Annotated in this window: 56 protein-coding genes, 8 tRNA genes, 1 rRNA gene and 1 pseudogene (1 of these 66 cut by a window edge); 53 read left to right on the forward strand and 13 right to left on the reverse strand. The window is 36.2% G+C overall.

All coding sequences use genetic code 11. From position 1 onward, the window contains the following. The first annotated feature begins 36 nt into the window (after window positions 1-36). From murB to ACTSKG_RS15160, 5 genes are all read left to right on the forward strand, one after another. Window positions 37-951, forward strand: coding sequence for a UDP-N-acetylmuramate dehydrogenase (gene murB / locus ACTSKG_RS15140; protein WP_464755393.1), 915 nt, complete (start codon window positions 37-39; stop codon window positions 949-951). Window positions 952-1071: 120 nt separating this feature from the next. Then, window positions 1072-3435 carry a penicillin acylase family protein gene (locus ACTSKG_RS15145; protein ID WP_464755394.1) on the forward strand — a complete coding sequence of 788 codons (2364 nt, stop codon included), beginning with the start codon at window positions 1072-1074 and terminating at the stop codon, window positions 3433-3435. Window positions 3436-4192: 757 nt separating this feature from the next. Continuing rightward, window positions 4193-4567: an ArsR/SmtB family transcription factor gene (locus ACTSKG_RS15150; RefSeq protein ID WP_464755395.1), complete on the forward strand. Its 375-nt coding sequence runs from the start codon at window positions 4193-4195 to the stop codon at window positions 4565-4567. Further along, window positions 4527-6680, forward strand: a complete 2154-nt coding sequence (locus ACTSKG_RS15155; protein WP_464755396.1) for a heavy metal translocating P-type ATPase — start codon at window positions 4527-4529, stop codon at window positions 6678-6680. Before ACTSKG_RS15150 ends, ACTSKG_RS15155 begins: the two co-directional genes overlap by 41 nt. A gap of 76 nt (window positions 6681-6756) precedes the next feature. Beyond that, window positions 6757-7863, forward strand: coding sequence for a GNAT family N-acetyltransferase (locus tag ACTSKG_RS15160; RefSeq protein ID WP_464755397.1), 1107 nt, complete (start codon window positions 6757-6759; stop codon window positions 7861-7863). Window positions 7864-7891: 28 nt separating this feature from the next. On the opposite strand, the gene ACTSKG_RS15165 is transcribed toward ACTSKG_RS15160, so the two are convergent. Next, window positions 7892-8047, reverse strand: coding sequence for a lmo0937 family membrane protein (locus ACTSKG_RS15165; protein ID WP_464755398.1), 156 nt, complete (start codon window positions 8045-8047; stop codon window positions 7892-7894). 537 nt (window positions 8048-8584) lie between these two features. Between ACTSKG_RS15165 and ACTSKG_RS15170 the strand changes: the two genes are divergently transcribed. From ACTSKG_RS15170 to ACTSKG_RS15200, 7 genes are all read left to right on the forward strand, one after another. Continuing rightward, entirely contained in the window at window positions 8585-8854 is a 270-nt protein-coding gene (locus ACTSKG_RS15170) for a late competence development ComFB family protein (protein ID WP_464755399.1), read from the forward strand. Window positions 8855-9007: 153 nt separating this feature from the next. Next, window positions 9008-9427 carry a transcriptional regulator MntR gene (mntR, locus tag ACTSKG_RS15175; protein ID WP_387583169.1) on the forward strand — a complete coding sequence of 140 codons (420 nt, stop codon included), beginning with the start codon at window positions 9008-9010 and terminating at the stop codon, window positions 9425-9427. Window positions 9428-9480: 53 nt separating this feature from the next. Further along, on the forward strand, window positions 9481-10341 hold the full coding sequence (locus tag ACTSKG_RS15180; protein ID WP_464755400.1) for a CvfB family protein: 861 nt from the start codon (window positions 9481-9483) through the stop codon (window positions 10339-10341). A gap of 131 nt (window positions 10342-10472) precedes the next feature. Further along, a complete protein-coding gene (locus ACTSKG_RS15185; RefSeq protein WP_464755401.1) occupies window positions 10473-11384 on the forward strand; it encodes a DUF1002 domain-containing protein in 912 nt (303 codons plus the stop codon). 149 nt (window positions 11385-11533) lie between these two features. After that, window positions 11534-12502: a ring-cleaving dioxygenase gene (locus tag ACTSKG_RS15190; protein WP_464755402.1), complete on the forward strand. Its 969-nt coding sequence runs from the start codon at window positions 11534-11536 to the stop codon at window positions 12500-12502. 32 nt (window positions 12503-12534) lie between these two features. Further along, window positions 12535-12816 carry a GNAT family N-acetyltransferase gene (locus tag ACTSKG_RS15195; RefSeq protein WP_464755403.1) on the forward strand — a complete coding sequence of 94 codons (282 nt, stop codon included), beginning with the start codon at window positions 12535-12537 and terminating at the stop codon, window positions 12814-12816. A gap of 1804 nt (window positions 12817-14620) precedes the next feature. Beyond that, on the forward strand, window positions 14621-15094 hold the full coding sequence (locus tag ACTSKG_RS15200) for a DUF4064 domain-containing protein (protein WP_464755404.1): 474 nt from the start codon (window positions 14621-14623) through the stop codon (window positions 15092-15094). Between the two features lie 18 nt (window positions 15095-15112). Here ACTSKG_RS15200 and ACTSKG_RS15205 read toward each other — a convergent pair whose 3' ends face one another. Further along, entirely contained in the window at window positions 15113-15604 is a 492-nt protein-coding gene (locus ACTSKG_RS15205; protein WP_464755405.1) for a GNAT family N-acetyltransferase, read from the reverse strand. 95 nt (window positions 15605-15699) lie between these two features. On the opposite strand from ACTSKG_RS15205, the gene ACTSKG_RS15210 reads away from it, so the two are divergent. Then, window positions 15700-16146, forward strand: coding sequence for a GNAT family N-acetyltransferase (locus ACTSKG_RS15210; RefSeq protein ID WP_464755406.1), 447 nt, complete (start codon window positions 15700-15702; stop codon window positions 16144-16146). 76 nt (window positions 16147-16222) lie between these two features. Further along, window positions 16223-16531 carry a hypothetical protein gene (locus tag ACTSKG_RS15215; protein WP_464755407.1) on the forward strand — a complete coding sequence of 103 codons (309 nt, stop codon included), beginning with the start codon at window positions 16223-16225 and terminating at the stop codon, window positions 16529-16531. A gap of 92 nt (window positions 16532-16623) precedes the next feature. Here ACTSKG_RS15215 and ACTSKG_RS15220 read toward each other — a convergent pair whose 3' ends face one another. Beyond that, on the reverse strand, window positions 16624-16827 hold the full coding sequence (locus ACTSKG_RS15220) for an MFS transporter (RefSeq protein ID WP_464755408.1): 204 nt from the start codon (window positions 16825-16827) through the stop codon (window positions 16624-16626). Window positions 16828-16906: 79 nt separating this feature from the next. Then, window positions 16907-17716, reverse strand: coding sequence for an MFS transporter (locus ACTSKG_RS15225; RefSeq protein ID WP_464755409.1), 810 nt, complete (start codon window positions 17714-17716; stop codon window positions 16907-16909). Window positions 17717-18122: 406 nt separating this feature from the next. Here ACTSKG_RS15225 and ACTSKG_RS15230 point away from each other — a divergent pair, with 406 nt between their 5' ends. The 4 genes from ACTSKG_RS15230 to ACTSKG_RS15245 all read left to right on the forward strand — a co-directional run bounded on the left by ACTSKG_RS15230 (window position 18123) and on the right by ACTSKG_RS15245 (window position 21021). Beyond that, complete coding sequence (locus ACTSKG_RS15230; protein WP_464755410.1) at window positions 18123-18914, forward strand: helix-turn-helix transcriptional regulator; 792 nt, start codon at window positions 18123-18125, stop codon at window positions 18912-18914. 80 nt (window positions 18915-18994) lie between these two features. Next, complete coding sequence (gene yidC / locus ACTSKG_RS15235; RefSeq protein ID WP_464755411.1) at window positions 18995-19762, forward strand: membrane protein insertase YidC; 768 nt, start codon at window positions 18995-18997, stop codon at window positions 19760-19762. Window positions 19763-19807: 45 nt separating this feature from the next. Beyond that, window positions 19808-20053, forward strand: a complete 246-nt coding sequence (locus ACTSKG_RS15240) for a hypothetical protein (protein WP_464755412.1) — start codon at window positions 19808-19810, stop codon at window positions 20051-20053. 116 nt (window positions 20054-20169) lie between these two features. Then, window positions 20170-21021, forward strand: a complete 852-nt coding sequence (locus ACTSKG_RS15245; RefSeq protein WP_464755413.1) for a M15 family metallopeptidase — start codon at window positions 20170-20172, stop codon at window positions 21019-21021. 55 nt (window positions 21022-21076) lie between these two features. Here ACTSKG_RS15245 and cls read toward each other — a convergent pair whose 3' ends face one another. Continuing rightward, the gene (gene cls, locus ACTSKG_RS15250; RefSeq protein ID WP_464755414.1) at window positions 21077-22531 is read right to left on the reverse strand and encodes a cardiolipin synthase; all 1455 of its coding nucleotides are present in this window, start codon (window positions 22529-22531) and stop codon (window positions 21077-21079) included. A gap of 160 nt (window positions 22532-22691) precedes the next feature. On the opposite strand from cls, the gene ACTSKG_RS15255 reads away from it, so the two are divergent. Then, window positions 22692-24083 (forward strand): L-cystine transporter, encoded by a 1392-nt coding sequence (locus ACTSKG_RS15255; RefSeq protein ID WP_464755415.1) that lies wholly within the window; start codon window positions 22692-22694, stop codon window positions 24081-24083. Window positions 24084-24695: 612 nt separating this feature from the next. On the opposite strand, the gene ACTSKG_RS15260 is transcribed toward ACTSKG_RS15255, so the two are convergent. The 3 genes from ACTSKG_RS15260 to ACTSKG_RS15270 are packed head-to-tail and all read right to left on the reverse strand — an operon-like array spanning window position 24696 to window position 27454. Then, on the reverse strand, window positions 24696-25259 hold the full coding sequence (locus ACTSKG_RS15260) for a hypothetical protein (protein ID WP_464755416.1): 564 nt from the start codon (window positions 25257-25259) through the stop codon (window positions 24696-24698). After that, on the reverse strand, window positions 25256-26158 hold the full coding sequence (locus ACTSKG_RS15265; protein ID WP_464755417.1) for a hypothetical protein: 903 nt from the start codon (window positions 26156-26158) through the stop codon (window positions 25256-25258). The genes ACTSKG_RS15260 and ACTSKG_RS15265 overlap by 4 nt, the downstream gene beginning before the upstream one ends. Window positions 26159-26218: 60 nt before the next feature. After that, entirely contained in the window at window positions 26219-27454 is a 1236-nt protein-coding gene (locus ACTSKG_RS15270) for a helix-turn-helix domain-containing protein (protein WP_464755418.1), read from the reverse strand. Window positions 27455-27565: 111 nt separating this feature from the next. Between ACTSKG_RS15270 and ACTSKG_RS15275 the strand changes: the two genes are divergently transcribed. Further along, the gene (locus tag ACTSKG_RS15275; protein ID WP_464755419.1) at window positions 27566-28870 is read left to right on the forward strand and encodes an MFS transporter; all 1305 of its coding nucleotides are present in this window, start codon (window positions 27566-27568) and stop codon (window positions 28868-28870) included. Between the two features lie 60 nt (window positions 28871-28930). Here ACTSKG_RS15275 and ACTSKG_RS15280 read toward each other — a convergent pair whose 3' ends face one another. Then, window positions 28931-30094, reverse strand: a complete 1164-nt coding sequence (locus ACTSKG_RS15280) for an MFS transporter (RefSeq protein WP_464755420.1) — start codon at window positions 30092-30094, stop codon at window positions 28931-28933. Window positions 30095-30277: 183 nt separating this feature from the next. Next, window positions 30278-30691 carry a CBS domain-containing protein gene (locus ACTSKG_RS15285; protein WP_464755421.1) on the reverse strand — a complete coding sequence of 138 codons (414 nt, stop codon included), beginning with the start codon at window positions 30689-30691 and terminating at the stop codon, window positions 30278-30280. 178 nt (window positions 30692-30869) lie between these two features. On the opposite strand from ACTSKG_RS15285, the gene ACTSKG_RS15290 reads away from it, so the two are divergent. Beyond that, window positions 30870-31007: an Lmo0850 family protein gene (locus ACTSKG_RS15290; RefSeq protein WP_464755422.1), complete on the forward strand. Its 138-nt coding sequence runs from the start codon at window positions 30870-30872 to the stop codon at window positions 31005-31007. Window positions 31008-31136: 129 nt separating this feature from the next. On the opposite strand, the gene ACTSKG_RS15295 is transcribed toward ACTSKG_RS15290, so the two are convergent. Then, window positions 31137-32321, reverse strand: a complete 1185-nt coding sequence (locus ACTSKG_RS15295) for an FtsW/RodA/SpoVE family cell cycle protein (protein ID WP_464755423.1) — start codon at window positions 32319-32321, stop codon at window positions 31137-31139. Window positions 32322-32666: 345 nt separating this feature from the next. Here ACTSKG_RS15295 and ACTSKG_RS15300 point away from each other — a divergent pair. Further along, window positions 32667-32876: pseudogene (locus ACTSKG_RS15300) on the forward strand (transposase); the annotation flags it as partial. Between the two features lie 145 nt (window positions 32877-33021). Here ACTSKG_RS15300 and ACTSKG_RS15305 read toward each other — a convergent pair. Further along, complete coding sequence (locus ACTSKG_RS15305; protein WP_464755424.1) at window positions 33022-34206, reverse strand: FtsW/RodA/SpoVE family cell cycle protein; 1185 nt, start codon at window positions 34204-34206, stop codon at window positions 33022-33024. 210 nt (window positions 34207-34416) lie between these two features. Between ACTSKG_RS15305 and ACTSKG_RS15310 the strand changes: the two genes are divergently transcribed. The 7 genes from ACTSKG_RS15310 to ACTSKG_RS15340 all read left to right on the forward strand — a co-directional run bounded on the left by ACTSKG_RS15310 (window position 34417) and on the right by ACTSKG_RS15340 (window position 43621). Continuing rightward, window positions 34417-35157, forward strand: a complete 741-nt coding sequence (locus ACTSKG_RS15310; RefSeq protein ID WP_464755425.1) for a hypothetical protein — start codon at window positions 34417-34419, stop codon at window positions 35155-35157. A 417-nt stretch (window positions 35158-35574) separates the two neighbouring features. After that, window positions 35575-36678 (forward strand): D-alanine--D-alanine ligase, encoded by a 1104-nt coding sequence (locus ACTSKG_RS15315; protein ID WP_464755426.1) that lies wholly within the window; start codon window positions 35575-35577, stop codon window positions 36676-36678. Window positions 36679-36683: 5 nt separating this feature from the next. Next, window positions 36684-38054 carry a UDP-N-acetylmuramoyl-tripeptide--D-alanyl-D-alanine ligase gene (locus tag ACTSKG_RS15320; protein ID WP_464755427.1) on the forward strand — a complete coding sequence of 457 codons (1371 nt, stop codon included), beginning with the start codon at window positions 36684-36686 and terminating at the stop codon, window positions 38052-38054. 22 nt (window positions 38055-38076) lie between these two features. After that, window positions 38077-38796 carry an alpha/beta hydrolase gene (locus tag ACTSKG_RS15325; RefSeq protein ID WP_464755428.1) on the forward strand — a complete coding sequence of 240 codons (720 nt, stop codon included), beginning with the start codon at window positions 38077-38079 and terminating at the stop codon, window positions 38794-38796. Window positions 38797-39131: 335 nt separating this feature from the next. Beyond that, a complete protein-coding gene (locus ACTSKG_RS15330) occupies window positions 39132-40694 on the forward strand; it encodes a DEAD/DEAH box helicase (protein WP_464755429.1) in 1563 nt (520 codons plus the stop codon). Window positions 40695-41643: 949 nt separating this feature from the next. Further along, complete coding sequence (locus tag ACTSKG_RS15335; RefSeq protein WP_464755430.1) at window positions 41644-42123, forward strand: PH domain-containing protein; 480 nt, start codon at window positions 41644-41646, stop codon at window positions 42121-42123. Then, the gene (locus tag ACTSKG_RS15340) at window positions 42116-43621 is read left to right on the forward strand and encodes a PH domain-containing protein (RefSeq protein ID WP_464755431.1); all 1506 of its coding nucleotides are present in this window, start codon (window positions 42116-42118) and stop codon (window positions 43619-43621) included. Before ACTSKG_RS15335 ends, ACTSKG_RS15340 begins: the two co-directional genes overlap by 8 nt. Before the next feature lie 36 nt (window positions 43622-43657). On the opposite strand, the gene ACTSKG_RS15345 is transcribed toward ACTSKG_RS15340, so the two are convergent. Further along, window positions 43658-44284 carry a rhomboid family intramembrane serine protease gene (locus tag ACTSKG_RS15345; RefSeq protein WP_464755432.1) on the reverse strand — a complete coding sequence of 209 codons (627 nt, stop codon included), beginning with the start codon at window positions 44282-44284 and terminating at the stop codon, window positions 43658-43660. Between the two features lie 66 nt (window positions 44285-44350). On the opposite strand from ACTSKG_RS15345, the gene acpS reads away from it, so the two are divergent. The 24 genes from acpS to ACTSKG_RS15465 form a co-directional block, all read left to right on the forward strand. Further along, complete coding sequence (gene acpS, locus ACTSKG_RS15350) at window positions 44351-44704, forward strand: holo-ACP synthase (protein WP_464755433.1); 354 nt, start codon at window positions 44351-44353, stop codon at window positions 44702-44704. A 58-nt stretch (window positions 44705-44762) separates the two neighbouring features. Then, entirely contained in the window at window positions 44763-45782 is a 1020-nt protein-coding gene (locus ACTSKG_RS15355) for a LolA family protein (RefSeq protein ID WP_464755434.1), read from the forward strand. Window positions 45783-45850: 68 nt separating this feature from the next. Beyond that, a complete protein-coding gene (gene alr / locus ACTSKG_RS15360; RefSeq protein WP_464755435.1) occupies window positions 45851-46957 on the forward strand; it encodes an alanine racemase in 1107 nt (368 codons plus the stop codon). Between the two features lie 130 nt (window positions 46958-47087). Beyond that, window positions 47088-47369, forward strand: a complete 282-nt coding sequence (locus ACTSKG_RS15365; protein WP_387583256.1) for a transcriptional regulator — start codon at window positions 47088-47090, stop codon at window positions 47367-47369. A gap of 4 nt (window positions 47370-47373) precedes the next feature. Continuing rightward, window positions 47374-47724 carry a type II toxin-antitoxin system PemK/MazF family toxin gene (locus tag ACTSKG_RS15370; protein ID WP_387583259.1) on the forward strand — a complete coding sequence of 117 codons (351 nt, stop codon included), beginning with the start codon at window positions 47374-47376 and terminating at the stop codon, window positions 47722-47724. A 133-nt stretch (window positions 47725-47857) separates the two neighbouring features. Further along, a complete protein-coding gene (locus ACTSKG_RS15375; protein ID WP_464755436.1) occupies window positions 47858-48688 on the forward strand; it encodes an STAS domain-containing protein in 831 nt (276 codons plus the stop codon). After that, complete coding sequence (locus ACTSKG_RS15380) at window positions 48685-49047, forward strand: STAS domain-containing protein (protein WP_387583263.1); 363 nt, start codon at window positions 48685-48687, stop codon at window positions 49045-49047. The genes ACTSKG_RS15375 and ACTSKG_RS15380 overlap by 4 nt, the downstream gene beginning before the upstream one ends. A 6-nt stretch (window positions 49048-49053) precedes the next feature. Further along, a complete protein-coding gene (locus ACTSKG_RS15385) occupies window positions 49054-49455 on the forward strand; it encodes an anti-sigma regulatory factor (protein WP_464755437.1) in 402 nt (133 codons plus the stop codon). Between the two features lie 15 nt (window positions 49456-49470). After that, the gene (locus ACTSKG_RS15390) at window positions 49471-50469 is read left to right on the forward strand and encodes a SpoIIE family protein phosphatase (RefSeq protein WP_464755438.1); all 999 of its coding nucleotides are present in this window, start codon (window positions 49471-49473) and stop codon (window positions 50467-50469) included. A 208-nt stretch (window positions 50470-50677) separates the two neighbouring features. Beyond that, a complete protein-coding gene (locus tag ACTSKG_RS15395; RefSeq protein WP_464755439.1) occupies window positions 50678-51022 on the forward strand; it encodes an anti-sigma factor antagonist in 345 nt (114 codons plus the stop codon). Beyond that, window positions 51009-51479 carry an anti-sigma B factor RsbW gene (gene rsbW, locus ACTSKG_RS15400; protein WP_464755440.1) on the forward strand — a complete coding sequence of 157 codons (471 nt, stop codon included), beginning with the start codon at window positions 51009-51011 and terminating at the stop codon, window positions 51477-51479. The genes ACTSKG_RS15395 and rsbW overlap by 14 nt, the downstream gene beginning before the upstream one ends. Next, on the forward strand, window positions 51457-52242 hold the full coding sequence (gene sigB / locus ACTSKG_RS15405; RefSeq protein ID WP_464755441.1) for an RNA polymerase sigma factor SigB: 786 nt from the start codon (window positions 51457-51459) through the stop codon (window positions 52240-52242). Before rsbW ends, sigB begins: the two co-directional genes overlap by 23 nt. Then, window positions 52239-52835, forward strand: coding sequence for a PP2C family serine/threonine-protein phosphatase (locus ACTSKG_RS15410; RefSeq protein WP_464755442.1), 597 nt, complete (start codon window positions 52239-52241; stop codon window positions 52833-52835). Before sigB ends, ACTSKG_RS15410 begins: the two co-directional genes overlap by 4 nt. 60 nt (window positions 52836-52895) lie before the next feature. After that, window positions 52896-55064, forward strand: coding sequence for a Tex family protein (locus tag ACTSKG_RS15415; RefSeq protein WP_464755443.1), 2169 nt, complete (start codon window positions 52896-52898; stop codon window positions 55062-55064). Between the two features lie 112 nt (window positions 55065-55176). Beyond that, on the forward strand, window positions 55177-55647 hold the full coding sequence (locus ACTSKG_RS15420) for a SprT family protein (protein WP_464755444.1): 471 nt from the start codon (window positions 55177-55179) through the stop codon (window positions 55645-55647). Window positions 55648-55727: 80 nt separating this feature from the next. Further along, window positions 55728-55802, forward strand: a tRNA-Asn gene (locus ACTSKG_RS15425). Window positions 55803-55806: 4 nt separating this feature from the next. Continuing rightward, window positions 55807-55878 (forward strand) — tRNA-Glu (locus ACTSKG_RS15430). A 22-nt stretch (window positions 55879-55900) separates the two neighbouring features. After that, window positions 55901-55976: transfer RNA gene (locus ACTSKG_RS15435), tRNA-Asp, on the forward strand. 3 nt (window positions 55977-55979) lie between these two features. Further along, window positions 55980-56054 (forward strand) — tRNA-Gln (locus ACTSKG_RS15440). A 9-nt stretch (window positions 56055-56063) separates the two neighbouring features. Further along, window positions 56064-56136, forward strand: a tRNA-Lys gene (locus tag ACTSKG_RS15445). 65 nt (window positions 56137-56201) lie between these two features. Further along, window positions 56202-56288: transfer RNA gene (locus ACTSKG_RS15450), tRNA-Leu, on the forward strand. Between the two features lie 11 nt (window positions 56289-56299). Next, window positions 56300-56376 (forward strand) — tRNA-Arg (locus tag ACTSKG_RS15455). 33 nt (window positions 56377-56409) lie between these two features. After that, window positions 56410-56483: transfer RNA gene (locus tag ACTSKG_RS15460), tRNA-Gly, on the forward strand. A 158-nt stretch (window positions 56484-56641) separates the two neighbouring features. Further along, a 16S ribosomal RNA gene (locus ACTSKG_RS15465) occupies window positions 56642-57671 on the forward strand; it runs 524 nt beyond the window's last position.

Raw genomic sequence — 57671 nt, forward strand, 5'->3', positions numbered from 1 at the left:
AAACGAGTATTTGATTGAAGAAAGGATTGTCTTTTTTTGACTAAACATCAATGGTTTGAAGATTTAATTACGCAGGTAGATCCTAGCAATGTAAAAATAGATGAAGCACTGAATTTGCACACTATGACACGTATGGGTGGAGTTGCAGACATATTCGTAACACCTGACACGGAAGAACAAGCAGCTTTCATTGTGAAATATTCGTTTGAGAATAATATTCCTTTATTGCTACTTGGCAATGGATCTAATATGGTCGTTCGTGATGGTGGCGTTCGTGGTATCGTACTTCGCTTAGAAAACTTAAATAAGATCACGATAGATGGCAACAAAGTTATTGCAGAAAGCGGAGCAGATATTATTGATGTTTCGAGAGCTGTCGCAAAGGAGTCCTTAACTGGTTTAGAGTTTGCTTGTGGTATCCCAGGTTCTATCGGTGGAGCAATGGCCATGAACGCAGGTGCGTATGGTGGTGAAGTGCAAGATGTAATCGTTCAATGCACTGTGCTTACACCTAGTGGAGATAAGCTTATTCTTTCTAAGGAAGAATTAGAACTTGGTTACAGAAAAAGTATTGTTACAAAAAAAGGTTACTATGTTCTTTCTGCAGAGTTTGAATTGCTACCAGGCAATCAAGAAGAGATTGATGCAAAAATTGCGGATTTAACATTTCAACGCGAATCCAAGCAACCATTAGAATACCCATCTGCAGGTAGTGTATTCAAACGCCCCCCTGGTTATTTTGCAGGGAAATTAATCCAAGATAGCGGCTTGCAAGGAAAAGGTTTTGGTGGTGCGGAAGTGTCGACGAAGCATGCAGGTTTTATTGTCAATAAAAATAATGCAACTGCTACTGATTATATAAGTACAATTGAAATGGTGAAAAAGGCAGTAAAAGAAAACTTCGATATCGAGCTAGAATTAGAAGTAAAAATTGTCGGTGAAAATCAATAACAATAATATAATGAAGGTCCCCTGAATATATTGGTATTCAGGGGTTTATTTATGTTCTTTTATCCTCAATGGAAGGTAATAATACGTCAATGTCGAATAGTGTAAGTACTATTAGGGGGTATGGTGGTGAAAAAAAGGTGGAAGATCGCCGCATGGGTATTGGGGAGTATCCTTGCGCTAATTGTGATTACGTTGTTTGGTTTGAATATATACCTTGCCGATTCAAAGCCAATTATAGAGGGGAATCTTACTTTAAATGCATTAGATTCAGATGTGAAAGTTATTCGAGATGCAATGGGGGTACCTCATATTCAAGCAAAATCGGATGCAGATTTATATCGAGCACAAGGATTTGTACAAGCGCAAGATAGGCTATTCCAAATGGATTTAGCGAGAAGACAAGCGAGTGGACGATTGTCGGAAATTGTTGGTGAGGCAGCTGTGAATACAGATAAGTTCTTCTTAACATTTAGTTTGAGGGATGCAGCTGAAAAATCCTATGATGGTTATAATGCGGAGGCAAAAGATGTATTGAAATGGTATGCAGAAGGGGTAAATCAATTTATTTCGTTTGCCAAAAGGGATAACAAATTAAGCTATGAATTTAAACTTTTAGGATATGAGCCTGAAGAGTGGACACCCATTGATTCATTAACAATAGGAAAGTACATGGCGTATGATTTAGGTGGTAACTGGTCTTCATTAGCATTTAGGCACTGGGCATTAAATGAATTGGGAGAAGATAAAGCAAAAGAATTATTTATCAAATACCCTGAGGGAGCTCCAGCAATAGTCGAAGCTAATTTAAATAATAGTGTAAATGTAAGTGGCTATTTTGATGCTTCTCTCTTACCAAATGAATTTAATGGGAGTAATAACTGGGTCGTTAGTGGAGAAAAGACAAAAAGCGGGCTTCCGCTCCTGGCAGATGACCCACATCTAGGGTTGAGTACACCTTCTATTTGGTATCAAATGCATTTGGAATCACCAGAACAAAATGTAAGTGGCGTTATTTTTGCTGGGATTCCAGGAATCATTTTAGGACATAACGAAGATGTGGCGTGGGGTGTAACGAATGTTGGTCCCGATGTACAGGATTTATATATCGAAATCCCAAATCCAGATAACCGGACACAGTTTTTGTATGAGGGGAAATGGGAGGAGGCCATCGTTCGAAAAGAGCCGATTAAAGTAAAAGGGAAAGAGGCTGTTCCTTTCGAAGTAGTAGTCACTCGCCATGGTCCCATTATTTCAGATGTTTTATTTAAGGAAGAAAAAGCTTCAGCTTTGTTTTCCATGCAGTGGACTGCACTAGAGCCAACGCTTGAATTGCAAGCTATTTTGAAGATGAATAAATCATCAAACTGGGATGAATTCGAAACTGCTTTGGAAGATTTCCAAGCACCAGCGCAAAACTTTGTATTTGCCGCAAAGGATGGAACGATTGCATATAAAGCGAACGGACGAATACCGATTCGTAAATCGGGTGATGGGCAATTACCCGTTCCAGGAGATTCCGACCAATTTGGCTGGTTAGGCTATGTTTCGTATGATGAATTGCCAACTGTTGTGAATCCAAAAGAAGGGTTTATTGCTACTGCGAATAATCAAGTTGTAGATGAGTCGTATAAATATCATATCACCGATTTTTGGGCTCAGTCTTACCGATATGAGCGAATTGCAGAAGTGTTAGACAGCAAGTCTAACTTAACAAAAGAAGATATGATGAGCTTGCAAATGGATCAAAAGAATTTATATGCAAAAGAATTTTTAACAGAAATGCTCGGTTCCGTGGAAAAGTTAGATAGTAACGGTGAGTATAAAAGTATCATAGATTTATTAACAGAATGGAATCAAGTAGATGATAAGAAGGAAGCAGCTCCTCTCGTATTCCACAAGTGGATAAAAGAGTTACCGAAAACCTTATTGGAAGACGAAATGCCGGAAGATGTTTACGACATGTTACCTGGCAAGGGGAATATATCCGATCAATTTCTTCGAAAAGGTTATAAAAATGAAACAAGTACCTGGCTTGAAGAGTATGGTGGAGTTGATAAATGGGTTTATGACTCATTTGTGAAAGCTGTCAAAAATATAACTGATGAATTTGGATCTAATGAGAAGAAGTGGAAGTGGGGAGATTATCACCAACTTACATTTGACCACCCGTTGTCTGGAGCTTCACCTATATTAGCCTATTTACTAAACCCAAAACCAGTACCAATTGGTGGGTCAAATATTACGGTTCAAGCAGCGGGTTTCGGAGAAAATGGTAGGGTAGATCACGGAGCCTCTTGGAGATTCGTTGCGGATCTGTCGGATTTATCTCAGACTTACCATATTGTCGGACCTGGACAAAGCGGTCATATGAAATCGAAATGGTACAACGACCAAGTGATGGATTGGGCAAAAGGGAAATATCATACGACAGCTATAGATGGAAAAATAGAAGATGGCTATAAATTAATATTGAAAGCGAAATAAGATTTCAAATTGAGCGACCACTTGAAGTGGTCGTTTTTTTGCATAGAAAATGCCAAGTGGATAGAAACTTTAGTTTCCGGTCAGAAACTCATATTATCCGGTCAGAAATTTTTCTATCCGGTCACAACTCCAATTATCCGGTCAAAAACTTTTCTATACGGACAGAAACCATTATCAGGTCAGAATTTTTTCTATGTGGACAGAAATTCAGATTATCCGGTCAGAAATTTTTCTATGTGGTCAGAACTCAGATTATCCGGTCAGAAACTTTTCTATGTGGTGAGAAAAGATTATTCGGTCAGAAAATTTTTTTCCGGTCAGAACCTCCAATTATCCGGTCAGAATTTTTTCTATGTGGTCAGAACTCAGATTATCCGGTCAGAAATTTTTCTATACGGTCAGAAACCATTAACCGGTCAGAAATTTTTTTATGTGGACAGAACTTCAGATTATCCGGTCAGAAACTTTTCTATGTGGACAGAACTTCAGATTATCCGGTCAGAAATTTTTTTATGTGGACAGAACTTCAGATTATCCGGTCAGAAACTTTTCTATGTGGTCAGAAACTCAGATTATCCGGTCAGAAACTTTTCTATGAGGTCAGAACCTCCAATTATCCAGTCGGAAAACTTTTTATCCGGTCAAAAATGATGCAAACAAATACATTCAAATGTTAGTTTGAATGTCCTTGCATTTTGAATAGTTTGAACATATAATGAGGTTAACAATCAAACGACCATTTGAATGAGGTGAGCAAGTGCAGACGAAGGATATATGTGAAGTAACAAAAGTACACGAAGATGTTGTACTTTCTGTAAAAAAGAAACTGCCAGATGTTACAAGGGTAGCTCAAATTTTTAAAGCATTAGCAGATGAAACTAGATTAAAAATTGCATATGCACTAACAATAGAAGAAGAGCTTTGTGTGTGTGATGTAAGTGAAATTATTGGTTCTTCAACAGCAACGGCATCGCATCATTTACGATTTTTACGAGAATTATCTCTCGCAAAATCACGCCGCAAGGGGAAACTGGTTTACTATTCATTAGCTGATCATCATGTTAATGAATTAGTTAAAATAGCATACGAACATGCATTGGAAGAAGGTGAGAAGATTGGAAAGAGAGGCTAAAAAAGAATATCGGCTTGAGCATCTAACATGTGCCAACTGTGCAATGAAGTTTGAAAACAATATTAAAAATTTACCTGATGTAATTGATGCAAACGTGAATTTTGGTGCTTCCAAAGTTTCCGTCATAGGTAAGGCAACAATAGAGGAAATAGAAAAAGCTGGAGCATTTGATGGCATTAAAGTAGCTTCTCTTAACCAAAATCAGCAAGAGAAAATTCCTTTCTTCAGACGAAAAGAAAATGTGGTAACAATGATTTCCTGCGTATTTTTAGTAGTTGGGATTATCATTTCGTATATGTTTGAAGAAAAGAACCCAATTGCAATCGGATTATTTATGATATCAATCGTTATTGGTGGTTATAATCTATTTAAAGGTGGTCTGATTAATCTATCTCGCTTTTATTTTGATATGAAGACACTTATGACGATAGCGATTATTGGAGCAGCAATCATCGGTGAATGGAGAGAAGGTGCTGTTGTCGTCTTTTTATTTTCAGTTAGTGAGGCGTTAGAAGCTTATTCTATGAATAAAGCACGTCAGTCCATTAGACAGTTAATGGATATAGCACCTTCAACTGCCACAATTCGTCGAGACAACAAATTAGTAGAAGTTGATACGGAATTTATTCAAATCAATGATGTTTTAATCGTTAAACCCGGGGAAAAAATTGCGATGGATGGAGTTGTGTTGAGAGGTACCTCTGCTGTCAATCAGGCATCGATTACAGGTGAAGCTGTGCCAGCCATGAAAACTATTGGTGACGAGGTTTTTGCTGGTACATTAAATGAAGAAGGTTCATTAGAGATAAAAGTTACAAAAAGAGTAGAAGACACAACGATTGCGAAGATTATTCATTTAGTAGAAGAAGCTCAAGCAGAAAAAGCACCTTCTCAGAAATTCGTCGATAAGTTTGCAAAATATTATACGCCTGCAATTATTTCAATAGCATTTTTAGTAGCAATCATTCCTCCGTTGTTCGGTGCAGATTGGCACTTATGGATTTATCAAGGGCTTGCAGTATTAGTTGTAGGATGCCCATGCGCCTTAGTTGTATCAACGCCAGTAGCAATCGTGACTGCTATTGGAAATGCCGCTAAGCAAGGTGTACTCATTAAAGGTGGAATTCACTTAGAAGAAATTGGACGTCTACAAGCAATTGCTTTTGACAAAACAGGAACATTAACAAAAGGATATCCTGAAGTAACGCATGTGGAGTCGGACTCTTTAAATGAATTCATTCAGAAAGTAATGTCAATTGAAACCTTCTCACAACACCCACTTGCACAAGCAATCGTAAATTATGGTGAGAAAGAACATATCCTACCTATAGGAATCGATGAATTTAAATCTATCACAGGTAAAGGAGCGGAAGGGATTGTAAATGGAAAGAAATGGTCGGTAGGTAGCCTGTTATGGATTTCTTCATTTAGTTCCGTTTCCAATGAAGTGATAGAAAAAATCAAACATTTACAAACAGAAGGAAACACGGTAATACTTGCAGCAGAAGAAGGGGTTTATAGAGGATTTATCGCAGTAATGGATCCAATTCGTTTAACTAGTAGTAGAGTTTTACAAAGTCTAAAAAGTATAGGTATAAAACATACCGTCATGCTTACAGGGGACGACGCAAGAACTGCGCATGCAATTGCCGCTAAACTAGGAATAACAGATGTTGAAGCTGGGCTAATGCCCGAACAAAAACTTTCCGCCATAAAAGCGCTAAAAGAAAAATATGGTGCAGTTGCTATGGTAGGAGACGGAGTGAATGATGCACCTGCACTTGCCGCTTCTACAGTAGGAATAGCAATGGGTGGAGCAGGGACAGACGCTGCACTTGAAACTGCAGATGTAGCATTAATGGGAGATGATTTAGAGAAACTTCCATATACGATTCGATTAAGTCGAAAAGCATTGCATATAATTAAAGAAAATATTATGTTTGCATTAGGGTTAAAGATTATCGCGCTGTTACTTATCATTCCTGGATGGTTAACATTATGGATTGCCATCTTTGCAGATATGGGAGCGACATTATTAGTTGTACTGAATTCTTTGCGACTATTAACTTCATTCAGCCGGGAGAAAACCCCAGTGAATGACACAGATATTTAAGCGTAAGAAAAAATTGGACGCAAATACGCCAAGGCGAATTTAAAAATGTATAAGTAGTACGTTTAGGGGGATTAAAATGAAGCTAACCGAGTGGACGATGGAGGAGCAAGAGCAGCTAATCCATTTTATGACGACCAATACATGGCCGTATCATGGCAATTCACATCCAGCTAGGGAATTAATTGAAAAGACGATTGAAGAAGGCGGATATCAATCGGACGAAGTGAAAACATTTTGGGTTGAAAATGAAGAGAATGAACAGGTTGGAATCGTCAAAATTTATGATCTACAGGATGAAATTCCTTTATTTGATTTAAGAATTGCAAACGAAGCACGTGGAAGAGGATATGGTCCACGTGCTTTGGAAATGGTTGCAGAGTATGTATTTAAATTACCAGAGGTGAAAATAAGGTTAGAAGGCCATACGAGACAAGATAATTTTGCGATGCGGAAAACGTTTGAACGTGCAGGCTTTGTAAAAGAAGCCCAGCTACGTCAAGCATGGTTTTCTCCAAAAGAGGGTTCATACTATGATGCAGTTACGTATGGTATGACAAGAAATGACTTTTTAAAGGGAACTTCTACGCCTGTTAATTGGGACGATGATTTCAATAAAAAAGCAAAAAAAGAGGAATTAAACTCTTTTTCAGAGGAATTTTATACAGAACGGCTATTTATTCGAGCACCTAGATTAGAAGATGCACCTAGTGTTTGGAGAGCGGTTATAGAATCGCATGAGGCATTAAAAGAGTGGATGCCATGGGCCCAAAATATGCAAACATTGGAACAGACGACTACTAATATACGTCAAGGTATTGCAGACTTCATTACACGTAAGAATCTAAGACTTTATTTATTTTTAAGAGAAACAGGTGAATTCGTAGGAGTTTCTGAATTACATCATATAGATTGGGAAGTTCGGAAGTTTGAATTTGGCTATTGGATTGATAATAAGTTTGAAGGCAAAGGTTTAATGACGGATGCCTGCGAACGAATTACACAATTTGCTTTCGAGGAGTTACATGCAAATCGAGTGGAAATACGTTGTGACAGTGAAAATGTTAGAAGTCGCTCTTTAGCGGAAAGACTTGGTTACATATTAGAAGGCACCCTTCATAAAGATTCTCTATCTGCGGATGGAAAAAAATTACGTAATACATGTATTTATGCAAAAATAAAATGAGGGATTGCTTTTTAGGCAACCCCTCACTTTAGACCGATCGTCTACCGGTAAATAGTTGAATGATAAAAATAATTACGGCAATTACTAATAAGGCGTGAATTAGGCCACCGCCAATTTTTAATACTAAACCGAGTAACCAAAATACGATTAAAATAACAATAATGGCCCATAAAATTTTTCCCATATTATTTCATCCTTTCTTATGAAGCATGTGGTTACTAAAATTCTACCCTATAGTTTATAAGGTTAAACATTTGGTAGTGAATATTGTATTAATCCCAAAGTGTTAATTTAAAATATCAAGTAGTTTAATAAATTTTGCAGTAGTTAATCCATCGAACACGTGTAATTTTAAAAACTAACGAAATCCAGCCTTCTACATTTCTCCAAAAATTATTTCATTTCAGGTTGATTATGTCCAAAGAATCATTTAATTCCCGAATTTTAAAAGTTAAATAGAACTTACTACTTTGTTTGGGAACTTTAATCTTCTTTTATATTGTCGCTTTTCCACCAAGCTTCTAATTTAGGAACATAAGTGAAACTAAAGTATTGTATATATCAGAATAAAGTTGGTATAAAGTTGGTATCAAAAAAAATTTTTTTTGTTTATACTTTTTAAATCAGTACGAATGTTTCGGGATTTTTTACTTTATTTCTTACAATTAGGTTAAATTATCATACAGTGAGGCGCGAATATGTTTTTTAGGGAAGTGATTAAGTGCTTACAAATGTAATGGAAGAAATCGTGCAGAGTCTTGTAGCGATGCTGATGAGAGGGACTGAATATCAAACTTTTTGTAAATGTGAACAATGTGAAATGGATATTATTGCTTTAAGCTTAAATACACTACCTGCACATTATGTAACAACCGTACAAGGCAGAAATGCAGTTTTTGAACGAATGAATTCGAAGGAAAATTTAGAATGGATTAATAAGCGTATCATTCAATCTATTCATGTCGTAGGTAAGTATCCACATCGTAGCTAATCAAACTACTTTAACACATCTTCAAATAAGTAAGGGTACCGGTTCTAATAAGCCGCGTACCCCTTTTTTTATTTGTAGGCAATTATGTCTATATTTGTTATGGTAAGCGGGATGTAGTAAAATAAATGAAGTAGTTATGAAAGGAAGATACGTATGCCAACACCAAGCATGGAAGACCATATTGAACAAATATATATGTTAATCGAGCAGAAAGGTTACGCTCGTGTGTCTGACATTGCGGAAGCATTATCTGTCTTGCCATCATCCGTTACAAAAATGGTGCAAAAGCTAGATAAAGATGGTTTTTTAATATATGAAAAGTATCGTGGTCTCACACTTACTCAAAAAGGTTTGAAAATGGGGAAAAAGCTAGTGAAGAGACATGATTTACTAGAAGATTTTTTACGCATTATTGGAGTAAAAGAAGAGAATATATATAAGGATGTAGAAGGAATTGAACATCACTTAAGCTGGAACTCAATAGATCGTATATCGGATTTAGTTTTATTTCTTGATGAAAATCCTTCTATTCAATCAAAGCTTCTTGAGACGCAAGAAAGAGAAACGGAATAAGCATATCGAGTATATAAAGACATGCAAACAGTAAATAAAGGAGAGTGGTAAATATGATAGGATCAGCATCAGGAGAAATAGTAAATTTAAACGTAAAAGCACAAGAAGGTTCAAAATGGATATTGGAGCATCATGAAATAGATATCCCATTGAATGCTTCAGAAGCACCAGAAGAATTACAAGTAGGGGACTCAATTGAAGTATTTCTTTTTGTAGACAGAAGAGGGAATTTATCAGCTACGACTCAAATTCCAACCATACAAAAAGGTACATATGGGTGGGCGCGAGTGATTAAAGTTTCTGAGAAAGAGGGAGCTTTTGTCGACATAGGCACGTCGAAAGAAGTACAAGTAAAAGCAGATGACCTACCGAAAATTAAGGATCTTTGGCCAGCAAATGGAGATTATTTATATATAACGCTTCGTACAGACAAAGACGGAGAATTATTTGGGCGTCTAGCAACAGAAGATCGCGTAGAGGAATTATATATAGATGCACCAACTACTTTGCTCAATCAAAATCTTCAGGCTAGACCTTATCGATTACTTCCAATTGGTACGTTTTTACTGAGTGTTCCAGAAAACTATCGTATTTTCGTGCATCAATCGGAACGTGTGGAGGAACCACGACTTGGACAAGATTTAACGGTCCGAGTAATAGATACGAAAGAAGATGGTTCCCTTAACGGATCCCTATTACCACGTAACCACGAACGTTTAGAAGACGATGCAGAATCCATTTTCCGGTATATAAACGATGTTGGCGGAAAGATGCCATTTACAGATAAATCTAATCCAGATGAAATAAAAGAAATGTTCACAATGAGCAAGGCTGCATTTAAACGTGCATTAGGGAAACTCATGAAAGAAGGTAAGATAGTCCAAAAAGATGGTTGGACTGAATTGAAAATGTAATTTTAGACACTAACTTAATAAGAGTTAATAATCTCTTATTTGGGTAAAGGAGTGAAAAGAATCGATTAGTCGGAACTTTTTACTCCTGTTTTCGTATTAAAGGGAGAATGGCTTGGAAAGGGGTATTTATATTGAGAAAAATATTACAACCATTTATTGCTGCTATTTTAATGATTGGAGTTGTGATTACGCCAACCATTACATATGCAGACTCAAGTGGTACTACAGAGGTAGTAAATGAAAAGTTTGGCCCACCTATTGTAGTTTATGGCGGAAATTTAACAGAATCACAGAAAAATAGTGTAAGAGAGAGCTTAAAAGTAACAGAGAACTCGGATGTCAAAGAAATTGAAGTAACTGGCAAGGATTTAGCTAAGTATTTAACCGATGGTGATGCCTCAGCTAGAATGTTTTCTTCTGCAAAAATTACGAGAAAAGATGCAGGTAAAGGACTAGTTATTAATATCGTTACACCGGATAATATTACGGAAGTAACAACGGAAATGTATGCAAATGCGATGCTTACAGCAGGAATTCATGATGCATTAGTAGAAATTGCTGCTCCGAAACCTGTTACAGGCCACTCTGCATTAGTTGGTATTTATAAAGCATATGAAGTAACAGGTGGAAAACTAGATCCAGAGCGTACAGACGTAGCGAACGATGAATTATCCGTAGCAACAAACCTCGCGAAAGAATCTGGAATTGATGAGGCAAAAGTAAGTGAATTGCTTACAGAAATAAAAAAACAAATTGCTGAAACAAATCCAACATCACGAGAAGATGTAGAAAAAATTGTTACAGAACAACTATCTAAGTTGAAAATTGAACTATCTGATAAAGATCGCCAGCTTTTGATAGACTTAATGGATCGAATCCGTAAACTAGATATAGATTTTAGTAAATGGGGCGATCAATTAAATGATCTAAGCAAAACAATTGAAGATAAAATCGGTAAAATAGTCGATAACAAAGGCTTTTGGCAAAGTGTTAAAAACTTTTTTGAAAATCTAATTGATTCGATTCGTTCTATTTTTAAATAATATTGGCACCCTACTTGTCTGAAGAGACGATTAGGGTGCTTTTAAACTTAATAGAATACTCCGTATTTGCACATACTATCTTTATTTGCTATTATTAAGATATTAAAAATATCTTGAATTCGAGATATTTAAAACGGGAGGAAAGAGCAATGAAATTAGCTGGAATACACCATGTATCTGCTATAACAGCAGACGCAGATAGAAACCATGATTTTTTTACTCGAATTTTAGGAATGCGCTTAGTTAAAAAAAGCGTAAACCAAGACAACACGTCTTCTTATCATTTATTTTATGCAGATGCAGTAGGGACACCAGGAACAGATATGACTTACTTTGACATTCCAAATGCAGGCAGAACATATGCTGGAGTATCCAGTATTAGCAATACGGGGTTCCGTGTCAAAAGTGAAAATGCATTATTATTTTGGAAAGAAAGATTTTCAAAAATGAAAGTACCACATGATGAAATCAAGGAGAGATTCGGCCGTAAAACTCTTTATTTTGAGGACTTCGAGGGATCTAGATTAATGCTTGTTGTTGATGATGGGTATGGAATTCCTTATGGAGAAGCATGGGTTAAAGAAGGGATCTCTGCCGAAAATGCCATAGTTGGTCTAGGTCCAGTTAAACTTACAGTACGCAGTGCTTCTCCAACAGAAAAGGTACTAACAGAAATACTAGGATTTTCACTAGCTGGTTCGTACCCATCCGAAGTAATGGATATGCCAGATATTTTAGTGTACACCACTGGAGCAGGAGGCCCTGCAGGAGAAGTTCATATTGAGACACGTACAGATTTACCAGTGGAAAGACCAGGTAGGGGAAGCGTACATCATGTGGCATTCCGAATTCCTACGATGGAAGACTATCCACAATGGGAAGAATTATTACGTGCAAAAGGCTTCGTTACTTCTGGTTTAGTGGATCGATACTATTTTAAATCTATTTATTTTAGAGAACCAAATGGGATATTATATGAATTGGCTACAGACGAGCCAGGCTTTGCCTCTGATGAACCATTAGAAACGTTAGGAGAAACATTGGCTTTGCCTCCGTTTTTAGAACCGAAAAGAGAGCAAATTGAAAAAAAATTACGTCCATTGTCAATCAATAAATGATTATGTTAAAATTCAGAAAAGGAGTGGTAACAATGGATTTTCAATACAAAGAGCTTGGGAACGATGTATTTGCTTATCAATATATACAAGACGGTGTGAAACTTGGTGAAATTACGTGGACTATACTTGGAGACGTGATGGTCATGGATCATACATTCGTGTCGGATGAACTTCGAGGTCAAGGTGTTGCTAAGAAATTATTGGATAAAGCTGCAGTATTTGCTCGTGAAAATGAGTTGAAAATGGAACCGGTATGTTCGTATGTTGTTGCCGCTTTTAATAAATCTAACGAATACGATGATGTTAAAGCTTAACATTATAAAAGGCAATCCGCTTCTTTTTAGAGTGGATTGCCTTTTACGTTCTTAAATATGTGTAAAGAATACCAAAATGCCTGTTAATACTGATGCACCTGCCAGTGTATAAAAGAAGTCTGCTTGGTTAAAAATTATATTTTTCTCCATCAAAATCTTCCTTTCTAAAATTTGTATTAGTATATTTGTACCCATTTGAATGTATTATTAAACAAGTTTAGTTAAATTAAAAAGATATGTTTTTTACTTAATAACTGTTCAGACACCGGCATCAGTTGCTCCTGCGGTTACTCGTCGCAGAAAAAACTATGCTCCTGCGGTTACTCGTCGCAACCCCGCTCTAAGTCCTTTTATACTAAAACTGCGCCTGCGCTTTTCTTAAAACTCAGAAAGCATATGGATTATCGCCCTGCGAAAACAGTGTTCATCGTACTTGAAAGAATTAAATAATACCGGGGATTCCGTTTCAGGTGGACGCGTTCCGCGGGGTGAGCGATGAGCCATCACCGCCGATTTCGCGTTCGTTGTGATGGCTCATCTGTCTCCGAGGAACGAAGGCTAAGAGCGCCACATCGCTGTGGCGACGCCTTCGTGACCAACATCCTGTTGGCCTCCGTCTGGAGTCGCCACCTTTCACTCCAATCCATTAAGTAAGTCGTACCTGAATAAGAGATGCTAATGCTTTTTAAAATTAGTGAAAAAATATTGTTCTCTACTATTTACATAGGAATTAAATGTCGTCTATATTACGAAGCAATAATAACCGCCTTCCGTTCCAATCAACAGTGCAAATAAGAAAGGTAATATGCTTTGTCGAAAAAAAATGGCACTTTCTTTTGCTAATCCATATGGCAAGCGGAACCAGAGAAAAAATAGATAGTATCTAAAGATAAAAAAGTGAAGAGCTTCCGAAATGATATCTTCGGAAGCTATTAAAAGAGTAGGGGAGTATTTTTTCTCTAATTAGCCAAACCAAACGCATCATGCCCACACAAATTCCAAGAGGGCGACGGACGAACATCCGCCGCAAGATTACCGAAAAAAGTGTAGCTGGAAGTGACGCAGTCACTTCCAGCTACACAATTCTAACGTTAATAGTGTGGCCAATGTTTAGTCCAAAGCACTCTAGAAATAGAGAAGACAAGATGCCTTAAAGGGTGCTTGCGCTTTTCTTAAAGATTAAGAAAGTATATAAAATTGGACTACTGAAAATCCTGTATTCATAGTGTTTTAGTAGCACAGGTTTTTTTAAAACTCTGACTTGCACCATCTCACACAAAGTTAACTCTTTATATGGAGAAATGGTTGCTTTCACGATAAAATTGGCTGCTTTCGTCTCGAGATTGGTTGCTGTCAGTGTGGAATCTGTAGCTTTCTCCTTACAATTTGTTGCTCTATGACAGTTTTTAACTTTTGCTTCTCATAAAAATATACAGTATCTATTGATAAAGAAATCCAGAGCGGACGAAATTGTATCTTCGTCCGCTTTTAAAAGAATAGGAAAGAATTTATTCTCTCATTAACCAAAATAAATGCATTATATCTTTGCATATTTCAAGAGGGCGACGGACGAACATCCGCCGCAAGATTACCGAAAAAAGTGTAGCTGGAAGTGACGCGGTCACTTCCAGCTACACAATTCTAACGTTAATAGTGTAGCCAATGTTTCGTCCAAAGCACTCTAGAAATAGTGAAGACAAGATGCACTTAGAGGGTGCTTGCGCTTTTCTTATGATTTAAAAAACGACGAAACTTTTCTAATGCGTAATCGTAGAATAACTATTAGCTAAAGGAGGATATTCATATGAAGCGTACCGGAGAAATTGTAGTTGGTGTTATTAGCGCAATTATAAGTTTGATTTCAATAGTATTGATCTCTTTGCTTGTCATAGGAGTCAGTACTACATTGAAAGAAGAAGGGTTTAATACTGAAATCAAAAATAAAATACTAACTAATCCAGCAATATCTTCTCAAGATGTTGAATATATTACTCAAAACCCAGATGTAGTTTTGAGTGTAATAAATGTTATTGGATGGGGTTTAGTTATTTCAATTTTTATAAGTTTAGTGTTAAATTTATTTGGAATCGTATTCATTTTCAATAATAAAAATCAAAAACTTGCGGGTATAATGTTTATATTGGCTGGAGTATTAGCAGGGATTCTTTCAATAACCTCCATTTTACTATATTTAGCGGCTATTTTATGTTTCGTCCGAAAGCCACTGGAGGAGTTTGCAGATCGAGGTGGAAATTACTCGACAAACGAACCGTTATAACAAAGACACCCGACTTATTTAGTAAGTCGGTGTTTTTAATAAGTAAACATATTTAGCTGTTGATAAAGGATGGCCCTCAAAATATTCATCGAATTCTTCTAGACATTCAAAACCAAAACGTTCATAGAAAATACGAGCACTTTTATTTTCACTTTCAACATAAACAAATAATTGTTTGCCTGTTGGCATTTCGTTCAAGCCAGCTAGTAGCATTTTTTTACCTAGTCCTATCTGTTGGAACTCTGGTAAAACGTAAATAGCGGTCAATTCCGCATCCCCATCTTCATCAACATATGTAAAGTTAGCAAATCCTACTGCATTATTTTCATATTCTGCTAGTAAAAATATAGTCTTCTCTATACGTTTAGCAAGCATTGTGTTCGAATAAGCTTTATCTAAAAAAAGTTGTTGTATTTCTTCGGGAATTATACCTTTATATGTGTCGTTCCAACTGATCTTTGCGATGTGTTGAACAGTTGTTAGATCCTCTAACGTGATCGCCCTAATCATTTGAAATCACCTCTAAATTCTTTTTGTTATCATAACAAATATATGACCATTCTTCTACCATTGTGCAATAATAAAATTAAAAGGGAGGGCTTTAATTGGAATGGAGAATATTAAAGTTTGAAGAATTTGATGTAAATCTGTTATATGAAGTACTTAAGCTACGTGTGGATGTATTTGTTGTTGAACAAAATTGTGCATATCCAGAGTTAGATACATATGATCAGCAGTCATTGCATTTAATGTGTATAGAGAAAGAAGAAGTGATTGCTTATTGTCGAGTTCTTCCTCCTGGAGAAAAATATGATGTATGCTCCATTGGAAGAGTAATTGTAAAGGAAAAAGCACGAGGCACAGGAATTGCCAGACAGCTAATGGTAAAAGCAATAGAAGAAGCAGAAAATGCTTGGAACATCAAAACTATTCAACTAAGCGCACAAAGTCATTTACAAAAGTTTTATGGGTCACTTGGATTTATAACGATTTCCGACGTTTATGATGAAGATGGAATTCCGCATGTCAATATGGTTCGAAATAAAAGATAAAATAGGTGTTGGTTTTTGAAATAACGGGTAAGTAATAGGATGGATATAAAATCTATAAAACTTGGAGGGTGTATAAATGGCTAAAGGTAACAATAAATCACTGCTACTTGCAGGACTTGCTGCAGGTGCTTATGCATATTTTAGAAAAAAAGAGAATCGTGATAAAGCGATGATTGCATTTAATAATACGAAAGCAAAAGTAAATTCATTTATGGAAGCACAAAAACATAATAATTCGGAGTTAACATCTGCTGGTCATCCAGATCCTCATAACATTCCCGATAGTAAGATGGTAGATGAAGGTGCAATGACAAGCGTTCAATATTACAACGAGGAAGTACAAGATAAAAGCAAAAAGTCTAAAGAAACAAATTCTGAAGAATAAATAACAAGTAAGCAAGGACTCTTTTACAGAAGTCCCTGCTTACTTGTTATTGGTTAAAGACATTAAAGATAAAAATATTAATATGACTCCTGTTAAGAAAAAACCACCTTTTCAGTTAACTCAAGAAACCCTGTAATACTCGATCCTATTACTACACCTATAGAGAAAAATGCATAAAAGTAACCGTATGCTTTTCCACGGTATATAGGTTCGGTAGAGTCTATTAGTAATGAGTTAATGGAAGGGAATAAAAATGCAAACCCAATTCCGTATAACCCCATACAAAATACATTCATTGTAAACTTTCTAATTCTCCAAGTAATAATAAACTTAAACCCATGATTCCCATTCCGAAAGCTAGTGTTTTAATTGGCTTCAATCGATCAAAAATACGCGATTTATAGGCAAGATAAACACTAATATTGCTACGAGACCAAAAGTACTTAGTAATAAACCACTAGTTTTAGCATCAAAACCAAGATGAACAACTTTTAAAGGAAGCATATATGCTAAAACACCTTGCGAAAACATTAGGAAGAATGCACCTGAAAATGCTCTTACTAAATCTTTATTTTGAAAGAAAGCAATAACCGATATGGGAGTAGAAGAAGCTGCTGCTTTATCAACAACTTGTATTTGTTTTTTTACTGAATGAGATCTTAAGGAAAAAATAGATAAAATACTTAGAATTAGCATAATTGAACCCATAATACCCAACACAAATACTTCACTGTTCTTACTAGCTAAAATTCCACTCATTGCTGGTCCGAGGATAGCAGCTAGTCCCACAAATGCTCCTGACAAGGCAACACCTTTCCCTCTAGTTTCATTTGAGGTATGATTGGCGGAATAAGTAAATGCAGCAGGAACGATAAATCCGGCAACTAATCCATGTATAAAACGTATTAGTAAAAGTTCAATTGGATTATTTACTAATTGATACAAAAACAAAGAAGCGCTTGTAGCGAAAAGACCAAATATTAAAATATAAAAAGGACCTTTCTTATCAGTCAAATAACCTGAAATGATATTTCCGAAGGTATTGGAAAGTGAATACATACCAACAACTAAACCAGTAAGGAAAGGAGTTGCTCCTAGCGAATCGGTAAAAGGACTCATGATGGGCAACTGTACAAATAAATCAAAAAAAGAGAAAAAAATAATAATGTAAACAAACAAGCGCAATAATATTCCTCATTTCTATATCTACATAGAAAACAACCGTATTTTAGCACTTATTAATTATCTTTTCAGTTTAAAATTAGGTATAAAGGGGAATGGGGAATTGCAAAGGAGGTATGATCTTAAGATAACAGAGAGTAGAAATTTAATTGGGGTATTTAACATATATACAAAAAGAAGCAAAAATAGTTATGTCTACGGGTATGAATTGAATATTATAAAACAATGAAAAATATAAAATGGTAATCTCTATTGAACACTTCTACAATAACAAAATCGTATAAATACCAAAAATGTAACTAAAAAAAGAATCAAAATCATTTTCCTTTTTCAATATTATGTTATAAAATGATTCTAGAAACCTAGTTATAAAATAAACCAAAAGTACTAAAAGAGAGAAGAGGTCCTTATGCAACATGTAGATAAAATATTTTTAGAAAATTTTTCAAAAATGTATATTAAAGAAATAGCTTTAGTAAGTAGCGTTAAAGGACTAGATACTTTTTTAGAATTGGAAAAAAGGTTATTCTTACATATGTTTTCATTTGAAATAGATGCTGCTAAAAAGATTTTACGAGAGATAATTGAATTAATTATTTTAAGAGCAGAAAAGCAAATGATTTTAGGGGTAAAAAATTATTACATACAACTCGCTGGATTAATGGGTAGAAAACTGCATGAAAATCAAGTACCGGTGGACAAAGTAATGGCTTTTAATATTTCGAGTGTGAGTGTAATTGAAACTAAAATGAGTGATGCACAGTTTCTTCAATGTGCGGACGAGCTTGTAGAGTTTTTTGTAATGGTAATAACGGAAAGAAAAAAACCTTCATTTGGTCATCAAACGGTCAACAAAGTTATCGTGTTTATTAATGACGAAATAGAGAATAACTTAACTGTGGAAGATATAGCCAACCATTTCAATATTAGTGCAAGCCATTTATCACGAATATTCCGCGAGCATACAGGAGTTACTCTTGTAGAATATTTAAATATACGAAAAATTGAGGAGTGTCAATATTTTTTAAGACATACGAATAAAGGTATATCCGATATTTCCGATTCCTTCCACTTTTGCAATCAAAGTTATTTCACACGTATTTTTAAAAAATATACAGGAATAACACCGAAGCAATTCAGAGATCACCATGAATATCCCAATTTCAATTATAGTTTTCCAAATGAAAATAAGGCAATTTAACAAATGGTACATGTTATATTTGATAAATAGCTTCATAGTAAGGTATACTCGTTATAGCTTAATAATTGAAGGTGAAAGAATTGAAAAAGAAAATAAGTTTGCTTTCTATTCTTGTGTTCGCAACAGTCATGCTTAGTGGATGTTCAGGAGTAGAAAATAAAGAAGGTACTTTTTATCATATCTTTGTTCGACCTTTTAATTTTTTGCTTAATTTCTTTGGTGAAATATTCAATGGAAGCTACGGACTTGCAATTATTGCGATAACGTTACTTATTCGCTTTGCTTTAATGCCTTTAATGCTTAGAAATTATAAGAATCAACAGGGTATGAAAGTGAAAATGGATAAATTGAAGCCAGAAATGGATGAAATCCAAAAGAAATTAAAAGCAACGAAGTCAAAAGAAGAACAAGCTGCGCTACAACAAGAAATGATGGGACTATACCGTAAGCATGGAGTTAATCCAATTAATATGGGTTGTTTACCAATGCTTATACAAATGCCAATCATTATGGGATTATACTTTGCTATTTCGCACTCAGCGGATGTCAAAACACATCCTTTCCTGTGGTTTAATCTAGGTTCACCAGATATTGCGATGACTCTTATTGCAGGAGCAGTTTATTTCCTTCAAGCGAGAGTATCTTTATGGACAGTACCTGAGCAACAGAAACAACAAATGAAATTGATGGTTTACATTTCTCCTATTATGATTATGTTCATTTCCTTCAGTTCTATGGCTGCATTGCCGCTATATTGGACGGTTGGTGGGATTATTTTAATATTCCAAACATACTTAGGACGTAAGTTTTATTCTAATCATCCGGAAAAAGCAGAGAAATCTGTCTAAAACGAAGCTTTTTTAGCTTCGTTTTTTTATTGAGAGGTGTGGCATATGAAGAAAAAGTGGATTATCGGGATAGTAATTGTCGCAGCGGCTATCGCATCTTTAGTTTTTATTATTTTAGGAAATCTTAATATGGCTGTTCTTTTTATGACCGCTATATTTGCTTTTAGTAATGGATATCGAGCTGTTAGCTTTAAAGAAAAAGGGTACGTTCGTGAAGCCAAATGGATGAAGGGTATGGCTATTTTATTCGCTATATTATTCTTCGTCGTACTGGGAATTATTTTATTTTAACTAATACTAGTTATCGCGTGTTACCCATAAAAAGGAAACACGTTTTTTTATTTTTCCCTGTAGTTTTATGGGAAAGATGTTAAACTAGTAGTATCGTTATGGAAAGAAGGAAGACCATGAAATCTAGACAGAGCTTATTAAAACAGAAAAAACAAAAGAAATGGCCATATATTGTTTCTGGATCTATTGCAATATTATTAATAGGGACAATCGTTGCTTGGATAGGAATAAATGATTGGAATATAGATAAAAGTATGACTGCATTGGGTTTGTCCAATAAAGTTGAAGAGCCTGACACTGAAAAAAAGGTTGATAATTCAAATGGAAATGAACAAGCTACAGAGAAGCCGGTAGAAGAAACGCCTGAAGTGGAAAAACCAGTTGTCGAGGAGCCTGAAATCGACATGTCGGGCCCTAAAGGATATGAAGGTCACGAAACACTACCAACTGAACCTAAGTATGTCAACGGGGTACTAATTGCTAGTAAAAAATATCCTCTACCTTCTACATTTGCTCCAGGAGAAAGTAAGGAAGCAAGAGAGGCATTTGAAGAAATGGCGGCAGAAGCAAAGCTTTCAGGATATGAGTTTGTTGCATTTAGTACATATCGGTCATTTGAATATCAAACAACGCTTTATGAAAGGTACGTAAGTAATGACGGACAAGAAGCAGCAGATCGATATAGTGCACGTCCAGGTTACTCCGAACATCAATCTGGTCTAGCGTTTGATATAGGAGAGAAACACTTTGAACAGCATTTTGCACGAGAAAGCTTTGGAGAAACGGAAGCTGGAAAATGGATTGCAGTAAATGCATATAAATATGGCTTTATTATGCGATATCCAAAAGACAAAGAAAAAATTACTGGATATATGTACGAGCCATGGCATTTCCGTTATGTTGGAAAACAATTAGCGAAAGAAGTATTCGAAGCCGGAACGACATTAGAAGAATATTTGGGTATTTAAGAAAAGGTTATTCCGAATAAAAGAAAAGAGGTTTTCGCATAAGCGGAAACCTCTTTTATAGTATTGGTGAAAGTAGCCGCGCAAGTGACTCTTTAAACTTAATTTTACGAGATCTACCATCATATAATTCCCAAGTTAGCTCGGTAGATAATTTCATATCCTCCTCAAATAACTCGGCAAGTTCATGGGATGTTTCGCGATCATAGATAAATGCATTTACTTCAAAATTGAGCTTAAAACTACGAACATCTAAATTTGCTGTCCCGACCGTTGACGCTTCATCGTCAATAACAATCATTTTTGTGTGCAAAAAACCATTTTGATAAATATACACTTTTGCGCCCGCTTTTATTAGTTCCCCAACATAGGAATATGTAGCCCAATAGACCAAAATATGGTCTGGTTTGTTTGGAATCATAATTCGCACATCAATGCCGGACAAACATGCAATGCGCAGCGTGTCCATAAAACTCGCATCAGGAATAAAGTATGGTGTTTGAATGTAAATGTACTTTTTTGCCATCATAATTAACTTTAGATAACCATTTTTAATTTGTTCCCATTCGGAGTCGGGTCCACTCGAGACAATCTGCAAACCAACAGAACCTTTCATCGGAATAGCTGGGAAAAATATATCCGAGTATTCAATGTCATGTTCGGCTGAGGCTTGGTTCCAATCCAGTAAAAATCGTGTTTGAAGGGGGTGAACAGCACTACCTTCAATGCGTAAATGTGTATCACGCCAGTAACCAAATCGTTTATTTAAACCTAAGTACTCATCCCCCACATTAAATCCACCTATATAGCCAATACGACCATCAATCACTACAATTTTTCGGTGATTACGATAATTCATACGTGGATTTATTAATGGGAATATTGCAGGGAAAAATGCTTCTACTCTTCCCCCTAATTCAATTAATTCTTTAAAATGCCTTTTCCTTAAGGAACGGGAACCCGTATCATCGTATAGAATTCTAACTTTTACACCTTGCTTTGCTTTTGTTACAAGTAGGTCATAAATTTGTTGACCAAGATGATCTAGCCGGAAAATATAATATTGAATATGAATATGATCTTTTGCATTTTCCAAGTCATTTAAAAGTGCATCAAACTTTTTACGCCCATCAATAAAAATTTCAACATTATTATCCTGAGTTAAAACAGCATGGTTATTATGTAAATGCATGATAATTAACTCTTTATAATGAATTGTATCATCTAATCGGAACTCAAATGAATCATCCTCTATTGCTTCCATTTGGAAATCAATTAATTTATCGATTCCAATTTTATTTTTCCCTTCCCAACGAAACAAATGTTTTTTGCGAAGTTTTCTACCAAATAATAAATAAATACCGAACCCAACAATAGGCACAAAGAAAAGAACTAATATCCAAGCCCAAGTTGAAGATGCATCTCTTCGTTCTAAAAAGATTAATGCTATAGCTAGAAAAATATTTAAAATGATAGTACCTGTAACCACTAAACTTAAAATGCTTGCCGCCAAGTTTACACCTCCACTTGTCTTTCTTTAAGTCCTTCTTAAGTATAGCTGATTTGCTGAGAAGAAAGAAGGTACACCAAAAAAGTAAAAAAATAAAAACCTACTTGACCAATAGGAATAAATGTATTAATATTTGTAAATCGATAAAAATGGAGGAATACATATGAATTTATTATTTATTATTCTTAATGTAGTAGCGTTGTTAGTGTTCGTTGGAGTATTGATTTTTATGCAGAAGAAACACATTTCATTCTCTAAAAGAGTATTTACTGCGCTAGGTTTAGGGGTAGCGTTAGGTTTAGCCCTCAACTTTATTTATGGTGTTACATCAGAAGTTTTAACAAATTCTATTGAATGGTATAACTTGATAGCGGTAGGGTACGTAAAATTATTACAAATGATTGTAATGCCTTTAGTATTTATTTCAATTCTAGGAGCTTTTACTAAGCTTACTATTGGTAAAAATTTTGGAAAGATGGCAGCTATTATCCTTAGTATTTTAATAGGTACGACAGCTATAGCGGCAGTTGTTGGAATAAGTTCAGCAGCAATTTTTGATTTAAATGCAGATCAAATTGTTCAAGGAGATGCTGAATCTGCACGAGCTGAGTATATTGAAGGACGTTCTGCAGAAGTAGCAGACAAAACACTTCCTCAGCAAATGATAGATTTACTACCAGCAAATCCGTTTTTAGATTTCACAGGGGCACGTTCGACATCAACGATTGGTGTCGTAATATTTGCAGCATTTTTAGGATTTGCATACTTGGGAGTTGCTCGTAAAGAAGTTGAAACTGCTGCAACAATTAAAAAAGGAATAGATGCAATTTACACGCTTGTAATGAGTGTTGTGAAAATCGTACTTCGCTTGACGCCATACGGAATTTTAGCAATTATGGCAAGAACAGTTGCAACTTCCGATTTTGCAGCAATATTTAACTTAGGTAAATTCGTTATTGCATCATATGTCGCATTAGCAATTATGTTTGCAATCCATCTATTAATCATCACTCTATCTGGATTAAATCCAGTAACTTATGTGAAAAAAGCGGCAGAACCTTTATTGTTTGCCTTCACTTCACGTTCAAGTGCAGGTACTTTACCCATTAATATAAATACGCAAACAAATAAACTTGGCGTTTCAGAAGGAATTGCTAACTTCTCCGGATCTTTTGGTTTGTCGATTGGACAAAACGGATGTGCAGGAGTTTATCCTGCGATGCTAGCATTTATGATTGCACCGTCTCAAGGCATTAATCCATTAGATCCAATGTTTATCTTAACGGTAGTTGCTATCGTTGCAATCAGTTCGTTTGGAGTAGCTGGAGTAGGCGGGGGAGCAACATTTGCAGCAATTCTTGTGCTTTCTGCATTAAACTTACCAGTTGCTTTAGCAGGCTTACTTGTTTCTGTTGAACCACTAATTGATATGGGGCGTACAGCTGTAAATGTTAGCGGATCAATGACAGCGGGTGTAGCTACTGCGAAAATTACTGGTGAATTAGACAAAGAAATGTATAATGCACCGATAGAAACACAAACGGTTGAAGCATAATTAAGATAAGAAAAGCTGTCCTATTCAGGGCAGCTTTTCTTTTTCAAAAGACAATTCCGACCGGATAGGGAAATTTCCGACCGGATAGAAAAAAATGTGACCGGATAGAAAAATTTCCGACCGGATAGGAAAAAATGTGACCGGATAGAAAAATTTCCGACCGGATAGGAAAAAATGTGACCGGATAGAAATGTGATCGGATAGAAAAAAATGTGACCGGATAGAAAAATTTCCGACCTGATAGAAAAAAATGTGACCGGATAGAAAAATTTCCGACCTGATAGAAAAAAATGTGACCGGATAAGAAAATTTCCAACCGGATAGAAAAAAATGTGACCGGATAAGAAAATTTCCGACCGGATAGAAAAATGTGACCGGATGGAAAAGTTTCCGACCGGATAGAAAAAAATATGACCGAATAGGAAAGTTTCCGACCGAATAGAAAAAAATGTGACCGTATAGGAAAGTTTCCGACCGGATAGGAAAAAATGTGACCGGATAGAAAAGTTTCCGACCGGATAGAAAAAATATGACCGGAAAGAAAAGTTTCCGACCGTATAAATACATGCTAAAAAAGGGAAGTCTCCAAGTCAGGATGCCGAGAGCAATCTGTTATGCATATTTATTGAAAGATCCGTTACTTGGAAATCGCTTCTGCATATTTCGAAGATAGACAAGAAAAGAAATCTCAATGAGCAGAACTAATAAAACGATAAAAAGCATTGTAAAAGATGTTACATTAATTGGAAGATTCATCACGAGAGATTGAAAAAACATTGAACCAAGAACTACTGTTAAATACCATGTATACATTCGATTAGTTGCCTGCAGCGCATCATTCGAAGGTAGCAACTTCGCAATCTCTCTTAGTAAGTCAAACAAGAAATAGACTAGAATCACTTTTAGTAAACTAAGAAATAGAGGATAGTAACTAAACCAGACACTTTGTTGAATTAATTGATCGCTCCAGAAAAAGTTAGGTATAGAAGCAATTACTAAAATAATCGAAAGAACTTTTAATTTCTCATAAGGTTGAGAGGATAAAGTGGCAATCTGTTTTATACCATTATAAATAAAAATATAACCTATAAAGTCTGGTAAAATATCTACTACAATATGAATTTTGATGAGTACGAAAAGGAATCCAATGATTAGTTGTTTGAATCCATCCCTCATTTTACTTCACCTCTTTCTGTCCTAATGATTGCATTTAATTGCTTTTGTGATAGATATAGATCGTTTTGGATAAGAAAACTGTAACGAACTGCTCTTCCATTTAGAGTTTTTCCAGTCCATTCTTGTAAAGCGGATATGTATTTTACATCCTCAATATCATCTTTTGTATGAAAAATTAGCGCAACTGAATCTCCAGCCTCTATTAGCAGTGGCCAATCTATTTCGCTATAAAGTGGAGCATCCATATCTAACCAGTCTGTATGAACGATGTTGTTAACTTTTGTACTATTCGTAGGTGTATCTTTTAGTAACATTATTTTTAAATCGAATTGTGTTTGAATAACTTCTGGTAGATCAATAGAATTCATATTAGCGGATTCTACTACTTCCAGGAAATTTCCTTGTATTCCTTGGTTGCTAGTAAAAAAAACATTATTGGTAAATATCGATTCATCCATTACATTTGGGATGAAATTTAGTTTATCTACTTGAACAGGGACAACTTTACCATTTGTGAAGCGAGCAAACACTTTGTTTAGTAAAATACTTTCTTGTAAACGTTTTAATTCTTGTTCATCTAAAGTGAAAGTTGCTTCCTTCAAAAATTGGTGCGTAAACTCCTGTGTATAGGATTGAGTGGAAGGTCCATTAAACTGAGGAATGAAGCTTTGTTCATTTGAATAAGTGTACCCGTCGACTAGTAGCTGATCTAATTCCACTAATTCATTTTTATTAGTCAAATAAGGAAGGGAAAAACTTGTACGCTCATAAGCAGGCATATCGATATAAGCGTTAAATATGATGGGTTCACTTAATTGCTTTGTTTGAAAATAAATAATATTACCAATCCAACTTACGGAGATAATAATAATAGCTCCCCAAAACCACTTATTCTTCAATTAAGTACACCTCCTTCACATAAATCTTCCAGTATTTCTATATTATACGTAAAAAAGAGACTAAGGTTTCAGTCTCTTCTCACATTTCACATACGTTTCTTTGATAAATGCCTTATAAGGAGTATCTGGCATTTCATTGATATTATCTAAAGCGATTTTTGCATATGCTAGTGCTTTTTCTATTTGGTTCAGCTCCAAGTAACATAATGCGATGTACGCATCTTTTTCGTAAAATATCGATAAATCGATTGGGTGATGGAGAATATCAGGTATGTGCACTTCCTTCAACTTCTCAATTGATTCTTCAAATTTATGCAAACCGTATAAAGTTTTTCCTTTCTCCAGCAAGAAAAAAGGCGTAAATAATTTTTTCTCCGTGCCTCTAATTGAAAATGAATTGTATAAACGATCTGCTTCCTCATACATTTTTTTATATGAATTCAAGTAATGTATTTCCGCATAATGAATGAAAACTTTGGAGTCCTCATCATCTGCAAATTCCCCGTATGCAAGAAGCTTTTGTAAGTAGTAATTCTTTTTCTCTTCGTCCTCGAACATCAAAGCTTGAAAAGCGGCTAATCTGTATAAGTCATCCACTTGATTAAATATTTTATTTTTATTAGAAAACTCAATTGCTTTATCCATTACTTGAATTGCCTCATCATATTTGCCAACTGCAAACAGTAGTGCAGTTTCTAAATAGTCATAATCCAACCGAGAAAGAGGGTCGATCCATAATGGATTGGCTTCTAACTCTGCGCGTTCCCTATGTAGTATGTCTAATGCTTTTTGGTAATTGTGATTGTAAAATGGAATTGAAGCAAGAAACAATCCAATATCCCCACGTTTTGTCGTCAAATTCATTTGCTCATACATCGTTGCGGCTCGATTTATTAAAGATTCCCAGCCATCTTTCTTTTCGTGGTATAAGCATTCACTATACATTTGAAGTAGTCGCGCGGATTCATATCCTTGCGTTAGTTTAGGTATAAAGGGTCCCACTAATTCTATTAACTGTTGGTGTTCATTTGTTAATTCATCATATCTTGTATTAAAAAGTATTTCTGCTTTTTCTAATACTTCTCTTAATTCCTGCCCGCTTATTTCTTCCAACAATTCTGCCACATCTACATTTAGTCTATCAGCTATATAACTTAGGCTTTCAATAGAAGGATTGGCTTTATTATTTTCGATTAAACTAAGCATTCCCTTTGTAAGTTGTGTACCAGCTAGTGCTTCAAGTGTCATTTTTTGTTGCTTTCTATGGTTGCGAATTCGTTCTCCAAGTGTAGACATATTTTCACCTCATATTTATTGTTTAATTATATTAAACTTTTTGTTGAAATGGAAGTCATAATATGGTAATGTTTGTTTAATTATATTAAACAAATCAAAGGGGAAATTAAAATGGATGAAGTGTTAAAGTTGAAAAAAGCCACATATCATTTGTGGACATTTACAATAAGTAAATTAATTTCGAGTTTTGGTGCCCAGGTGTATTCGTTTGCAATTAGTTTTTATATTTTACAGCTGACTGGTTCTGCCACAAGTTTTGCAATGAATTTAATATGCAGTATGTTGCCGAGGACACTAGTTGCACCCTTTGCAGGGTATGTTGCAGATAGATACTCAAGGAAAATGATTGTTATCGTTGCGCAGATTGCAACAACTTTAGCGATTACTGGTTTACTTATTTTCAGTTTAGTAGCAGATTTATCATTAGTAGCTATTTATACGACAACTGTTATTTTATCGTTAACATCCTTATTTTCGGGTGTTACATTTAGTTCATCTATTACCGGGCTTGTAGATGAGGGGAGAATTCAAAAGGCTATGTCATTGAACCAAATGTCCATCTCGTTTGCAGCAATTGCAAGTCCAGCAGTAGGGGGATTATTATATGGGACTGTATCAATGCCTGTATTTCTAATAATGTATCTAGTTGCGTCTGTCTTAGCAGTTATTTTAGAATCAACGATGAATTTTAATTTGTTTGCAAAACGAAAAGAAGTAGTAGAAGGTGAAGAAAAGGAGCCAATGCTTCAGAGCATGAAAGCTGGTTTTAATTACTTGATGAAACAACCAATTTTGAAAAATTTAATCGTCATTTCTCTGTTTGTCAATTTTCTATTTGGGGCATTTTTAGTTGGCTACTCATTTATATTAATCGAAAAATTGAAGATGGAGCCGCAGCATTTTGGGTATACGGAAGGTGCATTTGCAGTAGGAATGCTACTTATGTCTATTTACTTTTCCGCTCGTAAAGAGCTAAAGTATCCTTTCTTAGTTTCCAAATGGAGCATTATTGTGCTCGGAATTTTGATGGGAATTATTGCTTTGCCATTATTGATTGGTATGTCTTATTTTGTGACTGTCGGGTTTTACATTTTACTAATGTCTGGTTTTGGAGTTGCGATAATTATTGCAAATACGCCAATACAAGTATTGATGCAAAAAAGAATTGAAGATGACTACAAAGGTCGAGTTTTATCTATTGTAGAAACTTTTGCAATGGGACTTACGCCGCTAGGAATGGTGATATTTGGATTTTTATATGACGTTATACCAGCATCAACAGTCCTTTTTGCCTCTGCAACTGTACTAATCATTGTTGTGTTAATACTAGCTAGACCTTCTGTTGTTCGAACTGCACATCCTGAATTAAATAGAATAAATAAGGAAACATCTATATCACTTACAGCAAATGAATAAAGTAAAAGGCCACGGAGACACAATTTGTCTCCGTGGCCTTTTTACATTTGACGATGAAACTCATTCCGCATTTCGTAATGTTTTAGTAGATCTGCGGAATGCAAAGATAAAACCAATTGAAAGAAGCGCGAGGACTCCTGATAGTACATAAATCTTGTTTGGTTGGATTGTGAATAGCCATGCGAATAATAAAGGACCAATGATTCGACCTAGATTATCCATCGAATAACTCATCCCGGCAGCTGTTCCGTAACTTCCACCTGACTCTTTTGTACTTAGAGAAACGATTGTCGTTCTAGCTAGGGCATTACCTGCAGTGAACACGCAAAGCGAAAAACCAGCCCAAAAAATATTTGTAGTAAATACTGTCAAAAACAAACCAACGGCAGTAATAATCTGTGCATATAATAGCCACTTCGTTTCCGTACCATTTTTAATACGTCTAACAACGCCACCTTGAATAGCAGCGTCTACAAAGCCACTGAACATAAACAGATATCCGATTTGTAAAGGAGTAATCTCCACTCTCCTAATTTGGAACAATTGGAATGTTGCTTCCAAACCAGCAAGTAAAAAAGTTACCATAAATGAAAATAGGAATAAATATTTTATACGATACGTCCATAAACTTATAGCGCCTTTAGGAAGAAGGGCACGTTTATTTGCTTCACCTAAACGTTCTGGTTCCTTTAAAATGATAGCAGCGTATACAAAAATTACTAACAATAAAATTGCGGAAACAGTAAATGGTAATGATAAACTAACATGACCTAGCACACCACCAATTGCAGGTCCGAAAATAAATCCTAAACCAATTGACATCCCTAGGAAGCCCATATACTTATTGCGGTTTTCTTCGTTCGATAAATCCGCAGCAAATCCAGTGACAGCTGTGTAAAGTGCCCCAGAGAATAATCCTCCAACTACTCGAGATAAGTAAAGCATGAAAAGTGAATCAAAAAATAAAGAAAATAACCAAAAGCTTAAACTAAAGCCTACAAGCCCAATTAAAATGAGCGTTTTTCGACCAATTCTATCGGAAAGCATTCCCCAAAGTGGGGCAGTAAAGAAGGAGGCTAAAGCATAAACAGTTAATAATCCTCCTACGTGTACTTCACTGTAGTTTTGCTCTAAAATTACTACTGGTAATACAGGAATAATTATCCCAAAACCAAGATAAACTAAAAACTGAATGGACATTAAAATAATAATAGTTTTTTTCATTTTTACCCCTGCCTTCTTAAAATCTGCTACTCTCTATATTACATGTTTCCACTAAGTTTGCCACTCTGTAATAATGAACATAGAAGCTACTGATATATGTTATGCGAGAGATTTAAGAAGGACGTTATATGTATAATCTGAAAAGGAGCTACCCGATTATAAAAAAGTGATAGCTCCTTAGGTTTAATATTTCCGTGGTTCGGATATACTTTCCATAGCATGAGAAATTTCTTGTACATGCGGAAAAGGGAATGCCAAATCAGCTAAAGAAACAAAACCAACTAGCTCACTATTCTCCACTACCGGGAGTCGACGTACTTGGTTTCTAGCCATAATGATGGAAGCTTCAGCTGTAGAGTTTTCAGGGGACACGGAAATGATGGATTTGGTCATAACATCTTCCACCTTGCTTTTAGCGTCTTTGGCAACAGAGCGTGTCACAATATCACGATCGGTAATCATGCCTACAAGTTTTTTATTACTGAGGACCGGAAGGCAACCAATATCTAAAGTACGCATTTGATCAGCAACCTCGTTCACATAATCTTGGGGATTGCAGGTAACGACTTCTTTACTCATCACATCTTTCACATTCACTTAAATCACTCCTTTTTGTTATTATCTAGCTTGGTTTACAGAAGAATAAAATATGTAACAAAAATGAAAGATTTAAACGATATAAAAAGTGTTATGATAGGGTAGAGATAAAATAAAAAAACAAGAAACTTTTTTAATAATAAATCGTAATAATAAATGAAAGGACGAGGTGGAAAGAATGGCTAAGGAAGTTGATTTGAAGAAAATTGTAAGTAATCTTGCAAAGCTTGGTGTGACTGTTACAATGACAAAATCGAGACTTGACATGCTTAAAGCGTTAGCACCACCAGCACATAGTCCTCACGTGCAAAGTTGAAAAGAGGGTGACTCTAAAAAGTTCGTAATACACGAATTTTAGAGCCACTCTCTTTTTTTATTTTATAACAAATTCGCTCTATAGTTCACACAAAAATCCCGCGGTAATAGTGAAGCCGCGGGATTTTTCTTAATCATCTTCATTTTTAGCGAACATATACGTCTTATGATGGAATTTCATACTGAATACTAAACCTATTGCGAGCATATTTCCGATTAACGAACTCCCTCCATAACTAATGAAGGGTAATGGAATTCCTGTAATCGGTAGTAATTGAATGGTCATACCGATATTCTCGAAAACATGAAAAGTTATCATAGCAATAATACCAGTGCACACATATGTGCTAAATGGATCTTTAATTTGTATGGCTGTTTTTGTTAGTTGGTAAATGAGTAAAAAGAATAAACTTATGACAATACTCGCACCTATAAATCCATATTCCTCACCTATTACACTAAAAACAAAGTCTGTATGATTTTCCGCTACATAAACTTCTCTACCTTTATACCCTTTTCCAAACATTTCACCTGAACCTATTGCTTTTAAAGAAGTAATTAAATGATAACCTTCTGTATTTGCATATGAATATGGATCTAACCATGAATACACGCGGCCAAATTGATATTTGTGAAAACCAAACTTTTCTAAAATATCTTGTTTATAAAGTGCCATCAATAAAAAACTGCAACCCATTGTGAGTGATGCAACTAAGACAGGTATAACTATTTTCCAAGTAATCCCTCCGACAACTATTAGGGCAGCTGTAATAGCAAAGAATACAAGAGAAGTACCCAAATCGGGCTGCTCTAGAATAAAGAGTAATGGAATGCAAGTGGTTATTAAAATTTTTCCAAGTAGAATTAAGTCCGTTTTTATAGTGGAAGATAAAAACTTTTCGTGATGCCTACTTATGACATGTGCAAGTGTTAATATGAAAAAGGTTTTCATCAGTTCAGAAGGTTGGAGACTTCCGATTCCAGGTAAATGAAACCAGCTTTTTGCACCTCCACGTGCTTCCGCAATTTGACCTACTCCCCCTGGTGCTAAAAATAGGGCAATTAATATTAAAATACCAAAAGCATATAAAAACCAGGACATTTTTCTATATTGTTCACTATCAAAAAACATTGTTAAGCCTATAACAAGTGCACCTGAGATATACCAAAATGTTTGTTTTGGTATGAAATTTGTATGATATTGGTCTGTAGTTTGGGCTGAGGAGATTGCAATTATACTAACCATATAAAATAGTAAAAGGATAAAAGCAAGAGTCCAATCGAAGCGGTCGGAGAAGCTTTTTTTATTTTCCATAAAAGTCACCTAAATATCTTTCTAAAATCATTTTTTTATGTCTTACTCTTGACAAGTGTAGATGAGGGCACTGAAAAAGTCCATATAATTCGACTTTACAAGATGGGCTTGTCCGATTAATAAGGAAATCGTTGAAACGGCTCCCTTTCCGCTGGCGTTGCCTCAGCCTCCTCGCTTCACTGTAGGGTCTTCGACTAACGTTATTCCCGCGGGAGTGTCGCCTTTTTCAACGATTTTCTAGAAATAAAAAGTAAAGTGTGGATTGTTGGATTCCCTCTACTTTTTTAGTTTTTTAGACAACCTCATCTCGCTCTTTTCACTTATAATAGAGAGACTAAATGATGCCATTTAGAACAAGAGGGATCTCAAGAAACAGAAGCGTTTAAAAATTGGGCAGAAGAGCGGTACAAAATCGAGGCGAAAAATAGTGAGTTAAAAAATGGACACGGGTATGATCAGGCTTCTAACACAGGTCTATTTGGCATGAAAATCCAAGGAGTCATGACAATATTCGCCGTCAATCTCAAACGGTTTTTGAAATTATTGAATGAATAAGATAAGAAATAAACAAAGAAAACCGGCACTTTTTGTTCAAAATCGAACAAAAAGTGCCGTTTTTTTATATGGAATAGCTTAATTGTTATTAAAACGATAGTTTTTCAGTGCCCTCGTGTAGACGTCCTAGGGGTCTTAAGTTTTCTCAGTCATCTTCATTTTTGGAGAACATATACGTTTTATGATGGAATTTCATACTGAATACTAAACCAATCGCAAGCAGGTTCCCCATGAGCGAACTACCACCATAGCTAATAAATGGTAACGGAATCCCTGTAATCGGAAGTAATTGAATCGTCATACCTATATTCTCAAACACATGGAATGTAATCATCGCAATAATTCCTGCACACACATACGTACTGTAGGGATCTTTTAATTGAAGTGTAATCTTCGTTAAATGAAAAATAAGGAAAAAGAAAATACTGATGACTATACTTGCACCTACAAATCCATATTCTTCCCCAATAACAGCAAAGATAAAGTCGGTATGATTTTCAGGAACATAAACAACCCGACCACCATAGCCTTTTCCGAATATCTCTCCAGAACCAATGGCTTTTAAGGAAGTGATTAAGTGCATCCCTTCATTTGAAGCATATGCATATGGATCTAACCATGAATAGATTCGTGCAAATTGATATACTTGGAATCCAAATTTTGCTTCTAAAAAATCTTGCATATAGAGAGCCATCCATAACAGTAGACCACCAAGACCTAATCCACCTAAAAATAGTGGTAAGATAATTTTCCAAGTAATCCCTGCAACAATAACAAGAGCAGCTGTAATGGCAAAAAATACAAGAGCAGTACCAAGGTCGGGCTGCTTCAAGATAAATGCCAATGGTAAAAGCATTGTTAAAGCAATTTTTCCAAGCAATATAAAATCTGTTTTCAAGCTTTTCATTAAATAATTTCCATGATGGTTTGTAATCAATCTAGCAAGTGCTAAAATATAGAAAGTTTTCATATATTCAGCAGGTTGTATATCCCCAATAGGTAAGTGAAACCAACTTTTCGCGCCGTTTTTAGGTGCTACAAAAGCCAAACTTCCAGGCATAATAAAGAGAATAATAAGAAGTAATACACCAAAACCATAAATATACCAGGACATTTTCTTATATTGTTCCGGTTCAAAAAACATAACACAACCGATAATGACGGTTCCCACTACATACCAAAAAATTTGTTTGCCTACAAAATTATATCCGGAATATTGTCCAGTTGTAACTGCAGATGAAATAGCTAGCAAACTAATAATTAAAAATAATAATATAATAAACGCAAGTGTCCAATCGAAGCGATCGGCAAAGCTTTTTTTGTTTTCCATACAAGTCACCTAAATTTCTTTCTAAATTTCATTTTCATGCTTCAGTCGCCATAATACTTGTCATAGAAAAACGTCGGCTTACACTTTTCTTATTATAGCTCAAATGCATGTTTTTTGCTTGTCGGTTATTAGAGACGTTAAAAGAAAAACAGATGTTTCATTTGTAAAAAATTATGCTAATATAAAACAGATGATGAGGGAGTGAATTCAGTGGCAAAAAAAGAGAAAGAAATAGAAGAATATTTGACTCATTTATATGTTCATGTGAATGAAATAGAGCATTTTGCATTATTTAGTGGACTATCCGTACAACAGTTTATAAGGTATTTCTCTGATTTGCCAGCTCTTTTGTTATTAAAACACCGATATGAAGATACATCCTTTAATATTCATACCCAGTTAGAATTTGTTGTGCAAGATCAATACACTCGTTTCTTAAAAGATTACGTTGAAAGACCGACAGAACTATGTATACTTGACTTCTCTGATGAGAGAAAGTTAAATATGTTGTCTCCTCAAGAACAAGCTGAATTATTATATATAGCACATAAAAAAGAAGCGTTTCGTTTGCCGTTTTACCATCATTTACAAAATAGATTTGTTTATTTGACAGATGAAGGTGAACAAATCACCAAAATATATTTTCGTGATATAGATGACTTATATAATTTAATAGCTAGTGTATTTAATCAACAAATAAGTGAAAAAGCAAAATCTACAGCCTTTTGGAGAAAGAAAAACAATGTAGTTTTACCAGAGTTATTCTCGGAAAAAGTGGAAGCATATGCTGATTATTATGAAGATGGTGTGCTAATGTCCTTATTTAAAATGGAGAAAACAAATTATGGAATTGAAATAAGGTGCTTACCTGAAAATATATTTCCGGATGAAGTATTAGGGGACTTAAAACATCATTTAAACAAGTCGGCTGATTTGTTAATACAAATATAAATAAACGCTTTTGCTTCGTAAAGTTGCAAAAGCGTTTATTGTGTAGACAAGATTTCGTCAAAAACACTTTGCGTTTTTATGCGATGAACAGGTGATTTCCGCTGCAGGTGGACGCTTTGCAGGGGGCATGCCCTCGAAAAACGTCTGCCATAGCGGAAATCACCTGCATTTAAGTTACTCTTTTTAAAAGGACCGGGGGTCTTTTTACCCGGTTTTTCTTAGTCTTATTAGTTGAATCATCAATAAAAAACGATTTTGAGGGGAATGGCATATGCTATCTCAAAGGAATGAGAGGCTTATCGTATGTAATTCCTTTTTACGTTGTATTATTTTTTGGTGTTATGGTGGAAATTATTCAACTAATGACACTGTCCGTGATAAACTAGTACTATCCAAAACGTGGAGGTTATTTTACTAATGAAAATAAAATTAGGTTTATTATATGGTGGGAAATCTGCTGAGCATGAAGTGTCGTTATTGACAGCAAGAGCAGTAACTCAAGCAATTAATTTTGATAAATATGAAGTTTATCCGATATTCATCACAAAAACAGGTGAATGGAGAAAAGGCGATGCGTTAATTGGACCTGCAGAGTCTGTACAAATGCTTCAATTTGGAGAAGATAGAAGCAAACCGAATAATATTACAAGTTTTTTACCGGAAGAAACCACTACTGAAGTAGGGCAGCCGAAAACAAATGCTAGTCTCGATGTTATTTTTCCATTACTTCATGGTCCTAACGGCGAAGATGGGACTGTGCAAGGTTTATTAGAAGTATTGAACTTACCTTATGTAGGGAATGGTGTTTTGGCTTCTGCTGCTGGGATGGATAAAGTAGTGATGAAACAACTATTCGCGCAAGCGGGATTGAAACAAGTTCCATATGTACATTTCATTCGTAAAGAGTGGAAAAACAATCAAGCAGACATAATTGCAAAAATGGAAGATCAATTGAAATGGCCATTGTTTGTGAAACCAGCGAATTTGGGCTCAAGTGTAGGGATTAGTAAGGCATCAAACAGAGAAGAACTAATAAAAGCAGTGGAAATTGCTTTTAAATATGATCGTAAAATTATTGTTGAGCAAGGGATTGTCGCTCGTGAGTTAGAAATGAGTGTTCTTGGAAATGATACACCAAGATGCTCCGTTGCTGGAGAAGTATTACCTACAAAAGATTTTTATGATTATGAAGCAAAATACGAAGATGGTACAACTAACTATGCCATTCCAGCGGTTGTTTCTAATGAATTATTAAAGAAAATGGAAGATGCTGCGATTCGTGCTTTTAAAGTGTTGGATTGTTCGGGTCTTGTTCGTGCAGACTTTTTTGTAACAGAAAATGAAGATGTGATTATCAATGAGGTAAATACTATGCCAGGATTCACGCCAATTAGTATGTATCCAAAGCTTTGGATGGAATCGGGATTGTCTTATTCAGGTCTAATAGAAGAATTGATTGCACTTGCAATCGAACGGTATGAGGAAAAACAACAACTTGAGCATTCGAAGGACGGAGTGTGACCAAGTTGAAAAAAAGATTAGCAGAAATTGCGAAATGGTTAAAACTAGAACCCACCTTTGAGCAGAATCCACTTGTTACAGGAGTCTCGATTAATACAAGAACATTGCAACCAGGAGATATATTTATCCCATTTCGGGGAGAACATATGAATGGACATCATTTTGTCCAAGATGCTTTTGACAAAGGAGCAGTAGCATCGTTTTGGTTACGGGATGAACCAAATCCGCCTAAAGGTGTTCCTCTTTTATTTGTTGAAAGTGGGGAAAAAGCGCTCCAAGAGATGGCGGCTGCTTATCGTGCTGAGTTGAAAACGATATTCATCGGAATCACTGGTTCAAATGGGAAAACCTCTACAAAAGACTTAGTAGCAGGCATGCTTTCTCCTTATTTCCGAGTAAAGAAAACGGAAGGTAATTTTAATAATGAATTAGGTATGCCTTTAACGATACTTTCGCTTGAAGAAGATACAGAGTTTGCTGTGCTTGAAATGGGAATGAGTTCCTTTGGAGAAATAGAGTTCTTATCGAATCTTGCAAAGCCAACCTATACAGTAATTACGAATATTGGGGAAGCTCACATGCAAGATCTTGGGTCTCGAGAAGGAATTGCTAAAGCTAAGTTTGAAATCATTTCTGGGTTAAAAGAAAATGGAAAGTTATTCTATGACGGAGATGAGCCGTTACTTCGACCATTTGTGGAAAGTGTACCTTCTATAATGACAAAATCTTTTGGTATGGATGAACAAAATGATTTGAGTATAGCAGAAGTAACCTTTACGGAACAAGGAAGTTCATTTCGTGTGTCAGGTGAATTCAATGAAGAGATGTCTATTCCGATTTTAGGGGAGCACCAAGTGAAAAATACATTGGCGGCTTTATTAATAGGAAAAGAGGTAGGGTTATCAGTTGAACAAATACGTGAAGCATTGAAGCATATCGTGTTAACAGATATGCGTATGCAAGTTGTAGAAGCGTCAAATGGAGCAATTTTTATCAATGATGCATATAATGCCGCCCCTACATCGATGCGGGCAGCTATATCTTTTGTGGAGAAATCAAAGCTTAAACCAGAAAAATGGCTCGTACTAGGAGACATGCTAGAGCTTGGTGAAAGCGAAAAGCAATACCATGAAGAGATAAGTAATGCTATTTCCAATACAGTTTTTTCAGGGGTTTGCTTATTTGGACCACGAATGAAATGGTTATACAGTCAATTAAAAGGAAGTTTTAATGAAGACCATATTATTTGGGTGGAAAATGATTATGAGCAACTAATCTCCTTTTTAGAAAAACATATCAATGAACAATCTATTGTTTTAGTGAAGGGCTCACGTGGTATGAAATTAGAAAGGGTAATTGAACCGTTCCGAAAATAAGGAAAGGGAATGGAGGGACATTATGAAAACAGGTGTACTTTGCATTCATGGATTTACCGGTGGACCCTATGAACTACAACCATTTGTAGATTTTTTAGAAGCAAATACAGACTGGGAAATAGTTGTCCCTACACTACCTGGACATGGGGAAACACTATCCCTTGAAAAATTATCTGCGGAAAATTGGATGATGGCAGCAGAACAAACACTGCGACAGCTTCAAAAAGAAGTAGAACAGGTGTATGTAGTTGGATTTTCAATGGGTGGCATAATTGCATTATATTTAGCTAATCGTTATCCAATTAGTAAACTTATCTTGTTAAGTGCAGCTGCCAAGTATGTGTTTCCAATTCAATTACTACAGGACATTCGCGAGATAGCAAAAGAGGCATTGACTGGAAAACTAGAGGACAACCAGTTGTACAAATTTTATTGTAAGAAATTAAAAAATACTCCTATTCATGCCGCTTTAGAATTTATGCGATTAGTACGTATAGTGGAGCCTTACTATGGCCAAATTACAATACCAGCTTTTTTAGTACAAGGAAAAAAAGATGGTATTGTTCCATATACGACAGCTCAGTTTTTGTTTGACCAGTTGGGTTCAGTAAAAAAAGAGTTAATTTACTTAGAAAAAGGGAAGCATCATATATGCTATAGCGAGGATTGTGAAGTTTGGTTTACTAAAGCACTCCGGTTTTTAAAGGATGAAGAGGCGGAAACTGAGAAAGTAATTAACTAACAATTACAACAGTTGCTAATTCATTGCAACTAATTATAAGGCATGATATACTACGTTTAGAGCAATGGATACATTTTGTGTGAAGACTCTTCAGTAATTGATGAAGAGTACTTTTTTTTGAACATAACGGTTTGTTGAAGGAATCAGATTTGCTTAATCCTTAACGAACCGCTCGGCAAAAGACCGGGCTTTCCCTTTATATAAGACCCCTCTGAACTGTAAACCACAGAGAATTTTAAGTAACGGAAACGTTCCTCGTATAGGCTCGAATTTGCCGCAATTTCATCTGAAAATGTAACCATTTGTCAAAACAGAACAAAAAGGAGATTAAAATTTTGACAAATTTTTCAGAATTAAATATTAGCGCTTCTACATTAAAATCCGTACAACGTATGGGGTTTGAAGAAGCAACACCAATCCAAGAAGGTACTATTACACATGCTATGGGCGGACGCGACGTTATCGGTCAAGCACAGACTGGTACAGGTAAAACTGCTGCATTTGGTATCCCTATGATTGAAAAAATTGATATTAAAAACCCAAATATTCAAGCATTAATCATCGCTCCAACACGTGAACTTGCAATCCAAGTTTCGGAAGAGCTGTACAAATTAGGATATGACAAAAAGGTTCGTCTATTATCAGTATACGGTGGGCAAGAAATTAGCCGTCAAATTCGTGCACTTAAAAACAAACCACAAGTTATTGTAGGGACACCTGGTCGTATTCTTGACCATATCAACCGTCGTACGTTGAAACTTGATCAAGTTCAAACACTTATCTTAGACGAAGCAGATGAAATGCTTAACATGGGATTCATCGAAGATATCAACACAATTTTAGAAAGCGTACCTCCTGAGCGTCAAACATTATTGTTCTCAGCTACAATGCCAGGACCGATTCGTAAAATTGCAGAACGCTTCATGAAAGATCCAGTTGAAGTAAAGATTAAGTCTAAAGAAATGACTGTTGAAAACATTGAACAGTTCTACGTAAAAGCTACTGAGCGTGAAAAATTTGATGTTCTTTCAAGAATTTTAAACGTTCACCAACCAGAACTTGCGATAATTTTTGGTCGTACAAAACGCCGTGTAGACGAGTTATCACAAGCCCTAGGTATCCGTGGTTACCTTGCAGAAGGAATTCATGGAGATTTAAGCCAAGCGAAACGTATGTCTGTTTTGAAACAATTCAAATCAAATAAAATAGATATCCTTGTTGCAACAGACGTAGCAGCACGTGGATTAGATATTTCTGGTGTAACGCATGTATACAACTTTGATATTCCACAAGATCCTGAAAGCTATGTTCACCGTATCGGTCGTACAGGACGTGCAGGAAAAAGTGGTATGGCAATTACTTTCGTAACACCAAGAGAAATGGGTTACTTACGTATTGTAGAAGATACTACGAAAAAACGTATGACTTTACTTAATCCACCAAGTTCAGATGAAGCTTTAATTGGACTACAACGTGTTGCAATTGAAAACTTATCGGGAATTGTGGCTAAAAACGATTTAGGTGATTACCGTACATTAGCAGCAGAAATGCTTGAGAAATTTGAAGCAGTAGATGTAATTGCTGCAGCTTTAAAATCAATGACAAAAGAACCTGATGATACACCAATCTCAATTTCAGAAGAACGTCCATTACCAGCTCGTAGAGAACGTAGCGGTGGTGGCGGACGCAGCGGTGGCGGTGGTTACAAAGGTAACCGTAGCGGCGGTGGTGGAGGTGGACGTAGTTCATCTTCAAGTCGCGGAGGAAGCGATCGCGGAGCTTCACGCTCAGGCGGCGGTTCGCGTCCAAGCAGCGGTGGAGCACGTCGTAGCAGCGGTCCTCGTGACGGTTCTACTCAACGTAGCACAAGAACTCGCTCAACTCGCAGCGAAAGCTAATAGTATATTCAAAAGGATGATCCTACATTTTAGTGGGATCATCCTTTTTTCAATTTCTATAATATTTTGTTGGGGTATCCGCAATTTTAAAAGTTAAATTTACGTAATCGCCCATTCTTTTTCGCTAGGTGTTTCCGGTAGGAAAAGGTGGATTTCCGTTTCAGGTGGACGCGTTCCGCGGGGTGAGCGATGAACCATCACCGCCGCGCGTGCGTTGTGATGGTTCATCTGTCTCCGAGGAACGAAGGCTAAGAACGCCACATCGTGTGGCAACGCCTTCGTGACCAACATTCCTGTTGGCCTCCGTCCGGAGTCGCCACCCTTCACTACAATCCATTAAGTGAGTAGTACCTAAGTAAGAGATGCTATTGCTTTTTAAAATGTAATAGGCATTAAGTGTATATATTTTTTTAAGTAATTATAATTCACCCTATACACACTAGTTGATTAGAGTGGCACTTTCTTTTGCTAATCTATATGGCAAGTGGAATTAGAGAAAAATAGATAGTATCCAAAGGTAATGAAGGGAAGAGCTTGCAAAATTCTATTTTCGGAAGCTTTAAAAAAAGTAGGAAAGTATTTTTTCTCTAATTATCCAAACCGAACGCACCATGTCCTCACCAATTCCAAGAGGGCGACGGACAAACAACCGCCGCAGGATTACCGAAAAAATGGATCGTGAAGTGACGCAGTCACTTCACGATCCATTACTCTAACGGTAATGATGTAGCCAGTGTTTCGTCCAAAGCACTTTGGAATTAGTGAGACCAGCTACACTTAAAGGGTGCTTGAGGTTTTCTTATGTAAAACTATCTTAAAAGATCTTAGAAAACAAAGAGTATCTTAGAAAATACCTCATTTTTCTTTAAAAATAACTCCACATCTCTATATATTTGAAACATTTTCCCTATCAAATCGTATACAATTGACTAGGGAAGAGGTGTTTAATATGAGGGAAGAACCAATTAATCGATTATCACAAAAAGGATTGCGGGTATGGAGAATATATGGAATTTTTCAAACGCTTATCGTGCTAATTGTTGGAATAGGTATTAGTGCAATTAATTATTTTATTGGAAATTATATGTGGGTATATTTAGTTATTGGAGTAGTTGTTCTATTGCTCGCATACTTTTTAATATATTTGTTTCCAAAAGTTAGATGGATGCGATGGAGATATGAAGTCCGAGACCAAGAGATTGAATTACAACATGGCTTATTTGTCATAAAACGAACATTAGTACCAATGGTTCGTGTTCAACATGTTGACACAGAGCAGGGACCAATATTAAGAAAATATGACTTGGCATCTATTACTATTTCAACAGCAGCTACTAATCATATAATTCCTGCACTTATTACTGCAGAAGCCGACGAGTTGAGAGGGAGAATATCTGTACTTGCAAGGGTGGCGGAAGATGATGTCTAATGAAAAGTACAAATTACATCCAGTTTCAGCAATAATAAACTTTATTAAAGTTTTAAAAGATATGATTTTTCCTTTTATTGTCGTTGTTGCAGTAAATGGTTTCGGTGGTAACGGGGATTCTAATGGCTGGCCCTCATTTATTACATATAGCATATATGGTATTGTATTAATTTTTCTTCTAGTGAGTGGAATTGTTAAATGGAAGAGATTTAGATATTGGTTTGAAGAAGAAGAGTTACGGATTGAATACGGCTTGTTTGTAAAGAAAAAGAGGTATATTCCTTTTGAGCGGATCCAAAGTTTAAACTATACTGAGGGTATTTTTCATAGACCGTTCGGACTCGTAAAAGTCAAAGTTGAAACAGCCGGCGGTGGACCAACAAAAGAAGCTGATGCAGAATTGACGGCAATTAGGAAAGAAGCTGCAGAACAAATAAAAAGAGAAATGATGCAAGTAAAGAACAAACAATCAGCCGAAATAGAAGGAATAAACCTAGAAGAAGTTATTGCTGAAGAAGCTCGTCCAATCTTTAAAATGTCTATAAAGGATTTATTTGTGTTAGCGAGTACTTCGGGAGGAGTTGGTGTATTTTTCTCTGGTCTTGCCGTATTTGCATCGCAGTTTTCTAATATTATTCCATATGAAATGATATATGATGAAATTATTGTGTTCATACGATTTGGAGTTTTAATAATAGTACTTGGAGTTTTCTTCGTTTTATTGATTGCTTGGATTGTGTCAGTCATAATCACTTTAATTAATTTCTATAACTTTGCGATTCGAGTAGAAGATAACGAGATTATTATTACTAGAGGTCTCTTAGAAAAGAAAAAAATAACACTTCCACTTTCGCGTATTCAAGGATTGAGAGTCGTAGAAAATCCTCTTCGGCAACTAATTGGCTATGCGTCTGTTATTGTCGATAGTGCTGGCGGATCTCTTGAAGAAAAAGATGAAAAAATTCGTCTGCTACCATTAATTAAAAAAGCGGAGATTAACTCCATCTTGGAACAAATTTTTCAAGATTTAGATTTAGAACCGGAATTAGTAACCGTTCCAAAAAGATCAAGAAAGTTTTTTTATCGATTAGATTTTCTTTGGATTGTTCCTCTCTCAACTGCAGTTATTTACTTTTTTTATCCTTTTGGGCTTCTATCTTTAATCTTGCTGCCTCTAAGTTATTTCTTAGGGAGATGGCAACATAGAACTGCGGGATATGCGGTAAATGATAAACACTTAGTGATGAGATATCGAAGTTTTAGTAAAGTAACTATCTGGATGGAGAAAAGGAGAATCCAGTCAATGACAGAGAAAGTTACTTTTTTTCAAAAAAGAAAAAACGTTTCATCTATTGTTACTACGATTAAATCTGGAGTTGGTGGCGTAACATCAATAGTTCCTCATCTAGATAAAGCAGATGCAGAAAAACTAATAAATTGGTACCAACCAATGGATACTACCACTATACAAAAAGAAAAAGAACAACCAAGTTTATAATGGTTGTTCTTTAATTTTTCTTTTAAACTTACTACTTTAGACTACTTTAAATTTGTTCTTCTTCTTTTTCCATGCTGCGATTCGTTTTGGATGGAAATAAATCATTCCAATAATAAAACCAGTTATTAGACCAACAATATGGGCAGTAATATTAATATTTTGTTGAAGAAACGTCATAATCACACCTATTACAATAATAGGTAAAATAATTTGTTTTAACTGTGGCATGAAATTTCTTGTATAATATACCAAAGCTCCAAAAGCTCCTAATATACCATAAATCGCACCACTTGCCCCAACGCTCTGGTAATTCCAATCAAAAAATAAATATGTGCAAATATTCCCGATAAAACCAGCTAAGAAGTATATGGTTAAAAATCTTGCTTTTCCAGCTATTTGCTCTAGTTCAGGTCCAAATAAATATAAAGAGAACATGTTAAATAGAAGGTGCATGAAACCAAAATGTAAAAACATAGGTGTTATTAAACGCCAATATTCACCTTCACTAATGAGTAAATTAAAACCAATTCCCAAATTGAACAGTTGATTTCCGACAATCGGTATACTTGTTATAATAAAGACTAAAATATTTAACGACAGCAAAGTAGATACAACGGGATAATATTTAATATACTGTCTCAAGTTTTCTCTTCTTACAAACATATCGTCACCTCGAATTTTCTACTCATAGTATAGCCTGTATTAGAGGCATTGGAAAGGAGGAACTTCATGATTACTGGAATAGGATTAGATATTACAGAGTTAAGTAGAATAAAATCTATCAAAACTAAAACGAAAAAATTTGAAGAGCGGGTTTTAACGGTTAAAGAAATAGTTCAGATGAATCAACTATCTGAACATAGACAAATTGAATTTTTAGCAGGTCGTTTCGCTGCAAAAGAGGCATTCGCAAAAGCTAAAGGTACAGGAATAGGAAAGGAATGTAGCTTTCTAGACATTGAAATAATACGAGAGTCTAGTGGTAAACCGAGCCTGTACTTTAAAGGCGATCAAGTAAATGGTTTCGTAACTATTACACACACAAAAGAATATGCGGCTGCCCAAGTAATTCTGCAATCATAAACGGTAGTCCACCTACATACAATGAATGAACGCAGTGATAATAGAAAGGATGGACTGATTGAAAAGCCGATTGGCTAAGTGTTTATTTGCAATAATGATGATCCTGTTACTTTCTGCATGTGGAGCCCAATCCAAAGAAGATGTTTTAAAAAAGTTGAGCAGTAAATGGATTGATACGAAAGGGTATGAATTGACTGCGGAAATGAAGATAATGACAGGTCAAGAGCCTAGAATCTATCAAGTGGAAGTATGGCACACAAAACCAGATTTTTACCGTGTCAAAGTTTCAGATACGAATGACGAAAATACCCAAATGATTGTACGTAACAAAGAAGGTGTCTTTGTTGTAACACCTGCATTGAACAAAACATATAAATTTCAGAGTAAATGGCCATCTGAAAATAGCCAAGCCTATTTAATAGGTTCACTGGCGCAGGACATTAAAAAAGATAAGTCATCGACGTTCAAAGAAGAAGGCGGCAATTATGTTTTTGAAACAAAAACAAGTAACAATCACAAAAATATGTTGCCAATTCAAAGGATTTATATCGATAAAAAGACTTTATTGCCAACACATGTTTCTATCCTAAATGAAAATAAGGAAGAGCAAATCAATGTTAAGTTTAAACAAGTGACTCTAGGTAAAGTACACTCTGCTGGAGAATTCAAAATTGAACAAACTCCTACAGGGCAAGCGGATAAAGGTACAGTAGAAGCATCTGCAGAAATAGACGATCCAGCATTTGAAACTCATTATCCAATGGTACAGTGGGATCAATTGCACTTGTTAGAAGAAAAAGTGCTCGATGTAGATGGAGATAAACGAGTTATTTTAACATATAGTGGTGACAAGCAGTTTACAATTATTCAACAGTTAAGTGATAAGAACACCTCATCAACCATTCCTGTATTTGCTCCAGGAGATCCTGTTGATTTAGGCTTTGCTATTGGTGCGGTAACCGATCAATCTATTGCATGGGAACAAGATGGTATGTCCTTTTTCCTTGCTTCCACTTCTTTAACAAAAGAAGAGATGATTGAAGTAGCCTCTTCCATGTCTGTATCTGAATTGAAGTGATTTGTATTGACGTCCACTTCTTTTGAGGAGGATAATAAGTACAAAATGCTGGGAAAGAAGGAAGTACCATGTCGCAAACGTATTACCGGCCAACATTCGTCCATATAAATTTGAAGGCTATAAAATCCAATATTCGAAATTTGAAAAAATTGCTCCCACCACACACACAAATAATTGCAGCAATAAAGGCAAACGCATATGGTCATGGTGACATTGAAGTGGCAAAGGCTGCGTTGAGTGCAGGTGCCACACAATTAGCTGTTGCAACTCCAGAAGAAGCCCTACGCATAAGAGATGCAGGAATAACTGCTGAACTTCTTGTTCTAGGGGCTGCATCAGCTTCCTTCTTACAAAAAGCTTCCGAACAAAATATAACCTTAACAGCGTATTCCCTTGAATGGCTTCACTCTATTCAACATTTTGATAAACCTTTGAAAGTTCATGTGAAAATTGATAGTGGAATGGGAAGAATTGGTTTTGTAAAAGAAAATGATTTAAAAGAGGCATTAGCTTTTATACAAGAAAAAAGCTGGATTCAGGTAACTGGAGTATTTACACATTTTTCGACAGCGGATGAAGTAGAACAAGACCATTTTAAAACCCAAGTGGAAACCTTCGAAAGATTGCTTGCACTATTCGACGAAAAGCCTAAAATGGTGCATGCATCGAATAGTGCTGCTGCTCTAAGGTACCCCTCACAGTATTGGGATGCTGTACGTTATGGTATTTCTATGTATGGAATTGCTCCCTCATCTTTTATGAATGAAATACTTCCTTTTCCTTTAGAACAAGCACTTTCTTTAGTGACCGAAGTAGTACATGTGAAAAAGGTAGAGAAAGGTACTCCGATTGGATATGGGGCAAAGTACAAGGCTATTGACGAAGAATGGATAGCGACGCTTCCGATTGGTTATGCAGATGGACTATTACGAAAATTGAATAGTCAATCTGTTTTAGTAAAAGGAAAAAGAGTATCGATTGTAGGGAAGATATGCATGGATCAATGCATGATTCGACTCCGTGAACCTGTACCTCTTGGAGAAAAAGTGGTGTTAATTGGAAAACAAGGTACAGAAGAAATTAAAATAGAAGAGTGGGCAAATGTATTGGAAACTATACCTTATGAGATTTGCTGCATGCTATCTAATAGGATTCCTAGAATCTATAGTGAATGAATCTCGACAAAATAGTCCTACATGCATAATTTGTCAAATCATTTCTCATTATGTCTTTTATTTAGACTCTAGTAATGGTAAGATGAAGTATATTGTCATATAGGGAAATGTTTTGTCGGAGGTGTTTGCTGTGGTAAGTGATAAAAAGAAAAAGGAAGCGATTATACAGCTTCCAAAGCAAATGGTTAATGAAGGAGTAAAGGTCGTAAAAAAATCATTAACTGGTAGTGAAAAAGTCGGTCGTGTCCAAGCAAATGAATATTTTAAGAAAGAACAGTCAAATCTTATAAGAGAAGCGATGATGAAAGGTTATGTTGAAATGTCTCATATAAACTTATCCATTTGTACGGAATGTTTACATGCAGAGTATGAAGCACAACATACTACTGAGCGACTCGTAAGTGGAGGATGAAAACTTGATCGTAAAACGTGGGGACGTTTTTTTCGCAGATTTATCACCGGTAATCGGGTCTGAGCAAGGGGGAACCAGACCCGTTTTGGTGATTCAGAATGATATTGGTAATCGATTTAGTCCTACTGTTATTATTGCGGCAATAACTGCACAAATACAAAAGGCAAAATTGCCAACACATGTTGAAATAAATGCAAAGCAGTATGACTTCGAACGTGATTCTGTTATTTTATTAGAACAATTGCGAACAATAGATAAATCACGTCTAACCGATAAAATTACGCATCTTGATGAGGATGTAATGTACCAAGTAGATCATGCATTAGGAATAAGTTTAGGAATCGTAAAATTTTAATACATAGGTAAAAACACAATGTGCAGCCGACAAAGGCACATTGTGTTTTTTTAATAGCAAAATAGATGTAAAATATGCCGATATTCGCTACAATATAAATACTAGTATTAACTGAGGAGATGGATTAGTAGTTATGAACAAACAAATCGCTTCGTATATTCATGATAATATAGATGAGATATTGGAGAAATGGAAAATAAAAATGGAAGACGAAGAAGATGATAGATTCTTTCAAATTATGTCAGATAAAGTTATAGATAATACAGTTCGTGAATTTGGTGAGTTAATGATTTCAAGTTTAACAGAAAGTAAAGAAACTTATATGGTGAAGTTAAATGATTTTGCTGTCCAAGTTGTTCGGTATGGTTGGTCTATATCATTTGTTTTAAAAGCACTCACTAATTTTTCAGAGGTAATTTATGAAAAAATGGATGAAGTAGGTTACTTAAATGACCAAAGTATTAAGTCACATAGAGAAATATTAACAAATTGGATAACGCCGCTTAATCATAGCATTGTCGATGCGTACTCGAAGGTTTGGGAAAAAACAGTCCACTTGCAAAAAATAGCTTTACAAGAACTTTCGGCATCATTAATTCCTGTATTCGATAAAATATCTGTTATGCCCTTAGTAGGTACAATCGACACAGAACGTGCAAAGTTAATTATGGAAAACCTATTACAAGGTGTAGTGAAGCACAGAGCGGAAGTAGTGTTGCTTGATATAACCGGAGTTCCTGTAGTAGATACAATGGTAGCTCATCATATCATTCAAGCTGCTGATGCTGTTCGTCTAGTAGGGGCAAAATGTATGTTAGTTGGTATAAGGCCAGAAATTGCACAGACAATAGTAACATTAGGCATAAATTTAAATGATTTTACTACGACAAGTACAATGCAACGAGGAATGGAACAAGCTTTGGCATTGACAAATAGAGCTATAGTAGAGGTGAACTCAAAATGATGACAAGAATTCCAATATTAAAACTAAGAGAATGTCTTATTGTTTCTATTCAATGGGAACTAGATGACCAAACAGCTATAGCATTTCAAGAGGACTTATTGGACAAGCTCCATTCTACTGCTGCAAGAGGAGTTGTATTAGATTTAACACCAATTGACTTTATTGATTCTTTCATTGCAAAAGTGCTTGGTGATGTAATTAGCATGTCAGGTCTTATGGGAGCAAAGGTGGTTATTACAGGTATTCAACCTGCTGTTGCCATTACACTAATCGAATTAGGTATAAGGTTAGAAAACGTAGTAACCGCTCTAGACTTAGAAAATGGATTGGAAAAACTAGAACGAGAATTGGAGGACTAATTCATTATGAACTTAAGGTCTTCTGTCGATATTATATCAGAGTGGGATATTGTTGCTGCTAGACAGCTTGGAAGAAATGAGGCAAAGGAAGTTGGCTTCGGAACGGTAGATCAAGCTAGAATTACAACAGCAATCAGTGAACTTGCTCGGAATATTTATTTATATGCTGGAAAAGGTAATATAGAAATCAAACAAATTACAGAAGGCAATCTTACAGGGTTGTTAGTCATTGCATCGGACAATGGTCCAGGAATATCTGACGTAAGAAAAGTAATGGAAGATGGATATACAACATCTGGTGGACTTGGAGCAGGTTTACCAGGGGTAAAGCGTTTAATGGATGATTTTAAAATCGAAACAAATTTTGGAGAGGGCACTACGATTAGTGCAAAAAAATGGCTTAGATAGGAGGTGAGATGAGTCATGCCTCAAGAATTTAAAAGACAATATAAAGAAATATTAAAACAATATACTTTAAGACAGACAGAACATAACTTGTACGAAGGACAGAATTTTAGCAGACAATTAATTCAAAAGAATATTTCTCCAGAAGAGGTAATCAGCATACATAAGGCATCTCTAGAAGAAATAATTCCCGACTTGCCGAAGAATGTATCTCATTCTTTTGATTTTTTAATAGAAGTGATGATTCGATACGGATTGGCGTTAAAAGAACATCAAGCATTAATAAAAAAGCAAGAAGAGTTCAAAATGGAAATCGAACTTGCTTCAAACGTACAACAAACTTTGCTTAAAACGAAAATACCCAGCATGAATGGTTTAGATATTGGTATGATTTCAGTGCCAGCACAAGAGATGAACGGAGATTATGCCTATTTTTTAAATGATGAGACAAGTGTAGGAGTTGCAGTTGCAGACGTTATAGGAAAGGGAATTCCAGCTGCACTATGTATGTCGATGATAAAATATGGCATGGACAGTTTAACAGGAGCTAAAACTGATCCTGTCATTGTGTTAGATGTTATCAATAGAATTGTTGAGAAAAGTGTAAGTGACTCTATGTTCATATCGATGTTCTATGGAACTTATGATACAGCGAAAAGCGAGTTTACGTATGCGTCGGCAGGACATGAACCACCTCTTTTATATTGTGCAAAGAGTAAATGTTTTACGGAGTTGCAAGCGAAAGGTTTGTTGCTTGGAGTTATACCCAACGTAAAATATGAACAGCGCTCAGTTGTATTGGATAAAGACGATTTTGTTGTGATGATGACCGATGGAGTGACAGAATGTCGATCAAAAGAGGGTTTCATTGAACAACAAACTATAATGGATATTATTGAAAGTGTAAGAGATGAATCTGCTCAAACAATGGTAGAATATGTATTCGACAAATTAGAGGAATTACAAGATTTTGAGCAACGTGATGATTTTACGCTTGTCATTTTCAAAAAAGTGTAAGCTCATTTAGTTAAAGTTTTTCGTAAGTCTATAGATGTGAAAAGGAGTTCATCGAGCAAGCGCGATGTGCTGTTTTTTTATAAGATGAGAAAGACTTTTCTTATTTTATTCCAGAAATTGGCACTTGTACGATTCTTATAATAAATGTTTATCACTAGCTATGATGGGGTATAGAATTCTATATATAGCGAAGACGGGGGATAATGTAATGAATATTTCAGTAAAACTATTACAAGAAAATACGTGTGTTAAAGGTTTTATTACAGGAGAAATCGATGCCTTTACAGCGCCAGTTCTCAGAGAGAAATTAGCAGAGATCCAATTAACCGAGGATCTAAGTATAGACTTGAATTTAAAAGATGTTTCTTATATGGATAGTACAGGATTAGGTGTATTTGTTGGTTTTTATAAAAGTGTAAAAGCTTCAAATAGTCATTTAGAATTAACCGGACTTTCATCAAGATTAAAACGATTGTTTGATATAACCGGTTTAGGTGAAATTATGGATATTCAAACAGCGAGTGAAGAGGTGAAAATAGATGAAACCGTTTGATTATGTGGAAATCCGGCTGCCTGCAAAACCACAATATGTTAGTGTTGCACGTTTGACAATTTCAGGCTTAGCAAATCGGATTGGATTTACATATGACGAGATTGAGGACTTGAAAATTGCCACAAGTGAAGCTATTACAAACGCTGTCCAACATGCATATGCCGATCACGAGGAAGGAGAAGTGGTTATCGGCTGTGCAATTTATGAAGAAAAAATGGAAATTATGGTGGCGGATCATGGGAAAAGTTTTGATTTTGAAGAGACAAAGGCAAAAGTTGGTCCCTATCATGATTTAGAAGAAGGGTCGTTTCTAAGAGAAGGCGGTTTAGGTTTATATTTAATCGAGACGTTAATGGATGAAGTAAAAGTCCATCACCAAGAAGGTGTAACTGTATTTATGACGAAGTATGTCGGAGTAGAGCAGGTGGATGAAAATGTCGAACACATCACATCTTAACAGGCAATCCAAGGAGCAAATATTAGAATGGATTGAAGAATACCAACAGAACGAGAGCGATGAGGCCCAAACCAAACTAGTGTTAAATTATACAAGGTTGGTAGAATCTATTGCTCGAAAATATTCAAATGGTAAATCACATCACGAGGATATAGTACAAGTAGGGATGCTAGGCCTTTTAGGGGCAATCAGAAGATATGATCCAACTATTGGGAAAAGCTTTGAAGCGTTTGCTATCCCTACAATTATCGGTGAAATAAAACGGTTCTTGCGGGATAAGACTTGGGCAGTACATGTCCCAAGAAGAATTAAGGAACTTGGTCCACGTATAAGAGCAGCAGTAGAAACTTTAACAGTCGAATTTCAACGTTCCCCATTAGTGCCAGAAATAGCTGACTTTTTGGGGGAAGAAGTGGAAAGTGTTTTAGAAGCCATGGAAATGAGTAAGAGTTATCAAGCGCTCTCAATGGATCATTCGTTGGATTCTGATTCAGACGGCGGTACTATCACACTGTTTGATGTTATCGGAAAAGCAGATGGAGAATTCGAAAAAACAGATCAGCGTTTACTGGTAGCTAATGCTCTTAGCATACTATCAGATCGTGAGAAAGAAATAATTCAGCTTACATACATGGAGCAGTTAAGTCAAAAAGAAACAGGCGAACGATTAGGTATTTCTCAGATGCATGTTTCAAGAATTCAAAGAAAAGCAATAAAGAAATTGCAAGAAGCAATTTTAGCGTCAGGTGGATTAAAACAGTGAAAATATTTTCAGATGAAAAGGTAGAAATGTATGTGTATCAAGAAGCGAAGACTGGAAATTTGGAATCTGGAGACACATATTATATAGACCAAAAAGAGGATTATTTAATTTGTGCCATTGCAGATGGATTGGGTAATGGGCCGGTTGCAAAAGAGTCTGCGGATATTATGCCGGAAATTTTAGCGAAATACCCAGAGGAGTCGCTTGATAGTTTACTTATACGTTGCAATGAATTAATGCTGCAAAAAAGAGGAGCCGCCGTAGCTATTGTGAAGGTAGATTTTAAACTACAAACAATATCTTATAGCTGTGTGGGAAATATCAAATTTTATATGTATCAAAGTGAAACAGATAAAATGATTTATCCTTTACCAGTTATGGGTTACTTATCTGGAAGAAAGCAAAAGCTTCACACACAAACATATCCCTATAATAAAAATGATTTATTTTTATTGCATTCTGACGGTGTAAACTTGAGAAGTCCAAAAGCATTGATTAAACAATCGGTTAATGCACAATGCTTATACAAAGCTGTACTCGACGATATCGAACACGGCGATGACGCAACATTTATTACAGGAAGCTTACTCTAGTTAAATATAGGGTAAGCTTTTTTATGTTAAAATAAATAATAAGGAGAGGGTGTGTTTGTTTTGGAAATAAAGAAAATGCTACAACTTGTTTCTAAAGAAACTGGAGTGAAAACAAGCCAAGCAGAACAAGTAATTAAGCTACTAGAAGAAGGAAATACAGTTCCTTTTATAGCACGGTATAGAAAAGAACAAACTGGATCTTTGGATGAGGTGCAAATTAAAGCAGTCGAAGATCGTTACAATTACATACAACAGCTAGAACAGCGAAAAGAAGAGGTCATCAGATTGATTGATGAGCAAGGAAAGCTAACAGAAGAATTATCGACTTCTATTCAAAATGCTACTGTACTACAACGATTAGAAGATTTATATCGTCCATATAAACAAAAGCGAAGAACAAAAGCAACGATTGCTAAAGAGAAAGGATTAGAACCTCTAGCAAAGTTGCTACTTACGTTTCCTAAAGAGTCTGTTAAAAAGCTTGCAACCGATTATTTGAGTGAAGAATTAGAGGTTCTTTCTATAGAAGAGGCACTTCAAGGAGCAAGAGACATTTTAGCTGAACAATTTGCAGATGATGCAAAAATCCGTGAACAAATACGCAATGTATCTCGTTTAGATGGAAAGATTATTTCTGCAGTTAAAAAGGCTGAAGTGGACGAGAAAAATGTTTTTGAAATGTATTATGAGTACGAGGAACCTGTGAAAAAAATAGTCCCTCACAGAACTTTAGCGCTTAATCGTGGAGAAAAAGAAGATGTGCTCAAAGTGAGTATTCAGGTTCCAATAGATAAAGTAACGAATCTCATGAAAAGTCAGTGGATATCTTATAATACTTCCAGTGATGCAGTTGAACATGTGGAAATGGCGATTGAAGACTCGTATAAACGCTTAATCCAGCCTTCTGTAGAACGAGAAATCCGAACAGAGCTAACGGAAAAAGCAGAAACTCAAGCAATCCATATTTTCTCGGAAAATTTACGTAATCTTTTATTGCAACCGCCTTTGAAAGGAAAAGTTATTCTTGGCGTGGATCCAGCTTATCGAACTGGATGTAAGCTTGCGGTAGTTGATGATACAGGAAAGCTACTAGAGGTTTCTGCAATTTATCCCCATGCTCCTAAAATGGACGTGGAAGGATCTAAAAAGAAAGTCCTTTCTTATATAAAGAAATACCCTATCTCTTTAATTGCGATTGGAAACGGAACCGCTTCTCGTGAAACAGAACAATTTATAGTAGATTGTCTAAAAGAAGTAGAAGGCGACGTTGCCTACGTTATTGTCAATGAAGCCGGAGCAAGCGTGTATTCTGCATCTGAAACTGCAAGAAATGAGTTCCCTGATTTACAGGTGGAGCAGCGAAGTGCTGTATCTATTGCAAGAAGACTACAAGATCCGCTTGCTGAACTGGTAAAAATCGAACCAAAAGCAGTAGGAGTGGGACAATACCAACATGATGTATCCCAAAAGAAATTGTCAGAATCTCTTTCTTTTATAGTAGAAACAGCTGTTAACCAAGTTGGAGTGAATGTAAATACTGCATCTGCGTCCTTATTGCAATATGTTTCCGGTCTATCTAAAACTGTTGCGGAAAATGTAGTGAACTTGAGAAATGAGCAGGGAAGATTTACATCAAGGGCACAACTGAAGAAAATTCCTCGCTTGGGTGCTAAGACATATGAGCAAGCTATAGGATTCTTACGTGTACCAGACGCTAAAAATCCATTCGATGCTACAGGAATTCACCCTGAAAGCTATAAAGCCGCTGAGCAAGTATTGGAAATTGTAGGCTTAAAAAAATCTCAAATCGGATCAAAAGAAGCTGAAGAGGCTTTGACAAATATAAATATTGTGGAAGTAAGCAGGGAATTAGAAATTGGTGAAATTACTTTAAAAGATATAGTTGAGACATTGATTAAGCCGACTAGAGACCCCCGTGAAGCGTTTCCGCAACCTATTTTGAAAAAAGACGTGCTCAAAATGGAAGATCTTCAAAAAGGTATGGAGCTTCAAGGGACCGTTCGAAACGTTGTAGACTTTGGTGCATTTGTTGATATTGGTGTAAAACAAGATGGGTTAGTTCATATTTCGAAGTTGAAAAAAGGCTTTGTTAAACATCCACTAGATGTTGTCTCCTTAGGTGATATTGTTACAGTGTGGGTCGAACAATACGATGCGAATAAAGGAAAGGTTTCTTTAACCATGCTTCCACCGGAACAACAACTATAAAAAAACAATGGTTGTCCAATGACTTATTCATTGGACAATCTCTTTTTAATCTTGGGTTCAATGCAAATTATGACGGAAATTTACCGAGGTATATTTAATAGGAGAGATACAAATGACAGATGAAAAACTTTATGAATTAATATGTAGTGTATCAAAGAGAGTCTTTGGGAAAGACTTTCAACATGAAGCATATTTTAATAATCGCCTTCGAACGACCGGAGGAAGATACATGCTTCGGTCTCATCATATCCAAATAAATCCTCTTGTGTATAAAAAACATGGGATGGAAGAATTGATTGGTGTGATAAAGCATGAATTGTGCCATTATCATTTACATATAGAAGGAAAAGGTTATAAACATGGAGATAAGGATTTTAAGGAGCTATTAACAAGAACCAAATCTCCAAGATTTTGTTCTACTCTTGTTGAAAGTACTAAACGCTCAAGAACTAAAATTTATACTTATCAATGTAGAAAATGTTCATTAATATATAATCGGAAAATTCAATTAAACACGAACAAATATAGATGTGGTAAGTGTTTAGGAGACTTAGTTTTAATTTCAATGAAAAATTCTAATTAAATTTCGAAAAAGTAGTTGACGTTTGTTAAAAGGCTCTCTATAATAGAAAAAGTCGAGTAAAACAAAACGACAAAAATTATTCCGAAGTAGCTCAGTGGTAGAGCAATCGGCTGTTAACCGATTGGTCGTAGGTTCGAGTCCTACCTTCGGAGCCATTATGGCCCCTTGGTCAAGCGGTTAAGACACCGCCCTTTCACGGCGGTAACACGGGTTCGAATCCCGTAGGGGTCATTTATATATTTTAAGTTTTAGAGGTCCCGTGGTGTAGCGGTTAACATGCCTGCCTGTCACGCAGGAGATCGCCGGTTCGATCCCGGTCGGGACCGCCATGTTGGGGTATAGCCAAGCGGTAAGGCAACGGATTTTGATTCCGTCATGCCCTGGTTCGAATCCAGGTACCCCAGCCATTTTACTTCGAGCCATTAGCTCAGTTGGTAGAGCATCTGACTTTTAATCAGAGGGTCGTAGGTTCGAATCCTACATGGCTCATCATTTTGTTGTTGACAATCTCGGTTTACGAGAGTATAGTAAGTAGTGTCCTAATGAATAACTACGCGGTCGTGGCGGAATGGCAGACGCGCTAGGTTGAGGGCCTAGTGGGGGATAACCCCGTGGAGGTTCAAATCCTCTCGGCCGCACCAAAGCACATTATGCGCCCGTAGCTCAATTGGATAGAGCGTCTGACTACGGATCAGAAGGTTGTGGGTTCGACTCCTGCCGGGCGCGCCAAACAACAACAACAACAACTTGAATTTTATATATGCGGGTGTAGTTTAGTGGTAAAACCTCAGCCTTCCAAGCTGATGATGAGAGTTCGATTCTCTTCACCCGCTCCATTATCTTAAACCATTAATACATGAACATTGAAAACTGAACATGCAAAACGTTAAGAAATATAGCTTGAAAGACTAACTTTGTTAGTTTGATAGCAAAACAATTTTGACATCATTTAATGATGATGCCAGCAAAACAAAATGAGCTTTTTAAGTTCTCTATTATGGAGAGTTTGATCCTGGCTCAGGACGAACGCTGGCGGCATGCCTAATACATGCAAGTCGAGCGAATGATGAAGAAGCTTGCTTCTTCTGATTTAGCGGCGGACGGGTGAGTAACACGTGGGCAACCTGCCCTGTAGATTGGGATAACTCCGGGAAACCGGGGCTAATACCGAATAATCCATTTCCTCACATGTGGAAATGTTAAAAGACGGTTTCGGCTGTCACTACAGGATGGGCCCGCGGCGCATTAGCTAGTTGGTGAGGTAACGGCTCACCAAGGCGACGATGCGTAGCCGACCTGAGAGGGTGATCGGCCACACTGGGACTGAGACACGGCCCAGACTCCTACGGGAGGCAGCAGTAGGGAATCTTCCACAATGGACGAAAGTCTGATGGAGCAATGCCGCGTGAGTGAAGAAGGTTTTCGGATCGTAAAACTCTGTTGTGAGGGAAGAACAAGTACGAGAGTAACTGCTCGTACCTTGACGGTACCTCATTAGAAAGCCACGGCTAACTACGTGCCAGCAGCCGCGGTAATACGTAGGTGGCAAGCGTTGTCCGGAATTATTGGGCGTAAAGCGCGCGCAGGCGGTCCTTTAAGTCTGATGTGAAATCCCACGGCTCAACCGTGGAAGGTCATTGGAAACTGGGGGACTTGAGTACAGAAGAGGAAAGCGGAATTCCAAGTGTAGCGGTGAAATGCGTAGAGATTTGGAGGAACACCAGTGGCGAAGGCGGCTTTCTGGTCTGTAACTGACGCTGAGGCGCGAAAGCGTGGGGAGCAAACAGGATTAGATACCCTGGTAGTCCACGCCGTAAACGATGAGTGCTAAGTGTTAGGGGGTTTCCGCCCCTTAGTGCTGCAGCTAACGCATTAAGCACTCCGCCTGGGGAGTACGGTCGCAAGACTGAAACTCAAAGGAATTGACGGGGGCCCGCACAAGCGGTGGAGCATGTGGTTTAATTCGAAGCAACGCGAAGAACCTTACCAGGTCTTGACATCCCGCTGACCGTTCTAGAGATAGA

It is taken from the genome of Psychrobacillus syltrankelensis (assembly GCF_055454035.1).

Coding starts and splice junctions, on each gene's coding strand:
- ACTSKG_RS15380 (WP_387583263.1), top strand. CDS start 48,685: ATGATGACAAGAATTCCAATATTAAAACTAAGAGAATGTCTTATTGTT.
- ACTSKG_RS15245 (WP_464755413.1), top strand. CDS start 20,170: ATGAAATCTAGACAGAGCTTATTAAAACAGAAAAAACAAAAGAAATGG.
- ACTSKG_RS15275 (WP_464755419.1), top strand. CDS start 27,566: ATGGATGAAGTGTTAAAGTTGAAAAAAGCCACATATCATTTGTGGACA.
- ACTSKG_RS15155 (WP_464755396.1), top strand. CDS start 4,527: ATGCATTGGAAGAAGGTGAGAAGATTGGAAAGAGAGGCTAAAAAAGAA.
- ACTSKG_RS15375 (WP_464755436.1), top strand. CDS start 47,858: ATGAACAAACAAATCGCTTCGTATATTCATGATAATATAGATGAGATA.
- ACTSKG_RS15280 (WP_464755420.1), bottom strand. CDS start 30,094: ATGAAAAAAACTATTATTATTTTAATGTCCATTCAGTTTTTAGTTTAT.
- ACTSKG_RS15305 (WP_464755424.1), bottom strand. CDS start 34,206: ATGGAAAACAAAAAAAGCTTTGCCGATCGCTTCGATTGGACACTTGCG.
- ACTSKG_RS15420 (WP_464755444.1), top strand. CDS start 55,177: ATGACAGATGAAAAACTTTATGAATTAATATGTAGTGTATCAAAGAGA.
- rsbW (WP_464755440.1), top strand. CDS start 51,009: ATGAAACCGTTTGATTATGTGGAAATCCGGCTGCCTGCAAAACCACAA.
- ACTSKG_RS15260 (WP_464755416.1), bottom strand. CDS start 25,259: ATGAGGGATGGATTCAAACAACTAATCATTGGATTCCTTTTCGTACTC.
- ACTSKG_RS15340 (WP_464755431.1), top strand. CDS start 42,116: ATGTCTAATGAAAAGTACAAATTACATCCAGTTTCAGCAATAATAAAC.
- ACTSKG_RS15240 (WP_464755412.1), top strand. CDS start 19,808: ATGAAGAAAAAGTGGATTATCGGGATAGTAATTGTCGCAGCGGCTATC.
- ACTSKG_RS15335 (WP_464755430.1), top strand. CDS start 41,644: ATGAGGGAAGAACCAATTAATCGATTATCACAAAAAGGATTGCGGGTA.
- ACTSKG_RS15180 (WP_464755400.1), top strand. CDS start 9,481: ATGATAGGATCAGCATCAGGAGAAATAGTAAATTTAAACGTAAAAGCA.
- ACTSKG_RS15195 (WP_464755403.1), top strand. CDS start 12,535: ATGGATTTTCAATACAAAGAGCTTGGGAACGATGTATTTGCTTATCAA.
- ACTSKG_RS15270 (WP_464755418.1), bottom strand. CDS start 27,454: ATGTCTACACTTGGAGAACGAATTCGCAACCATAGAAAGCAACAAAAA.
- ACTSKG_RS15325 (WP_464755428.1), top strand. CDS start 38,077: ATGAAAACAGGTGTACTTTGCATTCATGGATTTACCGGTGGACCCTAT.
- ACTSKG_RS15255 (WP_464755415.1), top strand. CDS start 22,692: ATGAATTTATTATTTATTATTCTTAATGTAGTAGCGTTGTTAGTGTTC.
- alr (WP_464755435.1), top strand. CDS start 45,851: ATGTCGCAAACGTATTACCGGCCAACATTCGTCCATATAAATTTGAAG.
- mntR (WP_387583169.1), top strand. CDS start 9,008: ATGCCAACACCAAGCATGGAAGACCATATTGAACAAATATATATGTTA.
- ACTSKG_RS15395 (WP_464755439.1), top strand. CDS start 50,678: ATGAATATTTCAGTAAAACTATTACAAGAAAATACGTGTGTTAAAGGT.
- ACTSKG_RS15145 (WP_464755394.1), top strand. CDS start 1,072: ATGGTGGTGAAAAAAAGGTGGAAGATCGCCGCATGGGTATTGGGGAGT.
- ACTSKG_RS15160 (WP_464755397.1), top strand. CDS start 6,757: ATGAAGCTAACCGAGTGGACGATGGAGGAGCAAGAGCAGCTAATCCAT.
- ACTSKG_RS15290 (WP_464755422.1), top strand. CDS start 30,870: ATGGCTAAGGAAGTTGATTTGAAGAAAATTGTAAGTAATCTTGCAAAG.
- ACTSKG_RS15205 (WP_464755405.1), bottom strand. CDS start 15,604: ATGATTAGGGCGATCACGTTAGAGGATCTAACAACTGTTCAACACATC.
- ACTSKG_RS15315 (WP_464755426.1), top strand. CDS start 35,575: ATGAAAATAAAATTAGGTTTATTATATGGTGGGAAATCTGCTGAGCAT.
- ACTSKG_RS15385 (WP_464755437.1), top strand. CDS start 49,054: ATGAACTTAAGGTCTTCTGTCGATATTATATCAGAGTGGGATATTGTT.
- ACTSKG_RS15165 (WP_464755398.1), bottom strand. CDS start 8,047: ATGGGAAAAATTTTATGGGCCATTATTGTTATTTTAATCGTATTTTGG.
- ACTSKG_RS15295 (WP_464755423.1), bottom strand. CDS start 32,321: ATGGAAAATAAAAAAAGCTTCTCCGACCGCTTCGATTGGACTCTTGCT.
- ACTSKG_RS15190 (WP_464755402.1), top strand. CDS start 11,534: ATGAAATTAGCTGGAATACACCATGTATCTGCTATAACAGCAGACGCA.
- acpS (WP_464755433.1), top strand. CDS start 44,351: ATGATTACTGGAATAGGATTAGATATTACAGAGTTAAGTAGAATAAAA.
- sigB (WP_464755441.1), top strand. CDS start 51,457: ATGTCGAACACATCACATCTTAACAGGCAATCCAAGGAGCAAATATTA.
- ACTSKG_RS15200 (WP_464755404.1), top strand. CDS start 14,621: ATGAAGCGTACCGGAGAAATTGTAGTTGGTGTTATTAGCGCAATTATA.
- ACTSKG_RS15390 (WP_464755438.1), top strand. CDS start 49,471: ATGCCTCAAGAATTTAAAAGACAATATAAAGAAATATTAAAACAATAT.
- ACTSKG_RS15215 (WP_464755407.1), top strand. CDS start 16,223: ATGGCTAAAGGTAACAATAAATCACTGCTACTTGCAGGACTTGCTGCA.
- ACTSKG_RS15230 (WP_464755410.1), top strand. CDS start 18,123: ATGCAACATGTAGATAAAATATTTTTAGAAAATTTTTCAAAAATGTAT.
- ACTSKG_RS15220 (WP_464755408.1), bottom strand. CDS start 16,827: ATGAATGTATTTTGTATGGGGTTATACGGAATTGGGTTTGCATTTTTA.
- ACTSKG_RS15345 (WP_464755432.1), bottom strand. CDS start 44,284: ATGTTTGTAAGAAGAGAAAACTTGAGACAGTATATTAAATATTATCCC.